This is a genomic window from Loigolactobacillus binensis, from assembly GCF_005405165.1.
In the GTDB taxonomy this organism is placed as follows: domain Bacteria; phylum Bacillota; class Bacilli; order Lactobacillales; family Lactobacillaceae; genus Loigolactobacillus; species Loigolactobacillus binensis.
The window spans coordinates 57672-115342 of the sequence record NZ_BJDN01000004.1 but is presented as its reverse complement, the minus strand read 5'-3'; the positions used below and the strand labels follow the sequence as shown (position 1 = coordinate 115342).

The window sequence follows — 57671 nt, the reverse complement described above, 5'->3', positions numbered from 1 at the left end:
TGCGGTAATTTCGTGGGCCGTAAAATCAAGGTCAATCCCTTTCAAAGCTTCATGTTCCCCATAATAAAGGTGAACATCCTGACTGGTAATAATTTTTTCTGCCATCGCTGCTACTCCTTTTCTCAACCAAGCCAAACGTTATCAACCAAAATGTCCTGATACATAGTCGTCAGTAGCCTGAATGGCCGGCTGGGTAAAAATCTGGTTTGTTTCCGCATATTCCAACGCAACCCCTTGGTGAAAAAAGGCTGTATAATCACTAACGCGCGCAGCTTGCTGCATATTATGCGTCACAATAATAATCGTGTACTGTGCTTTTAATTGCGCTAAAGTATCCTCGACTACACTGGTGGAGATCGGATCCAACGCACTAGCCGGTTCATCCAATAACAGAATATCCGGCTTCAACGCGATCGCACGGGCAATACACAAGCGTTGTTGTTGGCCACCAGACAAAGCTAGCGCGCTTTTATGCAAAGTATCCTTAACTTCATTCCATAAACCGGCTTGTTGCAAGGTAGTTTCAACCAACTCATCCAAAACCTGTTTATTTTTTATTCCGTGACGTTGGGGAGCAAAAACGATATTATCATAAATCGATTTAGCAAAAGGATTGGGCCGCTGAAAAACCATGCCAATGTGTTTTCGCATTTCAAAAACATCAATATTATTTTGGTTGATATCCAGACCACGATACATAATTTTGCCGGTGACCCGCGCTGTTTGGATCTCATCATTCATTCGATTTAATGAGCGTAAATAAGTTGATTTACCTGAACCGGAAGAGCCGATAACCGCAGAAATTTTATACCGGGGAAACTGTAATGAGACGCCTTTGATCTGCTCATGAAGGCCATAAAAAACGTGAAGATCTTCAGTACTCAGTGCAATTTCTTGCTCAGCTGGAATAAAAGTTTTAATTGCCGTTTTGGTTAAATCATAGGTTTTCATGTTAAGCCCCCTTCTTACCGGAACCGGTCATTTTTTGATATAAATGCTGGCCAAACCAGCGTGCACTTAAATTAAAAACTAAGACCGCAATGATCAACACAGCGGACGCGCCGGCCGACACTGCCACCGCATCCGGCATGATCCCTTCAGAATTGATCTTCCAAATATGCACCGCCAAAGTTTCTGCAGGACGCAGCGGGTTCAACGGACTGGCAATATAGAACGGATTCCAATTGGTGAAATCTAACGCCGGCGCGCTTTGGCCAGCAGTATAGATTAACGCGGCTGCTTCGCCGAAAACACGACCGGCACCTAGAATCATGCCCGTAGTAATTCCCGGTAATGCTTCAGGAACAATGATCCGGGTAACTGTTTCCCAGCGCGACAACCCTAAGGCTAGACCCGCTTCGCGTTGCATACTAGAAATACTAGCCAAGGATTCTTCGACGTTTCTCGTTAACAACGGTAAATTAAACACCGTCAGCACCAACGCTCCAGATAAAATCGAGAAACCAAATTTGAATTGAATCACGAAAATCAAGAAACCGAATAAACCAACCACCACTGAAGGCAAGGAACTGAGAATTTCGATTGCGGTTCGAATCAATGACGTCAACCAATTCTTCTTGGCATATTCCGATAAATAAATGCCGGCACCTAAGGACAACGGCACTGAGATCACCATCGCTAACACCAATAAATAAAAGGAATTAAATAACTGAATACCGATCCCGCCGCCGGCCTCAAAAGAACGCGCTGGCGTCGTTAGGAAATGCCACGTAACGTGAGGCAAACCTTGAATCAAAATAAAGGCTAATAATGAGGCTAATACTAAAATAATGGTACCTGCGATCAAATATAAAATGACCGTTGCTACTTTATCTTGTCGCTTTACCTTCATGGCTTCAGCGCTCCTTTCCGACCGATCAAGCGGATCAGTAGATTAAAGACCAGCGACATCAACAGTAAGATCAAGGCCAACGACCACAACGCATTATTTTCAAGTGAACCCATGATCGTATTACCGATCCCCATTGTTAAAATACTTGTCAATGTGGATGCTGGCGAAACCAGATTGTGTGGCAATAAGGCAGCATTACCGATCACCATCTGAACCGCTAAAGCTTCGCCAAAGGCCCGGGCCATCCCGAAAACAATTGCCGTCAGTAACCCTGGCAAAGAACTGCGCAGCACTACTTTATAAATAGTTTGCCAGCGCGTTGCACCTAAAGCCAGTGACGCTTCCCGATAGTGCCGTGGTACAGCCCGCAAAGCATCAACACTCATAGAGGTCACGGTTGGTAGGATCATGACGAACAAGACAAAAGTTCCGGCCAGGATTCCGAAACCTGTCCCGCCAAATAAATAACGGATAACAGGCACCACCACCGTCAAACCAATGAACCCATAAACCACGGAAGGAATTCCGACTAATAGTTCCGTTACCGGCTTTAGAATCTGCATTCCCCGTCGTGGTGAAATTTCAGTCATAAAAATGGCCGCCCCAATTGCAAATGGCGTTGCCACCAATGCAGCGAAGATCGTGACCAAAAAAGAACCCACGATCATTGGAAGTGCCCCAACTTCAGGAATCCCATGGCTATCTTTAGTGCCCGGATTCCAGGCTTGTTTAGTCAAAAAATCCCATAAATTAATTTTGTCATGATAAAAAGTTGCTAACCCCCGTGACGCCACAAAGTAAAAAATAGCAGCAACAACAACGACGATCAAACTGATACAAAATAAACCAAGTAGCCGCCCGCGACGTTCTAACTTAGCTTGATGGGACTTTTTCAATAGACTTTCCCGAATTGGATCCATGTGCGCAACCTCCTTTATCTCCCATAATTAATACTAGTTTCTTGATGCGGCCTACAGACAATACGTCTGCCAAACACCTTTTTGGCCGCAAGAAGGCTGGCTTCAACTAATTAACTGGCGTCACTTTACCGTTCAGATCACGTTGGATCTGCATCCGGCTCACCGGAATATAACCTAGCTTAGGCAACATTTTTTCCTGAATTTTATTGCTAAAAATATAAGCAATAAAATCTTTAGTCAATCCTTTAGGTTGTCCTTTAGTATACATGTGCTCATAGGACCAAATTTGCCAACGATTGGTCGTCACATTTTTAACGGTAGGCGCTACGCCCGCAACGTTAACCGTGGCGATCGTTTTATCCACGTAAGAGAAGGCCATATAGCTGATCGCACCTGGTGTTGTTGCCACGATCTGGCGTACCATCCCCGTAGATTCCTGCTCTTGTGCTTGTTTTGCTGGGGCCCCGCGAAGGACCCATTTTTCAAAAGTAACCCGTGTGCCACTACCTTGTGAGCGATTAACAATGACGATTGGTAAATTGGGGCCCCCAACTTCTCGCCAATTAGTTACTTGACCGGTGAAAATTGCCTTTAATTGGGCAAAGCTTAAGTTCTTGACTTTGACTTGTTTATTGATGACCGGCGTAATGCCGACCACTGCTACCCGGTGATCAACTAATTTTTTTTCATTAATCCCGCTTTTTTCCTCAGCGTAAACATCTGAATTACCGATCGCAACGGCCCCTTCTTGAATTTGACTCAAGCCCGTTCCCGAGCCACCACCCTGCACGTTAATAAATTTACCAAAATGTTCACTACCATATTGTTCACCTGCTGCTTCCACCAAAGGTTGTAATGCAGTTGAACCAACAATAGTGATCGATTCACCATGATTGCCTGAACTTTGACACGCCGTTAACGGCAATAAACCTAGCAGTAATACGGCGATTAGTAGGATACGCTTCTTCACAGCAAAACCCCCATTATTTCAATTCCCTTTAAGCATAAAAGACTAACGTAAAATCTAATGCCTTCTTTTGTAAAAATAGTGTAAATTATCCGTCATAAAAAGCAGTGATCTTCTATATGAAACGCTTACAGTCGAATTCAAAATAAATACGCTCACTATTGTCAGGAGCTCAATCCAATAATAGCATGCGGACCTCCAAAAATTCCTCATTGATGCTTGGATTTAGGCGGAGCAAAAATAGAAAATATGCCAAAAATCAGTTTTGAATTTACATTCTAGCGTAACGGTCAGTAAAAATAATCAGCGGCCAGAACAAAAGTCCTGGCCGCTGATTATTTTTTAAGGCATTGCCTACTAAATAGATTCAATACCACTATGCTTTAATTTTTCCGGTAGGGTTACTGTAAACGTGCTGCCAACGCCTAATTGACTTTTCAAACTTATTTGTCCACCTAAAGTTGTCACTAATTCTTTAACAATGGCTAGACCTAATCCAGTTCCCCCCTGGTGATGACTGCGTGCTTTGTCCACCCGATAAAAGCGCTCAAAAATTCGCTCCTGATCATCGGCAGCGATCCCTAAACCATTATCAATAAAACTAAGCCGCCATTGCTGAGCAACTTGTTGGGCCCCAATCGTCAACTGACCACCTTGCCGATTATATGCTAGGCCGTTGATCAGTAAATTTTTAATGATCTGTTCTAATTTGCGCCGATCAGTTTGTATTAGAGCCTCCGCCGTAATTTCTACGCGAACGGTCACTTGCTTGGCAGTGATTTGCTGCTGCAACGGTGCTAATAAATTTTGGACCATTTGGGCAATATTAACCGTAGTCACCTGTATTTGCTGCTGTCGTCCCCGTGACAAGGCGATAATATCTTGAATCAATGCTGTCAAACGTTTGCTTTCCGCCGCAATGATCTCCAAAAATTCTTGCCGCGTTTCCGGTTCATCTTGGGCGCCAGCCAGTAAAGTTTCCGTAAAACCACTGATCGAAGTGACCGGCGTTTTCAACTCATGGCTAACATTGCTGACGAAATCCAGTTGCATCTGCTGAATCTGTTTAACCGGCGTAATATCGTATAACAACACGGCCACTTGATAAGTTGCGTGCGCATTCGCCGATTTCATCCAAACGGAGTTAACATCCAAATAACGCACCTGCGTCTGAACTAATTTAATCGTCGCGTGCTGATTTTTTTTATCCTGTAAGGTGTGCTTGATCAACCGACTTAAAGCAAATTGATGTACGTCGTTAAGGTAAGAATGTGGGTGCTTACTCAATTTTTGCATCAACATCGTGGCTGCAGCCGGATTGTGGGCCACCACATTCCCCGTTTCATCCAATAACAAAACGCCGATCGTCAGATGATCAATAAAACGTTCAAAATTATTCTGTTCATTTGCTGCCAACGCCATTTGTGCTTGTAATTGCTGATCAACTTGGGTCACCGCGCGCTCCAAAATAAAATAATGATCCGTCGGTTTCAACAAAACCGGCGGCGTTGCTTGTGTTGACCCAACCAACGCTAATTGTTGCTGCAAGCGTTGTAATGATCGCCGCTCCCAAAGTGTGTAACCAACAAAAATCAGCACACTTAAGCAACTCAACCCTAAAATACCTAACAATAAAAATAAGCCTTGGGGCCAAAACGGTTGCCACAAATTGCGTTGTGGCGTGTATAACACAAAAGTCCACAGCTTATGCCGGAACAAAAAAGTGGTTTGTGTCTGTCCGTTGATGCGAATCTGCTCACTTTTATTGGTAACAAGTTTACTCTGAAAATCATTCACACTATCGATCAAATCAGCATGCGGACCTGCCGCTGGAAAAATCAATTGATTACGAGCATCAAAAACCGCAAGCCGCACCTTTTGTTGCTGCGACCACTTCTGAAAGGCCGCTTGGGGCAGTTTAGTTGTTACTTGGGGCAAAACTTGGGTTTGAAATAATTGTCCTTGCTGAGCCAAACTAGTTTGCTGCACCGTAATATACCGCTGATTCAAAAAAAGAATGATCGCCACCAAGCCAGCAGTGATCACCCCAAAAAGTAATAAACTGATCCGCCTAATTCTTTTCATGCGGTTCCTCCAGCTTATAACCAAAACCACGCACCGTTACCAAGTATTGGGGCCGTTTTGGATCAAGTTCAATTTTATCGCGTAAATGACTGACCTGAATATCGACCATTCGCGTTTCACCAACATAATCATAACCCCAAACGCCGTTTAATAATTGTTCACGACTGAGTACACGTTTTTGCCGTTGCGCAAAATAAAGTAGCAGCGCATATTCTCGTGGCGTTAATTGTAGTAGCTGTCCCGACTGATAAGCCGTATACTCGGCAGGAAAAATTTGTAGCGTACCAATTTTGATCACCGTTGCTGGTGGTGTACCCGCAAGCGGCTGTAAACGTCGACTAATCGCCTTCATTCGAGCGATTACCTCCCGGGGACTGAACGGCTTCGTCATGTAATCATCGGCCCCAATTTCCAGGCCCACGATTTTATCGAATTCGGCATCCTTTGCTGTCAACATGATGATCGGGGTCGTTACCTTTTCCTGCCGCAAACGACGCGTCACTTCCACACCATCCATTTGCGGTAACATCAAATCCAACAAAATAAAATCAAACGCCGTCGTCAAAGCTAAATTCAGGGCCTTAACGCCATCGTTTGCTGTAGTGACCTGATAATGTTCTTTTTTCAAATTATAGGCCAGTAAGGTTACAATTGACGGTTCATCATCGACTACCAGTACACGCTTCATCCAACCTAACTCCTTTATTATTGCTCAGTGGCCACTTGTTGCGGGAAAGTCATAACGCCTAAATTATGGGGGGCATCGGCAAAAATCGCGGATTCAGTAATTTTAATATCGCCAGTCATCGTTTTAACGCGTAAATGACAATACGTTGGATCAGTCATCCGCGCAGCGTAAAATGAATCTTCATCGCGAACCGCCAAATTATTGCATTCCAAAATAATATCGCCGGCCACTAGGTCCATTTTAGCGGCGGGAGTAGCTGGTTGAATGCCTAACACCATAACCCCGTTAAAAGGCTCCGTGTAATGAACTGAGCCACGATTTTGGCGAGCGCCTAACCAACCACCAACGGCAACAACTGCAGCAACCACTAACACTGGCAAAAACAACGTGGGCCGCAGGTAAACAATTACTGCACTAAGCAAATAAATTAGGCCGGTCACCAGTTGCCAGCGGTTTTGCCGCTTGATCTGCATTGCTGGTAATTGTTGCCGAACCGTTAATAAAAAACCGATCAATAACGGTAATACGACTAGATGATATTGATTACCGGCCACTTGAACCGTTGACCAAGCAAATAAACCACTAGTCAACTTAGAACCTGGTACAAAAAAGGCCAACGGTACTAACGCTAGTTGTTGCGCCTGAAAATAGCCAGTTCGGCGACCGCGATTGCTTTCAGTAATCCGCGGTGACAGATTTTTAAGTGCCAGTCGTTGCCGTAACCCCACACTTGCCAGCGCACTAACGGCCAGCAGTAGAAATAAAACCGCCGCAATCACACGATTAGTTGCCGCCTGAGTTGTAAACAGTGGCACTGCTAAACGCCAACTATTTGGCAATAAAGTAATTGCCAGTAAGGTGGTCACCAGAACGATTGCCGTTGGCCAAACAAAACTAACGGTCAGTACCGCTGACACAATACCGATTATTTGGTAAAGTGTCCACCAAGCACTAGCTAACTTTAAACTTAATAAAAGCGTCACCACCGATAAAATGATCCCCAGTGGTAGGCCATAAATAAAAAACGCCTTAAATTCATTTAAATGACTATCAATGGCAATATGAAATGTCTGCCGTTCACGCTGAATACGCCGGCGGCTAACTAAATAACCGGCTAAAACTAGACACCATAACAGCGGTTGGGCCACTAAACTAATTAATAACTCGATTAACATACAGTAAAAACCTCTCAGTATAACGTTCGTAAATTAATTGCCTTACGCACGTTTATTATTTAGTTTCAGTATAGCATTCCTAATCACAAAAAAATATTCATAATCTGTTGCTAAAGAGCCAGCGCGTAATTTGGCCTTTTGAGTGCCCACTTAGATCGCCGGAGAAAGCTAGCTTAACTTGTTTCAACGCTATTATTCGGAAACATAAACAAGGGTTGCAACATAAATGACTTATGTCACAACCCTTGGTGCATAAACTTAGCGCGAATTGTCCGCCTTTAATTGTAATTGAAGATAAGCATCAATAAATGGATCTAAATCGCCATCTAAAACAGCCTGACCATTACCAGTTTCATAATTAGTTCGGTGATCTTTGATCATCGTATAGGGCTGAAAAACATAGGAACGAATTTGTGAACCCCAACCGATATCGGCCTGTTCACCCTGAATTTCGGCGCGCTGGCGTTCTTTTTCTTCTAATTCGCGTTGGTATAATTTAGCCCGCAACATATTCATCGCCGTTTGCCGGTTTTGTAACTGTGAACGCTCTGCCTGACTAGCAGCAACGATCCCCGTCGGCAAATGAGTGATCCGCACAGCCGATGAAGTTTTATTAACGTGCTGGCCACCAGCACCGCTGGCCCGATAAACATCGACCCGCAGATCATCGTTATTGATCTCTACATTGACAGTATCATCAAGCTCAGGCATCACATCAACCGAGGCAAATGAAGTATGCCGCCGGCCAGCAGCATCAAATGGTGAGATCCGGACTAACCGATGTACGCCCCGCTCGGAACGTAAATACCCATAGGCATTATGACCCTTGATCAACAAAGTGACGCTTTTGATACCGGCCTCCTCACCAGCTTGATAATCCACCGTTTCCACGGTAAATTGATGCTGTTCAGCCCAGCGCATGTACATCCGTAATAACATTTCACCCCAATCTTGGGATTCAGTGCCACCAGCACCGGGATGGATTTCTAGGATCGCATTATGACTATCATAGGGTCCATTGAGTAATAAACCTAACTCATACTGCTGCATTTGTTTTTGTAACGTTTCGATCCCGATGGCAAATTCAGCGGCAATTTGCGGATCATTTTCTTCGGCCAATAACTCAGCGGAAACAGTCAAATCATCATATTGTTGTTGCAATTGTTGAAATGAATCATATTTGGCCTTTAAGGCGTTGGTAGCATCGATCACTTTTTGTGCTTTAGCCTGATCATTCCAAAAACCCGGTTCCGCCATTTCGGCTTCGTTTTCGGCAATATTATCCTTCAACGAAGCTAGGTCAAAGTGACCCCCTAAATTGATCTAATTTAGCGGCTACCTCGGCCAAAATATGTTTACCTTCACTTAATTCCATAATGTTGCCTCCTGATTGTTGTTTAGGCGTGTTTTAAAGCGACTTTTTATTAGTATTCCTTAATAAATTTAGCCGACCATATCTAAGGGCTCTCGGCATTTAGGCTTAACCATACTGCTTTGTGCCGTAGCATTTAATCTAGTCCTTAGTTTAAAAAAGCGACGCGCTTTTAAACGACGTCGCTTCTTTAATGATTTTTACCGGCGAATATTCTGGCGAATTTCAGCCTTCATGAATAAGCGCGTCACATCAAAATCAATGTCCGCGATCATTTCTTCAAACAAACGATAACCTTCGGATTGATATTCAACTAGTGGGTTTAACTGCCCGTAGCCACGTAAACCAATTGATTGCCGAATTTGATCCATCGTATCAATATGATCGGTCCAATGAGAGTCGACCACCCGTAAAATAACCACTTTTTCAAATTCAAGCATTTGGGCTTCATCATACAGTTGTTTTTGCTTTTCCGCATAAACTTTATTGGCCCGATTTAACAGATAATCAACGATCTGTTGGCTAGATTTACCGGCTAAGTCTTTTTCAATTGAAATTGTTGTTTCCGGTACCATCGAATTAATGGCAAAATCATAGATTGCTTTAAGATCCCAATCTTTTTGATCCCCTTGCGTATGTGAATCCACGATTCGTTTAATCGTCCGTTCAAACATTGGCAATAAAACATATTTCAACGATTCCGTACTGTCGATAACCTGCATCCGCTGAGAATAAATAACTTCCCGCTGCTCACGCATAACATCATCATACTGCAATGTGTTTTTACGCGTATCGTAGTTATTCCCTTCGACCCGCTTCTGAGCTGATTCTACTTGCCGTGTAATCATACGACTTTGGATCACGGCATCATCATCAGCCACTTTCATCCGATCTAATAATGCTTTGATCCGATCGGAACCAAAGCGCCGCATCAAAGTATCTTCCAATGACAAGTAAAATTGGGTTTCACCAGGATCCCCCTGCCGGCCAGCACGACCACGTAACTGGTTATCGATCCGTCGTGATTCATGACGTTCAGTCCCAATTACGCATAAACCGCCAACTTCTTTGACCCCAGGGCCTAATTTAATATCTGTCCCCCGACCAGCCATGTTGGTCGCAATCGTCACACCACCACGTTGACCGGCGTTCATAATAATCTCTGCTTCTTTAAAATGGTTTTTAGCATTCAAAACCATGTGGGGAATATGCTCCCGATCTAATAACTTCGATAATAATTCAGAAGTTTCAACGGCGACAGTCCCGACTAACATTGGCTGCCCCTTTTCGTGGCGTGCCTTGATATCAGCCACAACCGCCTTAAATTTACTTTGTAACGTTGGGTATAGTAAATCAGGATGATCAATTCGGGCAATAGGCCGATTGGTGGGAATCGTAATAACCTGCATATTGTAAATTTCGCGGAACTCTTCTTGTTCCGTCTTGGCAGTCCCGGTCATCCCGGCCAATTTGTTATACATCCGGAAAAAGTTCTGATACGTAATGTTGGCCATCGTCTTCGATTCGTCTTCGATCTCAACGCCTTCTTTGGCCTCAATTGCCTGGTGCAAACCATCGGAATAACGGCGCCCTTCCATAACCCGACCAGTAAAGGAATCAACGATCATGACTTTATCGTCTTGAACCACATAATCAATATCCAATAACATGATGTAATTAGCCCGTAACGCCTGATCCAAATGATGGGTCAACGCCATATTATCAGCGTCATACAAGTTATCCAAACCGAAATTAGCTTCAGCTTTGCGAATACCTTGTTCCGTCAAACTGATGGTTTTCGTTTGCAGATCAATTTTATAGTCTTCATCCTCCTTCAAGGTTTTGACAAAACGATCCGTCCGAATATACAACGCAGTTGACTTCTCTGCTTGTCCAGAAATGATCAGCGGTGTCCGTGATTCATCGATCAAAATTGAATCAACTTCATCGACGATTGCATAATTTAATGGCCGCTGTGACATTTGCTCCTTGTAAACCACCATGTTATCCCGCAAATAATCAAAGCCCAGTTCACTATTAGTTGAATAGGTAATATCCGCTTGATAGGCCGCCCGCTTTTCTTCAGCACTTAATGAATTTAGATTTAACCCAACCGATAACCCTAACCAGTTATAAAGCTCGCCCATTTCGGTAGCGTCACGACTAGATAAGTACTCATTGACAGTGACAACGTGAACCCCTTTGCCTTCTAAAGCATTCAAATAAACTGGCATCGTTGCCGTCAAGGTTTTCCCTTCACCAGTACGCATTTCAGCAATATTACCTTCGTGCAACGTGATCCCACCAATAATTTGCACCCGGAAAGGATAAAGGCCTAAAACGCGTTTAGCCCCTTCCCGCGCAACGGCAAAAGCCTCAGGTAAAATATCATCTAAGGTCTCACCCTTAGCTAAACGTTCCTTGAATACTGGCGTTTTTGCCTGCAGTTCTTCATCAGAAAGGGCCGCCATCTCATCAGCAAGCGCTTCAACTTGATCGGCAATCTTGCCCATCCGTTTAACTTCACGCTTATCGCTTTCGACCCAGTTTCTTAAAATATTTGCCATGACTAATTCCCTTCTCGTCAAACATCGACAATAGAGGTTGAAACCAAGTGATTTCAACTTCATTAATAATTTCTAAAATAGTTAACGTACACTGAAAAGTGATCTGTTCAAGGTATTTAATGTAAAAAACTCACTTTTCGTCCCATATTAATAAAAAACGATACTTCAAGTTTAGCATTAATTTAAATCTCTGCAAACTACTTTAACACATTGAAGTTAAGCGTGCCGAAAAAGGTAATTATTTAACCGCTTTTAACGTTATTTTCAACTAGATCAACACTAAATTAGCTGTAAACAGCAGTCACTTTAATTTTAATCACAAACCCAGTCTTATTTTTGTTTGCATTAAAAAAGCTGGACTATCTCGTTAAAGATAATCCAGCCTAGATCTGACTTTGATTATTGTTCGTCAGTTTCAATCAATCCATAACGACCATCCCGCCGTTTATACACAATGCTTGTGCCGTTTGTTTCAGCATCTTCAAAAATAAAGAAGTTATGGCCTAACATGTCCATTTGCAATACAGCCTCTTCGCTGTCCATTGGTTTCAAATTGACGCGCTTAGTCCGAACAATATCCAACTTCTCTTCCTTGGCATCATCAGCGGTATCAGTTGCCGGTACGGTGAGATCAAAATCACGGAATCCTTTTTCGCGTGACTTACGATTGATTTTAGTTTTGAACTTACGGATCTGGCGTTCTAGCTTATCCGTTACGAGGTCAACGCTCGCATATAAATCTGGTGAAGTTTCTTCTGCACGTAAGGTTAAGTATGGTAATGGAATAGTAACTTCGACCTTCGCTGTCTTGTCGGGATAAACCTTGAGGTTGACGTGAGCAGTGGATTCAGCGGTATTCGTAAAGTATTTCTCTAATTTACCTAACCGTTTTTCGACATAGCTCCGAATCGCTGCAGTTACCTCGATATTTTCTCCACGGACGTTATAATTAAGCATAGAACTTCTCCCCTTTCACTTGCAAGTTTGCCACTGGCAAATATAGGTGAAGCTAAATCAGTTACAGTGTAGCACCACAACTAGATCCACGCACTCAGGAACTTGATAGCGGATCAATTAGATTTGCTTCGCTCCCTTGCTTATGTCTTAATTATAATAGAAAGCGGTCTAATTGACAATCAAAACAGTGATTCGATTCCGTTTATCGCGCCAAAGTAAACGTCTGCAATTGACAATCTGGAACGGCTGTTTTCAAGCAAGCCTGTGCGTGTCGCATGGTTCGGCCAGTTGTGTAGATATCATCCAACAGTAAAACTTTTTTATTGTGTAACGTGGTCTTAGTCCCAACAAAAGTAAATAGTTGTGGCGTACGCAACCGTGCTTGACGACTTTTATGTGCTTGTTTAACTGGCTGTGGCTGCTTTTTTAAGCACGGCGTTAATGAAACGCAATCCGCGTATAGGCCCACCACTGGATTAAATCCTCGCCGAGCATAACTGGCCGCATCCGTTGGAATCGGAATGTAAATATCGGCCGGATGGTGCTTGAACCACCGCTGACAGTCCGCCGTGAACGCCGCATGCAACCGATAATCACCTAAACTTTTATAACGTTTAAAAAAATCCTGCAACACCGCATTGTAAACAAACAAAGCTTGATTGTGCAACTGCTGCGGTTGCTTTTTTAACCAACGTTGACAGTCACGACACAGTTGCGGGCTAGTTTGAGTGCGCCCACACTCTGGACAAGCCGTTGTAATCACTTGTAGCCGCCGTTGGCAATGTGCACAGATTCGTTCGACAAGTAGCGGCCGCCAATACAATAAGTCGGCTAACGTCAAATTTTGACTAAATGGTTGTTGACATAATAGACAATTCATTTGAAACCTGCCTTCCGATTGACCTGTTTGATCTGCCGACAGGCCTGCTGTACAGAACGACTTAAACCAGCACAAATAAAAACGACTTCGCCAGTAGGACAAGCGGCCGAACGGCCAACACGACCAGCCATTTGTACTAAGGCTGCAGTGGAGAAAACTTGATCATCCGCACCTAAAACCAACACGTCAATACCAGGAAAAGTAACTCCCCGTTCTAAAATCGTGGTGGTCACTAAACAATCCAGTTGCTGTTGCCGCATTTGTTGAACTTTTTCCAAACGCTGTGCATCGGCAGCATGGACAGTTGCAAAATGCAAACTTGGAAATTGGTGCCGCAACAGTGGTGCTAAAACTTTGAGCAACTCGATCCGCGGTACAAATAGTAAAAAGCGTTGCCGTTGCTCCACCTTTATGGCAATGCGGTGGGCTAATTGCTGCGGTATTCGTTGCTTATTTAACTGCTGGCGCCATTTAAAGCACAATTGAACTTGAGGTTGTGGTAAAGCGTGCCCGTGATAGCGCCGCGGTAAATAACTTAACTGTAGCTGACCGGTTCTAGTCTGGCGTAATAATTGGCGACTAGGCGTAGCGGTTAAAAATAGCCGGGTACCACTGACCTTAACGGCTTGTTGGGTGGCAAAGGCTAACTGTGGATTTTGCGCATAAGGAAAAGCATCGACTTCATCGATGATCAGCACATCAAACGCACGATAAAAGCGTAATAATTGGTGGGTCGTGCACAAAACTAATTGCGTATAACGGTAAGCTTCGGTTTGGCGTCCATGGAGTAGCATGATCGGCGTGGTAGCAAAGGCGACCTGTAGACGCGGCATTAGTTCTAAACAAACATCTACACGTGGAGAGGCCACACCTACCCGCAATCCCTGTACCAGAGCAGTTGCGATACCAGGAAAAAGCATTTCCGTTTTGCCAGCACCAGTAACCGCCCACAAAAGCTGATCTTGTCGTTGAGCAAAGCCACGGCGAATCGCTGCAGCGGCAGCCTGCTGATCAGTTGTTAATTTTCCTGACCAAGTCAAAGGCGCCGAGTTAGGTTTAAAAAGATTAGGTTCGGCTAGGCTGACCAAATAATCGTCTGCACACACCCGCCCCAACAATAAGCAATCCGGGCAATAATAACGGCCATCCGCCAATTGAACCTCCTGCTTGCGTTGCCGACTTCCACAACGATTACACACCAGCCACTTAGTATTTAATTGCCGCATTGCTAGGCGTTGCTGGCAGTGTGGTATATTATTATTAATATTGGTTAACGCCGCTGCAGAAACGACTTGTTGACACCCATATAAAGCGGCTATTTCGATGTTCTTCACCCCCATTACTTATAAACTACGCCAAAAATATCATCATTTTTTGCTTATCAATTTAAATAAAAGAAGTGATCAGAATTGTTAACTCATTACATCACCATCAAAGCCGCTGGTGAGCATGAACTTGTGATCAAAAAATCGCGGTTTATTTGCCAGTTAGCTCGTGTTACGGACGAAACTGCCGCTCAAGAATTTATTACCACCTGCAAAAAAAAGCACTATAAGGCTAATCACAATTGTAGTGCCTATATTATCGGTGAACGGGATGAACATCAACAGGCCCATGATGACGGTGAACCCAGCGGAACTGCTGGTTCCCCGATGTTAGAGGTACTTCGCCGCCAGCATTTAAAAAACGTGGTTGCAGTGACCACCCGTTATTTTGGCGGTACCAAATTAGGTGCTGGCGGGCTGATTCGGGCCTATAGCAACTCAGTTACCCAGGCTCTGACAACCGTTGGCTTAGTTGAAGGCCACCTACAGCAAGCTTTGTTAGTCACTATTAATTATGCTCAAATTGATCGCTTAGAACACTTTTTGACGCAACAAGCGCTTGTCATTACAAACACACAATACTTGGAACACGTCACCTTAACAATCATGGTCACCACCGGTCAATTAGAAAATGTTCAAGCCGCGATCACCGAACAATTAAGTGGCCGGGCCACCTTTAAACTTGGCGCACAGCAGTATTTTGAAACCGATTTAAGTTAGCGCCAAAAAATGATTACGGCATACGTCGTGATCATTTTTAGCTTGTCCAGACACCAAAAAACACCTCTGATCACTACTCAGGGGTGTTTAACAAGCCGGCGAATAAGTTTTAATAATGGTTGCCAGTGACTACCGACTAAACCGATCTCTTCAACAAAAATCTCTAAACCGAATAACAATGCGATGATCAACAAAATTGATCCCCAACGTGTGGATAACGGAAACAAGAGCGCAATCATCGAGAAAACCAGCGCAATACCGTAAATCGTAAAAACTGCTTGGCGTTGGTTTAGACCCATTGCTAACAGGCGATGATGTAAATGATGCCGATCTGCTTGGGAAATTGGCTTATGATTAAGTAAGCGCCGAAAAATCGCAAAAACCGTATCGGTGATTGGAACGCCTAAAATAATTACGGGGATGACAATTGATATAAAAGTCACATTTTTCAAACCTTCTAAAGAAAAAACCGCGATCATAAAGCCGATGAATAGCGATCCGGTATCCCCAAGAAAAATACTAGCGGGATGGAAATTATGGGGTAAAAAGCCGATCAAGGTAGCCACTAAAGCGAAAATCATGATTGGCACATCGACCTCTGGTACCGCCAAAAAAAACCAGGCAATGATCCCCATAGTAAACAGAGCAATGATTGAGACTCCAGTTGCCAAACCATCTAAGCCATCTATCAAATTAACCGCGTTGGTGATGGCCAAAATCCAAATGATCGTAATTGGCAAACTCCACCAGCCTAATTCAAAATGACCAATAAATGGGATTGAAATACTAGTCATTCGAATGTGCGCCACATAATAAATAACTAGCGCTGCTAAAAAGATGCCTAACATTTTTTGCTTGGGGCTTAATTCCAGAATGTCATCCAGGATCCCGGTGATCACAATAATACATTCACCAAGAAAAATACTGTACAACATCATCGTCGGAAATTGTGCCCGTAACAGCACAAATGTGGAGAAAGTAAAGGTAATAAAAATACCTAAACCACCCATCGAAGGAATTGGTGCCTTGTTGATCCGCCGCGCATTTGGTTTATCGATCGCACCCATTTTAATGGCTAATCGGCGAATAAACGGTGTTACGACCGCCGAGATGACCATCGTCAAGCAGAACATGACAATTATTCTAAACATAGTTTTTTAACTCTCTTTCAGCTGTTTCCCCTATGTTATTGTATTATACAAAGCCGTGTCCGGAAATACAAATTTCACCCAATCTACAAATTAGTTCAAAAATAAAAACAGGACGGCGAAGACCACCACAAAACACCTACTCGGTATTATTGAAGTGGGATCCCCGCGTCCCGTTTTAATCAATTATTTAGCATATTCAACTGTTCGTGTTTCTCGAATGACGGTCACTTTAATGTGCCCTGGGTACTCTAACTCATCTTCAATCCGTTTCCGAATATCATGCGCCAAAGTCACCGCCTGTAAATCATTGATTTCTTCAGGTTTAACCATGACCCGAACTTCACGGCCTGCTTGAATAGCGTAACTGGTTTTAACCCCTTTGAAATCATTTGTAATAGCTTCAAGTTTCTCTAAACGATGAATATAATTTTCTAAAGACTCCGAACGCGCTCCCGGTCGTGCAGCAGAGATCGCATCCCCTGCTGCTACCAATACAGCAATTACGGAAGTTGGTTCAACGTCACCATGATGTGATGCAATTGCATTTACAACGACTTCGTTTTCATGATATTTACGTGCAATTTCCACACCAATTTCAACATGTGATCCCTGCACTTCATGATCCAAAGCTTTACCAATATCGTGTAATAATCCTGCGCGTTTTGCTAGTGTAACATCCTCACCTAACTCCGCAGCCAAGGCGCCAACAAGTTTGGCGACCTCGATCGAATGATTTAACACATTCTGACCATAGCTGGTTCTGAAATGAAGCCGACCTAAGATTTTGATCAAATCAGGATGCATGTTGTGAATACCGACATCAAAAATTGCTTGTTCACCAATTTGCCGGATCCGTTCATCCATTTCTTTGCGTGACTTCTCCACCATCTCTTCGATCCGTGCTGGATGAATTCGACCGTCCTGAATCAGTTTTTCCAACGCCATGCGCGCAATTTCGCGGCGCACAGGGTCAAAGCCACTTAGAATAACGGCCTCTGGTGTATCGTCGATAATTAAATCGATCCCCGTCAAGGTTTCTAAAGTCCGGATATTCCGACCTTCGCGACCAATAATGCGACCTTTCATATCATCATTTGGTAAGTTAACGACAGAAACTGTCGTTTCCGATACTGAATCCGCAGCACTACGCTGAATTGCGTAGGCAATCAAACTTTTAGCGGTACGATCTGCTGTTTCCTTAGCATCTGCTTCGCTTTCTTTGATCATCACTGCCCGTTCCTCGGCTAAATCAGTCTTGGTTTGAGCAATGATCATATTACGGGCGTCTTCCTGGGATAACGCAGCAACGCGCTCTAATTCGGTTTGTTGCTGCTCAATCAGTGAGGATACTTCCTTCTGCTTTTCATCAATGAGTTGTTGTCTGCTACCCAACGTTGTTTCGCGTTTTTCTAAGAGTCGTTCCTTTTTGTCCAACGTATCATCCTTGCGGTCAAGTGTTTCTTCACGTTGTAAGACGCGATTCTCTTGTTTCTGAACTTCGCCACGTCGCTCTTTTAACTCATTTTCAATCTCAGTCCGATAACGATGATTTTCATCTTTTGCTTCTAAAAGCGCCTCTTTTTTCTGAGTTTCAGCTTCTTTTTTTGCACCAGCGATGATGCTATCAGCGGTATTGTGTGCCATAGCCAACTGTTTTTCATGAATTGACTTACGCACAGCATAGCCTAAGATTAAACCGACAACTAACATGATGACTGCGAGGATTATCGTGATAAATAGACTCATATCTTCACCTCCGCATCATCAAAAACGATTATAGTATTAATCGTATAAATTTTAAGATGTTTATTATTTGATTATTTACACACTATTCATTTTATAGTTGCAGACAGAGACTGTCAACATTAATTGGTTAACAATCCCAGGCAAACAAAAAAAGCATAAGTGAAAAAATGTTTTTCGCTTATGCTTTCCGTCTGATGACAACAAAAATTAAACGTCCAATGTACTAGGATCTTTGACCTTAGTTTTATCTTTATCGGCATCTTTAGCTTTGGTCTTATCTTTTGTCTTAGTTTTATCAGCCTTTGAATCAGCTTTTTTTTCATCAGTCGTCGGTTCAGCAATACCATAAGCTTCACGGACTTTTTGCTTGATCTCAGCCATGACCTCAGGATGATCAGCCACATAACTTTTAGCATTTTCACGGCCTTGACCAATCCGCTCATTACCATAAGAATACCAAGAACCACTTTTATCCACAATATCTTTTTCAACGGCCATATCCACTAATTCACCAGTTTGGGAGATGCCCTTACCATACATAATGTCGACTAAAGCAACTTTAAATGGTGGCGCAACCTTATTCTTAACTACCTTGATCTTGGTCCGATTACCAATGATATTCGTACCTTCCTTGATCTGTTCCGAACGGCGAACTTCTAAACGTACAGTTGCATAGAATTTCAAAGCACGACCACCAGGAGTAGTTTCCGGATTACCAAACATGATCCCAACTTTTTCTCGGATCTGATTAATAAAAATAGCAATCGTTTTTGTTTTATTGATCGAACCCGAAAGCTTACGTAAGGCCTGGGACATCAAACGTGCTTGTAAGCCCACATGTGAGTCACCGATTTCGCCTTCGATTTCGGCCCGGGGAACTAAGGCCGCCACAGAATCAACAACAACAATATCAATGGCCCCACTAGAAACTAAGGCATCCGCAATTTCCAGTCCTTGTTCGCCGGTATCAGGTTGGGATAGAAGTAAATCGTCAATATTAACGCCTAAGTTGGAAGCATATTGTGGATCCATGGCATTTTCGGCATCAATATAGGCTGCCGTTCCACCTTGTTTCTGTACTTCAGCAACGGCGTGTAACGCGACCGTTGTTTTACCGGAACTTTCTGGTCCGTAGATTTCAATGATCCGGCCACGTGGGTAACCGCCAACACCTAACGCTTCATCTAATGCCAACGAGCCGGTCGAAACTGTCGAAATTTGTGTATCGACTTTCTCACCAAGACGCATAATTGAACCTTTACCAAAGTTCTTTTCAATCTTTTTCAGCGCGTTATCCAGCGCTGCTTTACGTTCATCAGCCAAGTGAGATCCTCCTTAAATTGTCGTTCATTATCTTCATTTTTGATGTTTTCAATCAAGCGAACACTCAATCGCTTCACAACTAATCATACAGAAACAATTGGCAAAAAGCAAGCAAAAAGTGAACAAATGTTCCCACTTATTTATCTACTACCAACAGATGATACAATAGGTCAAAACCCATTAACGCACTTTGCTGACGAACCGAATTACGTGACTTAGAGAAGCTAAACTTCCGTGCAATTGGGGCCTGATCACGATAAGCAATTCCAATATAAACGGTTCCCGCAGGTTGGCCTTCTAGTGTATCAGGCCCTGCGACCCCAGTAAAGGAAATTGCAATATCAGTCTGCATTATTTGCTTAGCTTGTCGCGCCATGGCAAGTGCTGTTTCTTGACTAACGACGCCATACTTATGCAGTTGGGCAGCATCAATCTGTAATAAATGTGCTTTTTCTGCCAAAGAATAAGTAACAAAACCACCATTAAATACAGTCGATGCCCCACTCACATTCGCTATCATACTTTGAAAAAGCCCGGAGGTTAAACTTTCAGCAGCCGTGATCGTTAAATTACGCTGTTTCAATAATTGGACAACCACCTGCTCCAACGAATTATGCTCACCATATCCGTAGAAATATGCGCCAACCCGAGCCTGTACCTCGGCCTCAAGTTCAATCAAAAGTTGCTGTGCATTGGCCTGATCAGTAGCCTCAGCAGTTAAGCGCAAGGTAACTTCGTTAGTCTTCGCATAAGGCGCGATCGTTGGGTTAGTTTGTGAATCAATCAAATCAGCTAACTGCGTCACCAATGCCGACTCCCCAATACCATGGAACCGTAGAACGCGTGATTCCAAAACACTGGCTTGCTTAAACTTAGCCACTAGAATTGGCCGGGCTGAATCAATAAACATAGCTTCCAGCTCACTAGGCGGTCCCGGAAGTAGCATATACGTATGGGCCGGTGCTTGATAAAGCGCCCCAACAGCCATTCCCACTGGATTCTTCAACGGTGTACTATTGGCTGGCAACATTGCCTGTAGGCGGTTATTCTCTGTCATTGGCCGTTTAGACCGGGCAAAGAATTCTTCAATGTACGCCATCGCTGGTGCATCTACCACTAATTTTTCATTCAAATGGGCCGCCAAAGTTTGCTTGGTTAAATCATCCTTAGTTGGTCCTAAACCACCCGTTAAAATGATCAATTCGCTCCGGCTATCCGCCAACTTGATCGCTGCTTCTAAACGTTCAGCATTGTCACCAATAACGGATTGATAATAAACATCAATGCCCAAATCCGCTAATTCTCGGGCAACAAACGGCGTCGTAGTATTCGTAATTTCACCTAAAAGAATCTCCGTGCCGACCGCAATAATCTCTGCTCGCATTATTCTTGCCTCCAACTTTAATATACGCAATTTTTTCAATTCTAGTTTAGCTTACTCTTTTTTTAGCCAAAAAAACACGCACAGAGTCTGTACGCGTTTAAAATCTATTTTTTAAATGAATCCGCAAAAACATGTCGACTGTGAACGAAGTAATCGACCCCTGAATAAATGGTAAAGAAAAGACAAATATAAAGTAAGATCAACGCCAATGGAAAATGTAAATTATTGAAAAATACATTGTTCAAGAACAAGAAAATAATCGCAAACATTTGGGTTGTTGTCTTGATTTTGCCTGGCATAGCCGCAGCTAAAACAACATGTTCGTTACTTTCAGCAAGTAACAAGCGTAATCCCGTTACTGCTAGTTCCCGACAAACGATGATGGCGATCACCCAAGCTGGCGCCTTACCCATTTCTACTAAAATAATAAATGCGGTCATGACCAACATTTTATCCGCCAAAGGATCAGCAAACTTACCAAAATTGGTCACTAAATGTTGCCCACGAGCAATTTTGCCATCAATAAAGTCGGTGATCGAAGCCAGCGCAAAAATCAAGGCACCAATAATTTGGGTCCACGGAATCACGGTTCCAGCCACATTTGCACTTCCCCAACTCCATGGTACAAGAACAACGATCATGAATAAGGGAATCATAAAAATGCGAATGGTGGTTAATCGATTAGGTACGTTCATGAATTAAATCTCCTCTACTCCACTCTTTAGGTCAGTTTATTAGCCCAAACCGCTAATAAACTCCTGATGTTCCGGACGATGACCATTCAACTACCGCGTAGTGCGCGAGTTGAAACATGGCTCTACTCCACTCTTTAGGTCAGTTTATTAGCCCAAACCGCTAATAAACTCCTGATGTTCCGGACGATGACCATTCAACTACCGCGTAGTGCGCGAGTTGAAACATGGCTCTACTCCACTCTTTAGGTCAGTTTATTAGCCCAAACCGCTAATAAACTCCTGATGTTCCGGACGATGACCATTCAACTACCGCGTAGTGCGCGAGTTGAAACATGGCTCTACTCCACTCTTTAGGTCAGTTTATTAGCCCAAATGTCGGTCTAGTTAGTCGTTGTTGTTTGGGCAACTGCTTGACTGCTGCTAGTTGCGGTGGTTTGACTGCTAGCCGTAGTTGCCGCTTGACTGCTAGTACTAGTCGCACTACTACTTGAAGCAGCCGCAGCAGTAGTCATTGTGACGGTGATCGTCTTCACATAGCCACCAACATTGTTGGGATCAAGGTTAAAGGTTTTCCCGTTCATTTTAGCCTTCGTATTCTCAGCATTCCCGGTTTGAATCGTAAATGAAGTGGTTCCAGTTGGAATTTTGATCGACTGTTCTGCACTAGTCAGAGTTCCCTGCCAAACCTGTGTACCACCAGCTGTGACGGAAACCCAGGCAGTTTTAGTATCACCAGCATGCAACACTAAAGTATTAGCGGTTGGCGCGTTACTATAAGTAAAGGCAGCGCTGGTTGTCGTTTCCGCAGTAACGGTCATTTTTGGTTTTGTTGAAGTTTTCTTAGTCGAACTAGCTTTTTTAGCTGTGCTAGACGATGATGCTTGCGAACTGCTGCTAGCGCTGCTTGCCTTCTTCTTACTGGAAGACACAGAAGAAACTGTAACGGATGAACTGTCCTGAATAACACTCTTGTTACGCTCACGATTACCGATGGCAAAAGCGTAGATCACGCCCACGATGATCACGACTACTGCAACGATAATAATCGTTGGCAAATAGCGACTGAAGCGTGCAAAGCTTGTATCATGATCTTTAGTCCGTGTCCGGGTAGCCGTCTTTTTGTCTTCTTCATCAGGCTCAATATACTCTTGGGGCTGAGGTTGCGGAATCGTGTCGTTGAACTCATTCAGCAGTTGCTCACTATCTAAACCAACTGTATCCGCGTACTGTTTGACAAAGGCGCGCACATAAAAATCACCGGGCAGCGCCTCAAAGTTGCCTTCTTCAATTGCAATTAAATACCGCTTCTGAATTTTAGTGATCTGCTGCAGATCATCCAAGGTGTAACCTTTGTCGATCCGCGCGTCACGTAATTTTTGTCCTATTTCACTCATTGATTCTTTTCCACCTATAGCCCTTTATCAATAATTTCAATTTTAGTATAGCATAGAAAAATAAATCTTTTCACTAAGATTTTCCTTACAGTAATTTAATTTAAAGAATTCTTTAGACTAACCCTAAAATTGAGCCAACTTACATGTGCCTTAAACAAGTTTTAGCTTCTACACCATAAAAGTGAACGTCGATCAGAAAAAATAAATTTGCTAAAAAATTAATGAACCTAGCACCAGACTTACGCCACGCTAAAACTTATTTACGCCAACCACCGGTAACATAAAGTGTTTGTCCCGTAAGATACCCAGCGTCTTTTTTTAACAAAGATTGGATCCAAAAGGCCACTTCATCTGGTTTAGCTAAGCGACTGATCGGAATTTCACTGCGCAATTGTGTTTTAGCATCGGCGTCAAATAATTGATTCATTTTAGTATCCACTGCCCCTGGCGCAACGACATTCACCGTGATCCCCAAGGAAGCTACTTCCCGTGCATAGGCATTGGCAAACGCCGATTGAGCACCTTTAACCGTACTATAAGCAACTTCCAAAGGACTACCACTGCCACCATACACAGAGCCGACAAAGACAATGCGGCCGTACGCACTCTGCGCTAATTTTGCGCTTAAACGCTGGCACAATAACATCGGTGTTTTAATATGCATCTGCCACAAGTGTTCCAATTGCTCAGCAGTGGTCGCCTGAAACAATCCGTAAGTCGTGGTTCCAGCCGCAAAAATAACTGCATCGACTTGAAACAATTGCCTGCTGATTTGATCCAACTGGGTTTCATCAGTTAGATCATAAGCTAACGTAAAAAAATCTTGCCGCGGGTACTGCTGACTAAATGTTACTTGTAGCTGTTCTACTGGTGCAGCATGTTGAAAATAATGTAAGTACAACGACCATCCTGCAGCGGCTAACCGCCGAGCAACTGCCTGACCAATATCACCTGAAGCGCCAATGATCAATGCCGAACGAGTCATGATTGTGCTGCCGCTGTCGGTTCAATATGGAAAACACTCAGGGCTTCGCTGCGCACAAATTGCCGTAAGGCCGCTTGAATATCACTTAACGTGATCTCGTCCACAATATTGACTAAATCAAACAAACTAGCATCACCAAAGTCATTGCCAGAATAAGTATTCGCAATGTACTCCAGTGCGTTCATGGATTGTAGTAGTCGCCCTAAAGCTTCTTTTTTAACCAAAGCTAACCGCTGCTCATTTAAATCAGGATTACTATCAGCCTTTTCCAATAAACTGATCATTGCATCAGAAAATTCCTGGGGTTTAGCTGTATCCCCACTTAAAGTTGCAAAATGGTAGGTCCGCGCCAGATCCAACTCGTAACCAAAACTATCATCCACAATTCCTTGATCATATAACTTCAAATAATTTTGTGAAGAATCACCAAATAACAGGTCAAATAATAGATTCAATTCCGTTCGATATTTTAAACCAGCGCGATCCTGTGTGGCTGGAATCAAGCCTTTGATCCCGACAATACTTTTGCCACGTTTAACCGGTAATTCGGTGACTCGATACGGAATAATATCATGACCGTCACTGGCCTCTTCCGGAAATTGTCGCTGAATTGGTGTTGCTGGTGGAAAAGTTTTTGCGTTTTGATTGGCTTCGATCCAAGCTAACGTTGTGATTGGTTCAATATTTCCGACAACAAAAAGGTTCATATTGCTGGGTTGATAGAACGTACGGTAGGCCGCATATAATTGTTCTGGCGTGATCTTAGCGATCGAATCAATGGTTCCCGCAATATCATCATGTAAGGGATGCTTAGGGTAAAGATTTTCAATAATACCGAAGAATAAGCGCCAATTAGGATCATCTTCGTACATTTCAATTTCTTGACCAATGATTCCTTTTTCCTTATTGACTGAAGCCTCAGTAAAGTACGGCTCTTGGACAAAGTCCAGTAAAGTCATTAAATTAGTTTTAATATTATCCGTTGCTGAAAACAAATAACTGGTTCGCGTAAAGCTAGTAAAGGCATTAGCATTAGCACCGTTATGACTGAAAACCTCAAAGATATCGCCAGCTTTTTTGGCAAACATTTTATGTTCTAAAAAATGAGCGATCCCTGCAGGTACTGCAGTAAACTCACTTTCTCCATTAGGAATAAAATAATTATCGATCGAGCCGTAATTGGTAGTCAACACCGCGTAAGTTTTATGGTAACCCGCTTTAGGCAACATAGTAACCTGCAGCCCATTAGCTAGCGTTTGGCGATACAGTGTTTCATCCAGGGTGGCATAATGTGTTGTTTCCATTATTTGTCCCCTCCTTCACTACTTAAGAAATAAACCGCCTGTAATTGAATTGTCGCTGCAGCGGCAATAATTTGTTCCTTGGTCACAGCATCTAGTGCGGCAACAAAGTCGGCTGTGGACACCGCAGCCGCTGGCACCAATTGTTGCACTAATTCATGGGTCGTTAAATAGCCAGCGCTATCTAACCCAGTAATGTATTGATTCTTCAAAGTTGCTTTAGTTTGTTCCAACAATTCATCACTAAAAGTGCCGGTCTGCAAAGTCGTTAACTGCGCCGCAATAATTTCCTTAACTTGCGCCACGTTAGCCGCATCAATTCCAGTTTGAACCGTGATCAGACCACGAAAAGCATCATAAGCGCTGGCAGCATAATAAGCTAGGCTGGCGCGTTCACGCACATTAGTAAATAACAATGACATCGCCGAACCCCCGAAAATACCGTTAGCCAGCAGTAGCGCATAATAATCAGGTTGATAATAATAAATTGGTACTTGATAAGCTAAATTTAGCTTAGCTTGATTGGTGGGTTGAACCTCCGTTTGTTCCACCACAGTTGGCACCAAAGGCTGTTGATAAAAGATCTCTGTTGGTGTCACCGTCCGAGAAGTTAACGGTAGGTCAGCTAATAAAGTGGCTATTTGCTCAGGATCAACTTCACCTAGGACCGTGATTGCCACTTGATCTTGAGCCAACATTTGTTGGTAATAAGTGTAGAGACTGCTAGCAGTGATCGGTTGTAAATCTGCCGTATTGCCGAAACTTGGTAGCCGCTGCGCGGAGCCTTCCTGAAAATACAGTTGCTGTAATTTCAGGCTAGCATAAGCCTGCTTATTATCATAAACAGATGCTAGGTAAGCCTGCATATTAGTTTTTTCCCGTGTAAATGTGGCGTTATCAAAGCCGGCTGCAGTCGCATTAGGCCGCCACAAAACCTGCTTTAAAAACGCAATTGCTTCTGCCAAAACCTGAGTAGTCCCTGGCAAGAATTTATCATTGACTAAGGTCAATACCACCGAGAAAACATGCATATTACCACGTTTACTGACAGAAATACCAAAGTTGGCACCATACATCGCCGATAATTTAGCTGCCAGCTCAGCCTGCGTCGGATAATCTTGACTATTCGTTTCTAACAAACTCGCTAATAACGAGCGCTGTGTGATGGTCGTTGCTGTTAATGGTGCAATAAAATTTAGTACGATCCGGATCGTTTTAAATTGAGTTGAAGGCAAAACGGTTAAACTGACACCGTCCGCGATTGTTTTTTTAATTACCATAAAATTCCCTCGCTATTATGATTATGCAGTCATGACTTCATTATACATCATGATCCCTTGTTTACTTTTCCTAACGGTATAGCCGCAATTGGCATACACTTAATGGTCAACCTTGATTGGAACCTGCTTCATCCTCAGGATTTTGAACGTAAACTTTACGCGGTTTACTACCCTCAGCTGGCCCGACGATCCCCCGCTGTTCCATTTCATCAACGATCCGTGCGGCCCGATTATAACCAATACGAAAGCGCCGCTGTAGCATAGAAATACTAGCCGTTTGTAATTGAGCAACTAACTTGACCGCATCAGGAAAAAGTTCGTCATCGGCCTGAGCAGCCGCATCTTCAGTTGGCTGATCATCTGGCAACAGGCGATCATCATACTCGGCTGTCTGCTGTGCAGTAATAAAGCTGACCACCGCCTCAACATCTTTGGCAGCAATAAATGCACCTTGTACCCGAGTCGGTTTACTTTGTCCCATCGGCAGATACAACATATCCCCGCGGCCTAATAATTTTTCGGCACCGGTACTGTCAATGATCGTTCGCGAATCAATACCTGAAGAAACGGCAAAAGCCATTCGACTTGGCACGTTGGCCTTGATCAAGCCAGTAATAACATCAACTGACGGCCGTTGCGTTGCTAAGATCATATGGATCCCAGCCGCCCGCCCCATCTGTGCAAGTCGCACGATCGCATCTTCAACTTCATTTGACGAAACCATCATCAAATCAGCTAATTCATCAACGATGGCAACAATATAAGGCATGGCTGGCAAGGGCTGTTCAGTGTCTTTATCCTGCTGTTGCACTGCCTGATTATACTCAGTGATATTCCGCTTGCCACTCTGAGCAAATAATTCATAACGGCGTTCCATTTCTGCCACAACTTTATGCAAAGCTTGAGCCGCCTTTTTTGCATCGGTGACCACTGGCGTTAACAAATGGGGCACCCCATTATATACTGATAATTCAACCTTTTTGGGATCGATCATCATCAGTTTAACTTCATGCGGCTTGGTAGTCATTAAAAGACCAATGATAATATCGTTGATCATGACTGATTTACCACTACCAGTAGAGCCTGCGATCAATAAATGCGGCATTTTACTAATATCCACCATGATCACATTTCCAGAAATATCACGACCCACCGGTACCGCCAAAATTTTGCCAGGATGTGGCGGCTGTGCCTCAAAAACATCCCGGAAAGATACGGTCGCCACCGCTTTGTTTGGCACTTCGATCCCGATCAATGATTTACCTGGGATCGGTGCTTCGATCCGTACATCTTTAGCCGCTAAGGCTAAGGCTAGATCATCAGTTAAGCTCACGATCTTGCTCACTTTGACCCCGATCGCCGGCTTGATCTCGTATTTAGTCACCGCTGGTCCTAAATTAACGTTTTTAACTTCAACATCAATGCCAAAACTATCAAAAGTTTGTTTTAACTTTTTAGTATTTTCCTTAATTGCCGTGTATTCAGCACTTTGATCAGTTGGCGGAATTGCTTGTAAAAGTTCCGCATTCGGTAATTTATAATCCTGATCGGCAGCAGCCTCAGCAAACAAGGCCGGCGCTTCACTGGCAGCGGCGGCGCTACTAGTAGGCGCTGCTGCCAACTGATCCAAGTTAACTTTGGCTTGCGCCGATTGCATTTGCTCAGCTGCCACATTGATCGTTGGCGTGTCAGCCGCCGCTCGTTGTGCAACTGGTTGTGGTAGATCTTTGCCGCTTGGTGCGCTCGCCGGAGTAGCCGGTGTTTTAACCTTAGCCGGTCGCTTTTTCAACTTCTGTACCCGCGGTCCCAATTGTTTGCTGGCCCGGCCTAAACCCTGAATGCCTGCCCATAAATGCTGTCCACACCACTGAAGCACCCGGACCAGGTGTAAGGCCGCATCCCGAACAACCGTAAATGGAATATCAAAAAGCAGTAACAGGCCACCTAATACCCCAACAATAGTCAATAAATACGTACCAAACTGACCGACCAAAAAATAACTAAGACTATAGCCAACAGCGCCTAACATGCCGCCTCCTAAAACGGTGGTAACACTGGCACGTTGAAAATCGGCAACTAAAAAGCGCCAAGTCACGGCCATAAATTGACTGTGCAGATCTAACTGCGCAAACATGACGGCATCTAAAAAACATAATAAACTAAAATAAGTTAACAAAACCCCAGCCACACGTTTACTAGAAACAGTTGGGCCATGGCCTGCTACTAATAGAAATAAACCGTATAATCCCAATAAACCAGCAACAACGGGGAAGGTATCCCCCGCCACGATCCGTAAAATATTGGCCAGTTGATTGCCAATAAAACCCCATTTAAAAATGGCTAATAAACTGAGTAAAATAAAAATAAAACCGATCACGTTGACGGTTACTGGCGAACTTTTTCTAGCGGTGGTTTTCCGCCGTTTACTCGCTGTGGACGTGCGCTTACGCCGTGGCTTTTTTCTTGCTGCCACTTCACACACCTACTTTCTTGAAAGGACTTCTCTGTCCATTATACACAAACTTTTGTTTGCTTGGGTGGCAAGTTGGTAAAAATACAAAAAGCCTTAGCTGATTTGCTTAGCGCGCTCAACTAAAGCTTCTTCCTTATTGATCGTTATTGGTTGTCGTTTCATCCGCAGTTGTTTCCGGATGAAAATCCAATTGAACGCCTTGATCTAAGGCAACTGCCGTCACCTGATAGGTCAAGGTTTCAATATATTCTACTAACGGCCGTGACAAGCGTTGCATCTCCTGATCTTCCAGATCATCAGGCGTTCCTTTAAAATCCAACAACTGAATGATCTGTGTCATTTGCCCACTAACCGCAAAACCTTCAACCACCACATTAAACGGTACCGCAAACTGAAAGATTTTTCCACGGGCCATCATTTCTGCGGCGCCTTCGCCAGTTGCCGTTACTTCATTGATATTGACTTGCACATCAGTTTTAGGTGCTGTATCCGGTGCAACTCGATCATAATGAAACTGTTCGACCACGACTGGTTCTCGATTTGTTTTCATAGTTACCTACTTTCTGAACGTGTCAAGGCACGGTACCATTGGCTAAACTGCATCCCCACAGTCTAACAAATAGCACTCAATCCTGTTTACCTAGCGCGGCCTTCAATGCTTGTGCTAAGGCGCTTTCACCAGGTTCATCTTCTTGATTGACCTTCTGTAATAAACGTCGTTCTTCATGCTTGTTCATCCGTTTTTTGCCTTTAACAGTACCAACTTTTTCAGTAATGTTACAGTGAGTACACTTAAAATAATCCCCTTTTTCACCGGATAACAACACCATTTTTTTATGGCATTGTGGGCAACGATGATTAGTGACCTTAGGATCACGCCGTCGATAGTAGTCACAATTTTGGTTGCTGCAAACTAACAGTACACCATTACGTGTTGTTTTTTCCCGCAGTTTAGCCCCACATTTAGGACAAACCTTCATGGTCAAATTAAAATCTTTATAATCAGCCGAACTTCGTTTAACTTCCTTGACTAAATCACTGGTTGCGTGGCGGATCTGCTGGATAAAGGTTTGCTTTTTCAGTTCACCATGGGCAATTTGTTCCAATTGCTGCTCCCACTTAGCGGTTAGATCAGGCGTCGTCAAACGCGGATTAACTAACTTAAGCAATTGCTGGCCTTTAGGTGTCACCACTAAATGCGTTCCAACCCGTTCCATTAAGCCTGAGTTAACCAATTTTTCAATGATCTCAGCGCGGGTCGCTGGTGTACCTAAACCTTTTTTCTCCATTTGAACTAATAAATTGGCTTCACTTAAAGGCTTAGGCGCTTGAGTCAACTGCTTATTCAATTCAACCTGGCCTACCAGTTGAACACCTGCCTTAAGCGGTGTCACTGTTGTTGCAGTCAAGTCTAATTTAAAACCGGCCTGCGTCACCTGCGTTTGTTTTAATACAAAACCGCCGCTTAGCTGATAAGTAAACTGCGTTTCAATATAATCCGGTAAGAACAAACCAACGAACCGACCAACGATCAGATCATAAATTTTCTTCTCATCGTTAGCAAACAATTCCGGTTGTGGCATTTGTTCCGTTGGGATCAAACCATAATGGTCCGTCACTTTTGCATCGTTGAACACACTTGGCTGACGCACCGGTGCTCTTTTACCAGCCAATGGTTTCGCCAACGGTTCATAGCGACTGATAGCCGCCAAACGTTCCGTCATCGTTGCCTTCAGATCAGTTGTTAAATATTTTGAATCTGTCCGCGGATAGGTAACGACCTTATAACGCTCGTACAAGGTTTGTAACAAAGTCAGGGTCTTTTTCGCGGAAAATTGGTAACGTTGATTGGCGTCTTTTTGTAATTCCGTTAAGTCATAAGGCAACGGTGCTTTTTGATGCTTACTTTTTTCTTTAACGGTCAGCACCTTATAATTAGCCTGCTGCAGCTTCTTTTGTTGTGCTTGCGCTGCCGTCAAGGCCAAATGCGGATGACCGCTTAATTGCGCAACGCCATGTTTGGTCTGCAAACTTAAGGTATAGTAAGTTTCCGGCTGAAAATGATTGATCTTATCCGCTTGCGCCGCCACCAAACCTAAAGTTGGTGTTTGAACACGACCAGCCGCCAAACTATCATTATATTTAACCGTCAAGGCCCGCGTCACATTTAAACCCACTAACCAATCGGCAGCTGCACGGGCCTGAGCCGCTGCATACAGATCATCGTAATCTTTACTGGGCCGCAAATGAGCAAAGCCATCCCGTACGGCCTTATCCGTTTGCGAAGAGATCCAAAGCCGTTTAACCGGCTTAGCAAACTTCAAATAATCTAAGATCCACCGGGCCACTAGTTCGCCTTCCCGGCCGGCATCAGTGGCAATCACCGCTGAGCCAATATCCTTGCGCTTAGCCAATTCGCCAATAGCTTTTAATTGTGCTCGGGTTTTAGGTAGTGGCTTGATCTGCATTTTTTCAGGCATTAATGGTAGCGTGTCCAGTGACCATTCCTGCCATTCATGTTTATAGTCTTCCGGCATTTTTAAGGTCAATAAATGTCCTAACGCCCAAGTAACCACATAATCGCCGCCACTATAGTAATGCCGATTTTTCTGGGTTGCCTTTAAAACACGAGCCAGCGATTCAGCGACACTAGGTTTTTCAGCAATAACTAAAGTTTTCATTTAAACTGCTATGCAAAATATAGAGAAATATAGTCAATCATTACCGATTGCTACATTTAGAAAGATTGCATTTTTCCTTTCCTTATTTTACTTACTGCCGTTAAAGTGCTGGTATTCCGATAGTCTACAAGAGCGTAATCACATTGACCAACTATGACAGCATCAGAGCAAAGCCTGCCCCTTTGGTTTAGTTATTTTAGATTAGTGCTAATAGATTAACCACGGCATTCTTATCACGTTCAAGCGTTACACCACAATTGTAACAAACATATTCGTGGTGCTTGGTTTTATGCGTGGCATTGCCCTGTAAAGTGATTTTGTCGTTACCAGACTTGATGTGACCGCATTTTGAGCAACGTTGAGTTGACGGATAATGTTTATCAGCCAGAATCAACACTTTATCATACCAATCACATTTGTAGCTCAATAGTTGCCGGAAGTAGCCAAACATTGCCCGTTGCAGGCCTTTTGAAGCCACATGCGCCATTTGCATTTTTTTAACTGAAAGGTCTTCGATAACGATTTTGTCGTAATCAGTCACTAACTGAGTCGTGAACTTCTGCATGATGTCGTGCTGGATGTTGGTCACCTTGCGATAATCACGTTGCAATTTGGCTCTCATTGCCTGGTAATTATTGCTTTTAGTCGCCTGTTTGCCGTTCACGACCCGCTTACGTGCTAACCGTTTCTGATAGAACTTGATGCGTTGATACAGTTTCTTTAAGCGATTAGGTAGCGTATTAATTGCACCGCCTGTGTAGTTCAGATGACCAACATTAATATCAACCGCTGAGTTTTCACCAGTTTTAGGCTTAGCTGCAACAGTAACCGCAAACGGTAAACTAGCCCAATATTGGCCATTTTCACGATAAACACTAACCACTTTGAGGATACCGGCTAAATCAACCTGTTTGCTAATCCGGATGTCATACCAAGCTTTAACGCCACGCGGTCTATCCAACCGCAGCTTACCATTTATAATTTTAGCGCGGTCAGTCTTGAAGCCTTGTCGTGGCGCACGTTTTGACTTAAATCTCGGCTTCCCCCAATCAGGTAAGCTCTTATCAAAAAAGTTCTGCCACGCCTTGCCTAAATCGGCTAGCGCCAACTGCAAGGTTCGTGCGGACAACCCATATTGCCAATCAGCTTTATCAGCTACGAGTTCATTGCGCACCGAATAAGCGCCAGGTCGAGGGCTGTTGCGCTCAATCGTGTGTAAGTCGTACATGTCGTTCCAAGTTGCTAGGCCTTTATTCCAGCAATAACGGCGATAATCACACAGATCATCGAGTACCTGTTTCATGTGCCTGTTTGGATAAAGTCTGACCTTTTGTGTGCGCATCATCACTGTCACCACCTAATAAATCGGTATCGTTTTTCAACTTCGTCTTATACTTGCGCAATCCATATAATCGACCAGAAGAAACGTGGAATATGCTAATCATATCTTCAACTAATTCTTGATCTGGCGAGGTCGTCTTATTGTTCAGCACCACAATTTCAGCACCATGAGTAGCACACAGCCGCTCAAACCAAGCATAACCAAAGCGAATGAAGCGGTCTTTATAGGTAAGATGGTTCCTACTTGGTTGCTTAACACTTCATCAAGCAACTTATTCCATTGCTTGAGATTATAATTTACGCCACTACCAATCTCACTTATGGCCTCATCAAGGATAATCCCTTTTGCGTTAGCGTAGGTTTGTATGAATTCAATTTGATTTTTCAAATCATCCTTTTGGTTACTCGTTGATACGCGGGCATAGGCCACAACTTTTTTAGCGGTGGAGCTATTACCTAGGTAATCTTGGTATTGATCTTCAGTATAGTAGCGTCTGTTGGTTGGTGTACGATGAGAAATCAATATCCCTTTACGATCCCATTCCTGCAATGTTCTAACAGTTATGCCTAATCTTTCAGCCATTTCTTTTGGTTTAATCATGGTCATTATATCCATCCCCATATTAGCTTCCTATAGATATATTGACATGTTTCTCTATTTATTTCTGCTACTTTCTACATTTTAGTTAATGATTATTTCCTCCTTCATCATTTGTTTCATTTCAATTTATCATGTTCGTAACGATGAGCCCGTTCTAAACCAGTGAACGCCTGTTGCCGCAAAGCTTCATAAATAATGATTGCTGCCGAATTTGATAAGTTCAACGCACGCACATTTTCAGTCATCGGGATGCGTAAGGCTTTTTCTGGATTTTTTCGCATAAATGGTTCTGGTAGACCGGTAGTTTCCTTTCCAAACAAGAAATAGTGATCCAAACTGGTATCCGTATAATCGACATCAGTGTAAGTTTTCGACGAGAATTTACTGATCAAATACAGCCGCGCATCCGCTGGTAACGACGCTAAAAATGCATCTAAGCTTTCATGATACGTGATATCAACTTTTGCCCAATAATCCAGGCCGGCACGCTTCATATGTTTATCATCAGTGGAGAAGCCTAAAGGTTCGATCAAATGTAGATGGGTATCAGTTGCTGCACAAGTCCGGGCAATATTACCAGTGTTAGCTGGCATCAAAGGTTCATAAAGGGCAATATGGTTAGTCAAATTAGTAACTTCCTTTTTCTATTAACTTGGTTCTAGAACGGGGCTCACAAGAGAGTAAATGCCCCCGCATTTTTGGCGCTGCTTACGTTTAAACAGCCAAAAATTTTAATCAACAGCGGTGCAAAGCACATGCTAGATTCTGTAGCCTCTATTATAACGATAGCAACTAGTATTTTTCAAACTAATCGGTTTAATTTTAAGTATGCGTCCGCTCAGGTGCAGACAAACTGCCTTTAACGCACACTTTTAGATCAGCAAATAAATAAGAGCGCGCGACAATACTGACTGCCACGCTCTCTTACATCAATCAAGCTATTTAACTTTCCGAACCTTATACTTAGTTAACAAATAATCCAATAAGGCTAGATTAAAATTAATTAAACTTAACCATAAAATAAGCTGTTTATGCCGTAATTCATGTTTAGCAGCCATTTTATTACCTCCTTTAAACTAAAGAAAAACCACCGTCAACGGTTAAAACTTGGCCGGTAACGTAATTATTCTGCATTAAGTATAGGTAGGCACTTGCCACTTCAGTCACAGTCGCAACGCGGCGTAAAGGAATTTGTTTTTCCGTAGCCACCTGATTTCGTTGCAGTTGTTCAGCAGGTACCCCGCGCCACAAACCCGTTGGCGTCCAGGTTGGCGCTACCGCATTGGCACGCTGCTGCGGGGCCATTTCTATAGCTAAACCCTGGACCAAGGTCTGAATGGCCTGATTGCCGACAATGGCTCCAGAAGCATTATCGGGACGGCCGCCAGCTCCTGCGGTAAAGATCAAGCTGCCGTTCGGATTCAAATGTTGCGCCACCTGTTGAGCAATCATCACATTGGTGAAAAACTTAGCCTCCACTGCGTTGCGGATCTCGGCTAAGGGAGTCGTTAAAAAGCCCCCACTAAGTGCCCCGCCAACCATAGAAACCACATGATCTACAGGACCAACCTGCGTTAAATAAGTTGCTAGCGCTGCTTCATCCCGTACATCAAATGGTTGACCTGCAACTCGACCCACCGCCATCAAGCGGCCTAAAGCATCTTGAAATCGTTGGGGATCCTTACCGACGATCATGACCTGCGCATCTTGTTGCAAGGCCTGTCGCGCCACTTCCTCACCAAAACCAGAAGTTCCGCCCAGCACTAAAATTCGTTTATTTTGTAAAGTCTGCATCGACATCATCCTTCATTATTAACTACTAAGTAAACTAAAACGCCTACCATTTTAGTATACTATTTAGTGACTAATAATGTTGGTCTACTGGTACAAAAAGATTGGTACTACGCTACCGGTAACTTGCCAATAATTTCTGTAACTGAGCTTGCGCGGCCTGATCGGCAGAAACACTAAAACTATCCCTAATTGTTTCTGGTGTCGTTCCATCATTAGAATATTCACCAAAACCTGTAGTCGTCGAAACTGGCTCACCATTACCCGTTTTCAACTCATAGACTACGCCATTATCACCCAGTAAATATTTACTGACTGGTGCACTAAAGTCCATATTAGTACTGTAATTAGTAGCAAATGAACTTGTGTATAGCTTATCATAGCCAGTAGTACCATCTTTAGCTGTGTAAAAAACACACCCGCCAATTGCATGGATCGGAAACGCGGCTTCACCCGGCACCCCAAAATCTTGTACCTGAACCTTACCATCTGGTGTTTGCGCAAACCAATCACCGTGACCGGCACTACCATGGTCAAAGTACCAATCACTAACTGCCATTTTACCGATTTTAGCCTGCTGAATTGCCCAGGCCAAAAAGGCCGCATTAATTTTTTCTTTTTGGGTGTTGGTCAATTTAACTACCGCCGGCGCGGAATTTGTATTGGCTGAATTTGATGCCTCCCGACTGGTTGTCGTGCTGGTTGCCGTAGAAGAACTTGCTTCCTTAGTTGCTTGCTGTGCTTTTTTCAACGAAGAATTCTCTGCTTCCAGACGACTGACCTTTTGACTTTTTAAAGCCGCATTTTTTGCCGCTATACTTGCCGATATAGCACTTGATTGCCGATCTTTACGCGCCTGCTGTTGGCCGCACCCACCTAAAGAGCCTAACGTTACTAAAAGGAGTCCACTGAGTATCCATCTATTCAATTCAACCACCCCATTTTCCTTCATTTTAACATCTTTAGACTTGCCTTGTATATTATTAGCCAGCACGCACATAACTTGCTATGCTAAACTTAAGTCTGGTATTTTCAAAATTCATGTCATTAACTTAGTAGCAATAATTCCACAACTTTATAATGAAGGAAGTGACCTCCATGCTGCGTGATCATTTAATGTCCGCCGCTATTTTCGGTCTATTTAGTTTTGTCTGGTTTGGTTGGGCCCAAGAAACGCTACCGGATCAATGGCGTTGGCCAGTGGCAATAGCCAGTGTGATCGGGGCCTTGTTGGCTGCATTCAGTGGCTATCTTAGCTACCAACACTGGCATAGCGCAACTGCACTCACTGCACAAACCAATTATCGTTGGTACCTTATTTTCGTTTTAGGCGAATTTATACTGGCCGGTGGCGGTGCCGCTATTCTGTTGAAGACCCAGCAGTCGATTTACGTTGCCCCGTGGATCAGTTTAGTAGTAGGCAGCCACTTTATTGCTTTACAATTTATTTTTCATGATCCCAGTCTTTATTGGTTAGCAGCGTTGATGATTATTGTCAGCTTACTGGGACTATTTTGGCCCACACCGGCAAAAAGTGCCTTAGTCGGCGTTAACAACGGGATTATTTTACTCGCTTTCAGCCTATTTAATTTGGGCCGCTTTCTTTGGTACTAAAAGTAAGCCCTGATCAAGGCTGGTCAGGGCTTACTTTTTTAATATGCCAATTAAATAGTGTGCTTGATCTGTTCACTAAAAAAGGCCCGCCTTGATGGCCGACCTTGAATCGTTTATTTACCAGCACGTTTAACGTAGGCTGCTTTTTGTGTATTGATCTCTAATTTTTCACCAGCACTGATAAAATCAGGAACGGTAACTACCAAACCAGTTTCCATTGTTGCCGGTTTACCACCACTAGCTGCAGTGGCACCTTTGATCGTTGGCTGCGTTTCAGCCACAGTCAAAACAACGGTCGTCGGTAAAGTTAAACCGATCACTTCTGTTTGGAAGAATTCGATCTTAACTTGCATGTTTTCCAACAAGAATTTCATTTCTGGTGCAATGGATTCTGTTGGTAATTCATACTGTTCATAAGTCGCTAAATCCATAAAAAATGCTGTATCATCTTGCGTGTACAGATACTGGGCATCCTTAGTCTCTAAAACGGCCTGTTCAACTTTTTCTTCAGGCCGCATCGTGGTTTCAACGGTTGAGCCTGAACGAATATCATATAACTTCATGCGCATAACGGTATTACCTTTACCGGGCTTATGGTGGTCAGCTGATAAAACCTTGATCAGCTTACCATTTTGCTCAAAAGTCATGCCGGCTTTTAAATTGATTGCTTCAATCATTGTGTGTTCGCTCCTCGTATAAAATGTATGGTTACGCATAGTGTCAACTGATATTCTTCAACAAATCGTTTGATCGTTAAACTTAAATTTTGCTGACTTAAACGAATATAGTTTTGCACTACAGGTATTCGTTACTCATTTTACCACGTCCACGATTATTACAAAATTAATTTTTGCTGTGTGCGGCGAAATAAGTATTGTTCTAAAGACCGGCGATCAACGTCTAAATGCAAAAAAGCATCACTATAAAAAACTATAGCCTAAAATAATGGTCACAGCCGAATCGTACTTCAATAAAATTGTTGGGGGCACGCATAATAATAGCCCTGTCGTAAAGTAATCGCCAACTGATCGGCTAACGCCACATCCCTCGCCGTTTCAATACCTTCCAAAACAAAAGCCTTGTTGCCTGACTGAGCAAGTTGGCGCCAGAAAAGTAATTGCTCATAATAAATTGGATCGTTTATATCGCCATTTTGTAAAGCAAATTTAACTTCTATAGCAAGTGGCAGTAATGCCTTTAGACGCGTAAATTGATTAATCCCACTGCCTACATCGTCCAAACTCAATTGTAAGCCTTGCGCAATGAGATAGCGGGCGGCGGTGACCAACTCCGATTCTAAAATTAACTGGCCATTGTCACGTTCAGTCAACTCAATAATCAATTGTTGCTGAGCAAATTGTTGCTGGACGTGAGCCAATGCTTGTAGCATTGCCGGTTGAATAAATTGATCATGATCTAAATTGATCATGACCTTAGTAGTCGGGGACAAATGAACCAGTGCCTCACTAACAACATTAGCAAACGCCTCTGGAGTTAGCCTGTTAAAATCCACTGGTACCTGCCACTGATTCGTAATTCGCTTTCGCAATAAGAGTTCGTACCCGTCAACAATCTGTCTTATCTGATCGTAGCGCGCTTGGCGAAACAAGCAATATTGAACTAAAGAGTTCTTTCCCTCATTAAGTGTTTTCTTGCCCTTGCATCGCAATCCGCTCACTCCTACTCCAGTTTCCCCAAATTACGCACTTTATAATAGTTCTAGGATGACATTCATGTTTTAACCGGCGGAAAAATAAGCACTTCATAGACTATGGTTATCATTATAGCAGAAAAAGTCTAAAATATTGATACTATTTTACTTTTTTGTTAACCGGTTACTAAACTCTGTTTCAGTATTACTTGTTAATTATTGCCAAATACCAATCGAATCTAGCGCCGACCCTAAACATTTTAACTTTGTACCAAACAAAAAACTCATCCAAAATTGGATGAGTTTTTTGAACTACCAGTCAGCTTTAACGGCTTTCGGCGTATTTAGTTTTAATAAAATCAGCAGATGTTTGCAACTTAGCCAACTCTTCCTCAGTCAAATCAAGTTGTAACTGCTCAACAATACCATCACGCCCAACGATCGCCGGATAAGATAGGTAAGTGCCGTACTCTTCCCGGTAATTGGAAACGGGTAATTCGGTTAATGCGTTAGTCATGATCGTGTTAGCCAAGTAAACGGCAGCGGTGGAAACACCATAATTAGTGTACTTTTTACCGTGGAAAACTTTAAAGCCGCCGGCACGCGCCTCCTTATCGAGTTCGTCCAGGTCTAAATGTTTTTCCTGAGCAATTTCGGTGATCGGTTTGCCTAAAACGCGAACCGTTGACCAAGCAGTGAATTGCGAATTCCCGTGTTCGCCTAAGTTATAGCCAACAACGGAACGTGGATCAATGTTCAACCGCTGGGCAACGGAACGCTTCATGCGCGCAGAGTCTAAAAGCGTGCCGGTTCCAATAACGTGTTTTTTAGGTAAACCAGTAACTTCTTGGTAGATCGACGTGATCACGTCAACTGGATTGGTGATCGCAACGATCAAACCATGAAAACCGCTGGCCTTAATTTTAGCAGCAACTTCACGGACCGCCACCCGGGTAAAAGGTAACTCGGCGAAACGATCATCATTCGCATTATCTTGCAATTTGATACTACCGATTGCAGAAATGATCACATCGGCGTCTTGCAAGGCAGCATAATCGTTGACCACAATATTAGTATGGTGTGGCAAATTAGGTAGAGCATCCTGTAGATCTAAGGCATCAGCGGCTACCTTTTCTTCACGTTTATCAATTAAAACTAAATCATCGGCAAAACCGCCAGCGACAATATAATGAGCGGCAGCAGCCCCAACGTTGCCCATGCCAATAACGGCTAATTTTCGTGTCATAAAATAAAGTCCCCTTTTAGCAAATTCTTATTTTGTCGCTGATAATATCAGATTTTAATTAAATTATGCTTGTAAAAAATGTAATCAAGTTCTATACTAAAAACGATCGTACACGATTGAAAGGAACTGATAACTCGAATGGCTGAAGAAGAGATGCAATTAACTAATCAACTTTGCTTTTCAGTTTACAACGCTAGCCGGCTTTTTAGTAAATTTTACCAACAGGTTCTGGCGCCATTTAAATTGACTTACCCACAGTACTTAGTTTTACTTTCGTTGTGGGCCAAAGACAACCAATCACTCCATGAACTGGGTGCCGAATTAAAGCTCAATAGCAATACATTGACGCCCTTATTAAAGCGGTTGGAGGTCGCCGGTTGGATCAACCGGCAGCGTCCAGAAAATGACCGCCGACAACTGAAGATACAATTAACACCATTAGCGAAACAGCAACAACACGCAGTTTACACGGCTGTCAGTACTTGTATCAGTCGCGATCAATTGGTACTTGAAAAATACCAGACTGCGTTAACAATCAACAATGAATTAGTGACCGAACTGGAGAGTATTTTAAGCTAAAAAATACGGCTGTGTACTGGGACATATTCTAAAAGTACAGCTTAGGCTATGCACTAAAGCCCCAGATTATAACTGTATTTTTTTAGTACTTGCTGCCCGATCCACAAATTGCTAAGCAATCCAAAATATTTATTGAAGCAGCCTATAAAACCCCGCGCTATTGAACCAAAATTCACTAGCGCGGGGTTTTAGACTCCAGAATTCTTGCAATAATTACTGATAAAGACCAAAATATCTAATCAAATCAATCACCATAATCTTAGTGAACCAGCTGCGGCTCATATTTAGCCTTGTCCTAAATAGTTGTCGGGCTTGCTAGTTATGACGTAAATAAAGTTTTACCAGCGATCACTCAGTCTTCTGCCGGCGGCTGCTTTTTTATTTTGATGACTGTTAACCGTTTATTGGTCGCATTGCGCAGTAACTGATACACAGTCGCCGCTAACGGCACACCGAGTAACATCCCTAAAACGCCAGCTAAGCCACTACCAACAGTGATTGCGGCCAAAACCCAGATACCAGGCAAGCCGATCGAAGTTCCTACTACGCGTGGATAGATCAGATTACTTTCTAATTGTTGCAGAACTAAAATGAAAACAATGAATAGAACTGCTTTTAACGGTGAATCAACGACGATCAATAAAAAGCCGACTCCCGCTCCGATCCAAGCACCAAAAATAGGGATCAACGCGGTGACCCCAATAAAGGCTCCGATCGGTAAAGCATAGGGAAACCGAAATAACCACATGCCCAACACACAAAGTGTTCCTAGAACAAAAGCCTCAGTGACCTGCCCCACAATGAAGCTACTAAACATTTTATGCGCCACCTGTAACACATAACGTAATCGCTGCAAAAGTGGTTGGGGAATAAAGGCACGACAGACTCGGTGCACATTGTGGCCTAAGCGTTCCTTACTACTTAGAATATAGATCGCAAAGGTCAACGCTAAAAAGAAATTCACAATGCCTTTGGTAATATTGCCAAAGATCGTAAAGGCTGAGCCGAAGACCCCACTTAATCCGGAAGTGAAATATTTCATCACCTTCGTTTGAAGTGAAGTCCAGTCGATATTCATGGCAGCAACTTGTTTCCTGATCAAAGGCAGCTGGTCAGTATCTTTTAGCCAGTTGCCCAGGTGCGCAATTTCCACTGGTAAGGAACTAAAAAAATCGCCTAATGCAGTGGTGAATTTAGGGATCACCAATTGTAAGACACCGGTAATCACCACACTAATGATCACTAATGTCAAAACAATCGCCACCGGACGGCGACTTTTTTGTAACCAGCGCTTCTGTGTATGAGGGAAATACCACTTTTCTAAACGAGCACACAGCAAGTTCAGAATATAAGCTAGTACACCACCTAAAATTAACGGCAAGACCACCCCGACAAGATTGGTAAAAGCGGCATAGATCTGTTTAGGATAAATCAATATAACTAGAAATAAGCCTAAACTGACCAGTACCTGAATTAGCCGTTTTCTATTGATCTGCATCGAATTCCCCTCACTCTGAAAATTATTTCAAAACTTTCACCAAGCGCAAATGTTTACTTTAATACTTATACCATAGCAACTTGCTTGCTGCCATCAGTCGTTAGAACTAAACTAACAGTAGTGACGAAGGTTCACAGCATACTGATAACGCTTAATTAAGCTATAATAGTAGTAGTTTAACATTATTTATAGAAGGAAGTCTTTTTAATGGCTGATTTAGAAGAAATGATTCGTGCTCGGCATTCAGTTCGTGAATTTGAACCTGATCAACCGCTCCCCACTGCGGAACTTAATGAGCTGATCAAAACAGCGGCTTTAGCGCCTAGCGCAATGAATAAACAACCCTTACGTTATTTAGTTTTAGATTCAGCTGATGCCCGCACTAAATTATTAGAACAGGCCAGCTTCAACCAAAGCCAAATCAAAACGGCTAGCAGTTTGGTTTTAATTGCAACTGATCTTGTTAATGATGAATCCACCGCCTTCACTGCTGGCAATGAAACGCCTGCTCCAAATGCTGCTGCTTTAACATTGGCCGGCCTAAATGCAGGTTTAGCGGGTATGCAATTAATGTTGCTTGCCCAAAACCGCGGTTATGTCACTAACCCGATGACCGGCTTCAATCACGATAAGATCCTCTCCGCCTTTGGCTTAGATAAGGAGCGTTATATTCCCTTACTACTGATCGCCATTGGTAAAAATAAAGAGCACGGCACCGCTAGTGAACGCAAACCATTAGACCAAATTTTACTGCGGCGTTAAATAAAAATAAATTAACGGCTAGTTTTTTAAAAATCTTGCCAAACTTTATTGAAAGTGACTCGGCTTCCGGCTGCGTTAGTGCACAAAACTTAGTTGCGCGGCTGGTGCTTGCAGCGCCTAAATTACACGCAAGAATGCCAGTAAAAACGAATTTAGCTGTTTTTACTGGCATTTTGTTTAGCCTTGCTTGGTCTGATTGGAAAATTATGCTTGCCCCCGTATTCATAAAAATAGCCAAGGATCAGAATTCTAACGGTGAAGATCTGCTAAAGTAAACCTATAATCAGCTTCCTTTGCTCACAAAAATAGCCGAGAATTTCAGTAAAAATACGAAATTCTCGGCTATTAAATTGATGACTGTACTCCCGGCTAACTTATTAGTTGTATCAATTTTTATTGTTCTTAAATTTGGCCTTCCACACTTAACATTTCCAGTAAACCACTGGCACAGTCAGCACCTTTATTACCAGATTTACCACCAGCACGATTGATGGCTTGATCCATATTATCGGTGGTTAAAACACCGAACATCACTGGTACCGGGCCATTTACCGAAATATCCGCTAAACCAATGGCGGTTTCCCGGCAAACTAATTCATAGTGTGACGTTTCCCCTCGAACAACGGCACCTAAAGCGATCACGCCATCCACTTTACCACTATTAGCCAATTTTTTGACTACCCGTGACAATTCTAAGGCCCCTGGCACCCAAACCGTCGTAATATTGTCAGCAGCAACTTCATACTTTTCTAATTCGATCAGCGCACCATTAACTAGTTTGGTGGTGACCAAAGAATTAAATTTTGCTGCTACGATCCCGATTTTTGCTGTCCGTCCATTAACTGTCCCGCGAATTTCTGTCATATTAGTTGACCTCCCGTAATAAATGATGGAACTTAGTTTTTTTAGTCGCTAAATACTTGCGATCATAAGCAGTTGCTGGGATTTCCAACGGTACCCGCTCCGTCACAGTAATGCCTAGATCAGTTAACTGGCTGATCTTATCTGGATTGTTAGTCATTAATTTAATTTGATCAATGCCCTTTTTCTGTAAGATCCGCGCCGCTAAAACGTAGTCCCGTTGATCCGCCGCAAAACCTAGTTTAGTATTAGCTTCTACAGTATCGTAACCATGTTCTTGTAATTGATAAGCCTTTAACTTGTTAAGCAGACCGATGCCCCGCCCTTCTTGCCGTAAATACAAAACCGCACCGCGGCCGGCGGCCTCAATCTTCTGTAACGCTTGTTCCAGCTGCGCACCACAATCGCAGCGTTGGGATTTGAATACGTCGCCGGTCAAGCATTCCGAATGTAGCCGTAACAATACTGGTTCAGTGCCAGTCAAATCTCCTTTAGAGATCAGCAAGGCTGGTTCCTTACTTTCATCTTCAGTAAAAGCTTCCAATTTAAAATCACCGTATTGGGTCGGCAACTTGACTGCTGGTAGTACAGTCAATTCGTCCTTTAACTGTCGATAAGCAATGATTTCATCAACGGTGATCATCATCATTTGGCTACCTTCAGCGAAGGCCTTTAAATCTTTACGACGCGCCATTGTGCCATCTTTTTTCAGAATTTCACAAATATAGGCCACCGGCGTTGTCTGCGCAATTTTAGCCAGATCAACGGCTGCTTCAGTATGGCCCGTTCGCTCCAAAACCCCGTTATCGCGGGAGATCAACGGGAAAATATGACCTGGATGATAAAATTGATCAGAATGACTGTCACTTTTGGCTAATTGCTTGATCGTATCCGCACGGTCGAAGGCAGAAATACCGGTAGTCGTTGTTTTAGCATCGGTACTGATGGTAAAGGCCGTGCCAAATGCATCAGTATCATCAGTCACCATCTTGTGTAGCCCTAACCGCGTGGCGTAAGAACGATCCATCGGTACGCATAATAATCCGCGCGCTTTGTTGACCATTTGGTTGACGTTCGCTGGTGAAACATATTCGGCCAAGCCCATCATATCGCCTTCAGCTTCTCGATCCGTTGAATCAGCGATGATGATCAAATGGCCTTGCTTTAATTCTGTAATTGCGGCTTCAATTTTATTAATTAATTCTTCCTTCATGCGACGGCGCTCCCTTTCGCTAACTGAACAATGTATTTACCTAAAATATCCGTTTCCACGTTGACAATATCACCAACATGCTTGTTTTCGATGATCGTGTTGGCCTGAGTGTAAGGAATCAAACTGACAGTGAAGCTATGGGCATCCGCCTTAGCTAAGGTTAAACTAACGCCGTCCAAAGCCACTGAACCTTTTTCCACTAAATATTTGGCGTAAGCCGGTGGCGTCGCAAAAGTCAACACAATTGCGTTTTGATTAAGTTGCCGCTTGATCATTTTAGTGGTGGTGTCCACGTGCCCCAATACAAAATGACCATCTAATTTTTCGGACACACCTAATGCCGGCTCCAGATCAACTTGACTGCCTACCTTTAAAGTTCCTAGATTCGTCCGTTTGTATGTTTCTGGCATCACATCAACCGAAAATGTATCGGCCGTCACTGCCGTTGCCGTTAGACAAGTCCCATTGATAGCAATGCTGTCACCTAAATGATAGCCACCTTGGCGTAACAAAATAGTTTTGATCGTCAGAACTTCAGTTTCTTGTTTTTTCACGATGTTGGCCACCGTGCCAATGTCTTTAATAATTCCTGTGAACATCATTAACCCTCCCGTTGGCTGCTGATACGCAGATCAGCACCGACTGCTTGGTACGTGAATCGTTTAAAATCGATCAATTCTGGCAGCGCCGGACCACTTACTGCCGGTAACCCCTGCCCCCCTAGAATTTTCGGTGCGACATAAACAACTAATTTATCGACTAAATTTTGACTGATAAAATCGGCCTGTAAACGACTGCCACCTTCAACCAGCAGCGACTGGATCCCTTTTTTTGTCAACAAGGCAATGATCGCCTGTGGCGTCCATTCACGACGGACAAAAACCGTCACTTGCTGCGGCAAAGTCTGTTGTAATTGCGTTTGACTGAGTAGCCAAATTGGGGCGCTAGTCTGAAAAAGTGCTAGATCTGGGCTAAGCTGATTAACATCCCGTACCACGACCACGCGTACCGGTGGAAAAATTAAAATCTGTTGTCGCACGGTCAATTGCGGATCATCAACCTGCAAGGTATGCTCACCGATCAAAATAGCCTGTTGCGTTGCCCGCAATTTTTGGCTATCCTGCCAAGCCGCCTCCCCAGTCAATAAAGTTCGTTCACCAGTCCGGTAATTGATCTTACCGTCTAACGACATCGCGTATTTCACGGTGACCAGTGGCCGTTGTTGCCGGTAGAAGAAGTTATAGGCCTGATTGATCGTCATTGGATAATCGGCAATGACAACTTCAACTCCACCTGCCTGCAACAACGCGACCCCTTTGCCGCTAACAATCGGATTGGGATCTAATTGGCCGATCACAACGCGTTTGATTCCCACGGCCACCAAGCGTTTGGCACAAGGCGGTGTTTTACCAGTATGACAACAAGGTTCCAAAGTCACATACATCGTGGCTCCCTGTGCTTGTTTCAGATCAGCCAAATGACTTAACGCATTGATCTCAGCGTGTTGCCGACCAAATTGATGATGATAACCGGTAGCCAAGATTTGGCCGTCACGCACGATCACTGCGCCAACCAACGGGTTTTGCCACGTCCGCTTAGCGCCTTTTTTGGCTTCAGTTACGGCCAAAGCTAAATACTCTTTATCACTGAAAATCTTATCCACCTCACGATAATAAAAAGGGACCCCGCAAATAAATGCGGGGCCCCATTAATTAATAAGCTAAATAAGGTTTCATACGAGAATGGTTAGCCAGATAAATAGACTAAACCTAAGGTACGAAATAGTTATTGTATTTCTTCTCCCATCCAGACTATAACTGTCGGTCCCAGACTCGCACTGGGTCAACCACTAAAAAACGTGGGTCACGGACTTCAACTTAACGTTGTTACCGTCGGTCGGGAGTTTCACCCTGCCCCGAAGAAATCTATTCAGTTTTCAATTTTTATCTTACTACCGCCTTTTAGAAAACGCAACCATCTTTTTCAAAAAAAATTTAGTTGTTTTTAGTAAGAAATTATAGCTAATATTGCACTAAATAATACTAGAACGATAATTTTCTTCGCACAATAAACAACCGAAATTTTAGTCGATCAACAGCAAAAGTAGCTCTGTTCGCCAAAACTGCTTTACTTGTTTACACTTTAGTCAGTGGCTCATAATTTATGATGCAGTTTCAACCCGATCAGCAACCATACGATCAAAACCACTGAAACCGCAATTGTAAGCAACCAAGCACCGCCTAATTTAGCTAGTGGTAAATGAACGTTCATTCCAAAAAAACCAGTGATGATCGTCGGCACCGCCATGGTCAACGACCAAATCGTGAGCAACTTCATAGTATCATTCAAGTTATTGTTCACAATACTATCAAAAGTATCACCAATACGGTCCACTACCTGCGTCTCAATATCGATCATCCACTGGACCTGTTCTGCTTCAATAGTAACGTCTTCCAACACTTCTTGCTTTGCTGGACCAATTGCCAGGCCGAAATGTGTTCGGGGCAGATGATGCAATAAATTCAAATTAAACTTAACTGCACTTAAGAAGAAAGTCAGTGTTTGTCGCAAATACGATAGTGCGATCAAGTCAGCATTCTTGGCCTCCTTATTCAAGGACTTATCCAATTGATTCCGCTTTTTCGTGATCGCTTTAACGATTGCGATATAGCTATCCATCAAGGCAAAAAGAGTTTGTAAAATAAATTGATCCGCGGCTTGCACCGCCGAATTCTTCTGGACCTGATTGAAGATCTGCTCCACCCAATCCAGCCCACTTTCATTGAATGTAAACAAGGTATGGTCATGAATAATAAAGCTGATCGGTCGAGTAATATAGCGTAATTGCTCCTGCTTGATAATGTACGGCACATGAACGATAAATAATTCATCCGCAGTATCAGAATCATAGACATAATTGGGGCTTTCATCTTTATCAGTTACATAAGTGATCATTTCTGCAGTCAAACCATAATCCTGTTGTAATTGCGTACATTCCGTCGGGGTCAGCCTTTCCGTGCGGATCCAACTGTAATCCGCCGTCGTTATCTTTGAATGAATCATCGAGATGCCTTCCTTTACGCTTACTTGCTTTAGCCCTACTATCTTAACATATTGCACCTGTGGTAAACGATTTGCTAGTCAAATTAACTGCAGTTAACGGCAATCTGTGCTACCGTTGTTGCTAGAACTAATTGGACTTAATTTAATGGGAAACGAGTGACCTGTATGTGTACCAGTATTTTTCAAATTGCCAAAAACGGCGTCCATGTTTTGGCACGCACAATGGATTGGCCAACACTAGAAAATTCACCATTATTTGTGCCCCGCCATTTTACTTGGCAATCGGCCTTTGATCATCGCACCCACATCAATTCCTACGCTATTATCGGTGGCGGCAGCATTAAGCAAGGTCGGGTAGATGTCTCCGATGGCGTCAATGAAGCAGGGTTATCGGCACAAAAACTTACCTTTACCAATGGCGCTCAGGCTGTGCATCAACGTAATCCGGCTAAAATTCAACTAGCTCCCTTTGAGTTTGTTTTCTGGTTGTTAGGCCACTTTAAATCAGTCTTAGATGTAGAAGATCATCTAGCAGAAATTGAATTGATGGCGGATACCTTTAGTGATACTAAATACGGCAAACCTGAATTACATTTTGCTTTAACGGATCCTACTGGTCGAATTGTGCTCATTGAACCAACGCAAATGCCGATGCGGGTCATTGAAAATCCACTGGGAATCGTCACTAACAGTCCTCATTTTGAACGGCAGCTCACGCAACTGGAAAAATATGTGACGTTCACCCCAGCCTTTAAAGCCGGCACAGTACCGTTAAATACAGTCAAAGTCACCACTGGTAATTTGGCCGGTAAGGCAATTCCACCAGGCGCCTATTCCCCCAGTGCTCGTTTTATTCGCGCTGCTTACTTGAAGGAACGTGCTGACCAACCTGCTGACGAGGCTGCTGCCATCATCGCTAGCTGGCATTTGCTAGACAGTGTCAGTGTCCCGCGCAGCTCGGCGCACCAACAAACCTTTTCTGTTTACCGTGCCGCTACTGTAGCCGAAAGTCGGTGTTATTATTTTCAATCCTACCATCGCGGCAACATCGTTAAATTACAGTTAACGCCAGAAATGCTGACCTGGCACGAACCACGCCTGTATTCGGTTCCGGATGAATTCACGGTGGAGTCATTAAACTAAACGATCTAGACCCAGTTCGGTTTAATTGGCTAAATACCGCGTGAATAAAACCGAGTTGGTCACTTAAATAGTTCGCTTCCAATTCTTTAGGCTTTCAAATCAGCAAATAAATGGCGCCAATAAAAGTAACTAAACTACTTTTACTGGCGCCATTACTTTATTTAATTTACCGTTGCCACTTTCATTTTTAATTCTACTTAAGGCACCGTTATTTTAATTCCAATAATACTGATCAATAAAAGACCAACAAATACCCAAGTTAATGGGGCTAACCGATCACCAAAAAAGACAACGCCTAAAATAATCGTACCTACTGCGCCGATCCCGGTCCAAACTGGATATGCGATCCCTAACGGCAAAGTTTTGATTGCTTTGGCCAATAGCCAAAAGCTTAGGCCCATACCGACAATGGTATACAATGTGTAGTCTAATTTTTGAAATCCCTGACTTAATTTTAACGTCGTTGCCCACAGCGTTTCAAACAAACCGGCAATAATCAAATCTATCCAGGCCAAAATATTTCCTCCTTACTCAACCGCCACGCTGTTAAAAGCACAAGCAGTCATAGGTGAATAACTAGCAAAAAAAACAAAAACAGCCCTAACATTCCGACTTGACCTAACGGAATGTTAACGCTGTTGATACCTACCCGGTGGCAGGAGATTGCTTTGATTTACTGTTAGCTGATTATAACACAGTTTGTTGGCTACTCAAAATTCGATTGAACGGGCGTCTAATCATCAGCCCACACTTTTTGGGCAGTATCACGCACCAGTTCTAATTTAGCCCATTGTTCGGTTTCAGTGAGATGATTACCTTCTTCAGTGGACGCAAACCCGCATTGGGAAGACAAGCAAAGATCCGCCAACGGTACATACTGGCTAGCTTCTTGAATTCGCTGCACCAAAACCGCTTGCGCCTCCAGTGCAGGCCTTTTTGAGGTCACTAAACCTAATACGACCCGTTGTTGCCGCCCGTTTGCGGCAATCTTAGCTAACGGTTCGAACCCACCAGAACGTTCGTCATCGTACTCCAAAAAGAAACCGTCGATGTGTAGTTGGGCCAAATAATCGGCCACAGGATCATAAGCACCGGCACCTGCCCAAGTTGACGCGTAATTGCCGCGGCAAACATGCATCGTCAACGTTAAATCAGCCGGCTTATTGTCCGCAATGGCGTTGATCGCTTTAACGGCGGCTTCACATAATGGCTTCAGATCAGGGTTGATCGTTTCTTTAGAAAAACTGGCCCACATCCCCCAAGAAGTATCGTCGATCTGTAAATAGCGACACCCGAGATCATAAAGATGCTGAACACTTTGTTGATAAGCCGCGATCAGGTCGGCTAAAAAAGCAGCAAAATCATGATAATGTTGATCAAAAATTTCTGCGGCTTCGTTAGGAAAGAAAACTGAGGGACTAGGAATCGTTTGTTTAGCTGTGATCCCTGCCGGAACTGCCGCTTTGAATTTAGTGAAATCAGCAAAAAAAGGATGGTCCGGGTTATAAGTTAGCTTGTCGGTAATTTTGATCCCGCCTTTACGCGTTTCTAAACCATGAAAAGTGAAACCTTTTTCTGGTTCAAAGAAATGCGCACCATTAAAACCAGCAAAGAAATCTAAATGCCACCAGCTACGCCGAAATTCACCATCGGTAACCGCCTTAAACCCTAATTCAACTTGTTTATTGATGATCCGCTGGACCTGTTCATCTTCAACTTCGTGAAAAGCAGTAGCCGTAATTTTTTTAGCCTTAAAATCGGTTCGTGCCTGTTTTAAAGCCTCTGGCCGTAACAGGCTACCGACTTCATCATACCGATATGGAAATTTATTTTTTACTGCAGTTGTCATTTGGTTCGCTCCCTATGCTTATATTTGAAATCAGAAACAAAAAAATCCTTGGAAATAAATTCCAAGGACGACTATCAGCGCGTTACCACCTTAATTTTTGCTCAGTTCACACTAAACAACTTAACAAGTACATAATGTACTTAACGCGTTAATGGGCGCTACCAAATCAGTCTCATTTAACCACTCAACTGAAAATCACTCCAAGACCATCTTCATCATCAGCACTGATCACTTGCACCCTTCCGTGGTCTCTCTGTAAGTAAACTAATAACTACTCATCTTTTCATTGCTCTGTTTTCATTTAATTCTAATTATATTCTAATGTTAATTCTAAAAATTGTCAAGATTTCCCGCCAACAGCTGGCTGCTCTTAATACTGATCATTAGCTTAACTAGTATTAACCTAACTTGCGTCAGTTTAGCGAAGCCACTATAATAATTTGATTGCTAGTTAAATTTAACGGAGGTTCTTATTATGCAACAACCAATCGTACACGATCCCACTTTTCTCGCCCAAAAAGCCGTCTTGGCAACAAAAGCCGACACACCTGTGATCACTAATCTATTAGACACACTCACCGCCAATGCCGCTAATTGTGTCGGTATGGCGGCCAACATGATCGGCGTTAATAAGCGCATTATTGTTTGCCAAATGGGTCCGCTAGCAGTGCCCCTAGTCAACCCAGTGATCACTAAAAAAAGCGGCGCCTTTACCACTGAAGAAGGTTGCTTATCCTTAACTGGTCAGCGCAGTACCACCCGCTATCAACAGATCACTGTTAAATACACCGACCAAAATTTTAACGCTCAGCAACAAGTATTTTCCGGTTGGATCGCCCAGATCATACAGCATGAGATTGATCACTGTGAAGGTATCTTAATTTAAAGTAAGGTGAACTGATTTTTATGGTAATCGATCAAGGCAGCCTGTTTCATTTCACCTAGGGCCGCCGATAGTGCTGAACGTTCCACACCTAAATAATCAGCCATTTCTTGGCGATTATAAGGTAACAAAATCGGGTTAGTCTGCTGCCGCTGCTGTTCTAAACGTAGATAGGCCAACACTTTATCAGCAATTCGCCGCTGAGCTAAAATTTCAACTTTTTGATTTAATAATAGGCTCTTCTGCGCCAAGATCTGCAATAAGTTGCGCATCACTTGTGGACCTGCTGGTAACGCCATTAATGCCAACATTGATTGCGGCTGAAAAAATAAAACGGTGGCGGCACTGACAACTTCAACGGAAACAGGTAAAGCTTTCGGTGCAGCATAGGCATAGGCTTCACCAAAAATATCAGCGGCCGTCACTGTGGCGACGATCAAGCGATTACCTTTAGCGTTTTCCTTAATGATCTGTGCTTGCCCAGCACAAACTAAACCGATACTGGCTGTATTTTCACCGGCACGCCAAATACAACTACCAGCAGCAAATTTTTTTAAACGCGGCCGCGCAACGGCCAATAAAGCCGGTAACTGTTGTGCGGTAACCTGATCAAATAATGGTGACTGTAAAATAACTGGATAGAATCGTTGCATACTTTCTCCTATTCCGTTGGAAATCCAACCGCTTTATCTATTTAAAAGCGCTATCATTTTGATGTAAACCCAAGACAGTAATGAAAGGTGATCGATATGGTAGTTAAACAATCAATGTTCTGCTTTCAATGTGAACAAACAATGCAAGGTATCGCTTGTGAACACGGCGGCGTCTGCGGTAAAACCGTCGAGACGGCCAACTTACAAGATGACCTGATCGGTGCTTTGATCGGCCTGGCCAAAGTTGTTCCTGCTGGTTCCACCAGTGACCCCTTAGCAAGATTAGTTTTAGATGGCTTATTTACCACTTTAACCAACGTCAACTTCGATGACCCGGCGATCCAGGCCATTTTAGATAAGGTGGAAGCCGCCGCCACCGATGTTGAAATTTATGACATGAATAAGATCTGGCATGCCGAAAACGAGGATATTCGTTCTTTGAAGACTTTGACGCTGCTAGGCCTGAAAGGAATGGCGGCTTATGCACATCAAGCAGCCGTTTTAGGCTATATTGATGCCACCGTTGATAACTTCTTCCTTAACGCATTGCGCACTCTTGGCAACGATAATGCTAGTCAAGAAGAATTACTGGCACTTACGATGAAAACTGGTAAGGTCAATTTCACTGCAATGAAGGTTCTAGATCAAGCTAATACCGAAGTCTACGGTAACCCGCAGCCAACCGAAGTTCCATTAACCATTGAACCGGGTCCTTTTATCGTTATTTCAGGTCATGATCTGTACGATTTGAAACAATTATTAGAACAAACTGCCGGCAAAGGCATCAACGTTTATACTCATGGTGAAATGTTACCAGCACATGGTTATCCTGAATTAAAAGCCTACCCACAACTCAAAGGTAACTTTGGGACTGCTTGGCAAAACCAGCAAAAAGAATTCAAGCGTATTCCAGCACCGATCCTCTTCACCACTAACTGCATCATGCCCGTTGGTAAAACCTACCACGACCGTGTCTACACGACCTCCGTTGTCGGCTATCCAGACATGGTTCACATTGGCGCTGATAAGGACTTCAGCCCCTTGATCGATCAGGCCCTAGAACTTGGTGGCTACACTGAACCACAAGAAATGACGGGGATCAACGGTGGTCATACTGTCACCACTGGTTTTGGTCACAAATTTGTTCTTGACCACGCTGATACTGTTGTTAAGGCCGTTAAAGATGGCGACCTGAAACACATTATCTTAGTGGGTGGCTGTGACGGTGCCCGAGTTGGTCGTAACTACTACACGCAATTTGTTGAAGATTCACCAGAAAACACCTTGATCTTAACTTGTGCCTGCGGTAAATATCGCTTCAACGATATGAATTTAGGTACTGTTGCCGGCTTACCACGAATGATGGACATGGGCCAATGTAACGATGCTTATTCCGCCATCAAGGTAGCATTAGCACTAGCCGATGCATTTGACTGTGAAGTCAACGACCTACCATTGGATATTGTTTTATCTTGGTACGAGCAAAAGGCAGTCAGTGTACTATTAACGCTATTAGCCTTAGGTATCAAAAACATTTACTTAGGCCCAACGTTACCCGCCTTCGTTTCACCACACATTTTAGACTATCTAAAGGAAAACTTTGCTTTAACGCCAATTTCCACCGCTAAAGCTGATCTAGCTCGGATCTTAACGCCACAAATGTAAGTTAAGCATAAACCAAATACCCTACCGTTGACAAGTCAGTAATGGTAGGGTATTTTTTTGCGCAAAATAAAAAGTACGTCGCGGCATCAAGGTCGGACATACTTCAAACAGAGGCTAACTATTCAGCAACGCTATATGGTGTATCCGCTAAAGTAGCGTTTAACTGGTCGATACTAGCTTCACCATCGAAGGTTGCGGTTTTCTTATCTAAGTCAACGGTGACATTATTAACAACGCTACTTAATTTTTCAGTAACTGTATCGGCGCAACCTTGGCACATCATGCCTTTTACTGCAATTTTTTTCATTATGATAACTTCCCTTCTGGTTGTTTGAAACTTTTAACTTTGAAACGATTCAATCGTAGTGCATTTAGCACAACGGTAACCGAACTGAAGCCCATGGCGCCAGCTGCGATCATCGGGTTGAGCAACGGCCCACCAAATAAGTATAACAGACCTAAAGCTACTGGAATACCTAACACATTGTAGAAGAATGCCCAGAACAAGTTTTCTTTGATATTAGTCATGGTTTTATGACTTAATTCTCGCGCAGTGACCAATGAACTTAAATCTGAATTCATTAAGATCACTTCTGCAGAATCAACCGCGACATCCGTCCCATTACCGATGGCCACACCAATTTCAGCTTGAACCAACGCTGGCGCATCGTTGATCCCATCACCAACCATAGCAACTTTATGCCCCTGCTCTTGTAACGTTTTGATTGCCGCTGCCTTACCTTCTGGCAACACATCGCTGATCACTTGCTTAATACCCGCTTGCTGGGCAATGGCTTCTGCAGTTGGCCGATTATCGCCAGTCAGCATGACAACCGTAACGCCTAGGGCTTGCAGCCGTCGAATTGCCGCCGGACTATCTGCTTTAATTGGGTCAGTGACCCCGATCACACCGATCACCTGATCAGCTTTAGCTACATAAATCAATGTTTTACCGGCAGTACTCAATGTAGCAGCCTGTGTGAACAGCTCACTGGTAGCCGTTTCTTGCTGTTGCATTAATTTTTGATTACCTAAAGCGATCGTTTGCCCAGCGATCACACCACTAACGCCTAAACCAGGTAAGGTGGCAAAATCAGTGACGCTTTGTCGTTGTGTGTCTGCAGCGTCGATCACCGCACTGGCCAAAGGATGATCAGAATAATATTCCAAACTTGCGGCTAATTGTAGCACTTCAGCCCGATCACTGGTTGCCGCCGTCAATACATCAGTCACTTGTGGCTGGCCTTGTGTGATCGTTCCCGTTTTATCTAAAACAACGGTATCTAATTGCGCTAATTGCTCCAGAGCCGCACCATTTTTAAACAACACGCCGTGTTTAGCACCTAGACCAGTGCCTACCATGATCGCTGTTGGTGTTGCTAATCCTAAAGCGCATGGACAAGCGATCACCAAGACGGAAACAAAGATCGTCAATGAAAACGCTAGCGTTTGCCCACTGATCAGCCATGCCAAACCGCCAACCACCGCAATTCCCATAATTACCGGTACGAAAACGCCAGAAATTTTATCAGCTAGCCGAGCGATCGGTGCCTTTGAACCTTGGGCATCAGAAACTAATTTGACAATATGTGCCAATGCAGTATCACTACCAACGTGGGTCGCTTGGTAAGTAATTTGGCCATTTTTGTTCGTGCTACCGCCGATCACACGGTCACCACTTAATTTGGTAATCGGTAGACTTTCGCCAGTTAACATTGATTCATCCACTGTCGTTTGACCAGTTAACACTTTACCATCAACTGGAATGGTCTGGCCAGATTTAACTAGGATCGTGTCACCAACTGCCAGCCGTTTGACTGGTACTGACTGCACGCTACCATCAGAATTAACACGGTCGGCCATTTTAGGCACCAAAGTCAATAATGCAGTCATCGAAGTTGTAGTTTTCTGTTTAGATAAGGCTTCAAAATACTTGCCTAACATGATCAAAGCTAAGATCGTCCCGCTAGCTTCAAAGTACAAGGGTTGCCGAACTTGAGTCACGATCATGATCACTGTATTGACTAAGCTATAGAGAAAAGCGGTGCCCGTCCCAACGAAAACGAGTGAATCCATATTGGGATGCCCTTTAAACAAGGTCTTCGCACCTTTGAGTAAATAATCGCGGCCTAACCATAAAACCGGCAACGCCAAGATCATTTCCGCAATGGCCGCCGTTACCGGCGCCATCATCGGATTGATGACGTGGAAAGTCGGTAAATTAAAATCCCCTGCCATAGCAACATACATTAAAACTGCGGCACCGATCAATGCACCAATCATCGCATTCCGCTGATGTGTCAACTTATCGACCTTTTCATCCCGCTCGGCCTCAACGTTTTCTTGCGTCAATTCTTTAGCCAGCTCGGCACCATAGCCTGCATTGACCACCGCCTGAATAATTTCCGTTGGTGCTAGCGCCTGACCAGCAAACTTCACTTGCATCCGCTCAGCGGCCAAATTAACGTTGGCTTCAGCAACACCAGGCAATTTGCTGACAGCATGTTCAATCGTTTGCGCACAACTAGCGCAAACCATGCCCTCAATTTTGAACTGTTCAGCTGCCATAAATCTCACCTCCTTTCATTACTTTTAACCGTTGCTGCATTAATTTATTCATCATCACTCCTCCATTTCGTTAGCGTTACCATTACTCAGCCTAATCGCCTTTTAATAAATAGCAAAAATAGTTTTTATCATGTTTACATTTGTAATCGTTAAACCAATTTTAGCACTCCGATTACATTTGTCAACGGTTATTTTACTAAATTTAACCGCATCAAAAAAGTGTCGATGAGAGCACCATCAACACTAAGTATTATTTTACATTATTCTTATTGAGTTGCGCCTTCATCCAACGTTGCGAATACCCATAGCGTTGCGAAAGTTCACGCAAATTACTACCATCATATTCTTTGCAGATCAACTTGCTGACTGCTTCCCGGTCATAGAGCCGCATTGGATATTGAAATTGAGTACCCCGATACTCGTTGTAGACCTTTAACATTGCATCGACCCCAATTATCTCGCTTAGTCGTTTATACGATTGATGAAGTGCTGTCACTTTAATCTTATCTGCCAAAGTTCCACCTCCTATGAAAAATATTATCAAATTATGCTTGTTTTTAAAACTGTGCCGTACGTGCAAAAAAGAATGTTTTAAAGCATGCTATTATGCATTCATAACTTAACGTTAGTATACACGATGTGTTTTAAAAAAACTGCTAGTTAGCTTGACTTATCCAGTTTAAATTGCCCTAGCAAACCAATCAAGCATGAATAATATTACGGATCGCAGTGCGCTATGTCTTTTCATATACGGGTGCCGGCAAAGATG

At 43.3% G+C, this 57671-nt stretch carries 51 protein-coding genes, 1 pseudogene, 1 riboswitch and 1 other annotated feature (1 of these 54 only partly in view); of the genes and pseudogenes, 7 read left to right on the top strand and 45 right to left on the bottom strand.

What is annotated here, in order from left to right; all coding sequences use genetic code 11:
* From pstB (FFM78_RS03140) to FFM78_RS03080, 13 genes are all read right to left on the bottom strand, one after another.
* Positions 1-105, bottom strand: partial view of a phosphate ABC transporter ATP-binding protein PstB gene (pstB, locus tag FFM78_RS03140; protein WP_137636978.1) — the 5' portion only. 654 nt of this gene lie to the left of the window's left edge; 105 of the gene's 759 nt are visible here — the first part of the coding sequence; it begins with the start codon at positions 103-105; its stop codon lies beyond the left edge, outside the window.
* A 36-nt stretch (positions 106-141) separates the two neighbouring features.
* Positions 142-951 carry a phosphate ABC transporter ATP-binding protein PstB gene (gene pstB / locus FFM78_RS03135; protein WP_137636977.1) on the bottom strand — a complete coding sequence of 270 codons (810 nt, stop codon included), beginning with the start codon at positions 949-951 and terminating at the stop codon, positions 142-144.
* Position 952: 1 nt separating this feature from the next.
* A complete protein-coding gene (pstA, locus tag FFM78_RS03130) occupies positions 953-1852 on the bottom strand; it encodes a phosphate ABC transporter permease PstA (RefSeq protein ID WP_137636976.1) in 900 nt (299 codons plus the stop codon).
* Positions 1849-2772, bottom strand: coding sequence for a phosphate ABC transporter permease subunit PstC (gene pstC / locus FFM78_RS03125; protein ID WP_137636975.1), 924 nt, complete (start codon positions 2770-2772; stop codon positions 1849-1851). The genes pstA and pstC overlap by 4 nt, the downstream gene beginning before the upstream one ends.
* Positions 2773-2878: 106 nt before the next feature.
* Positions 2879-3742, bottom strand: a complete 864-nt coding sequence (locus tag FFM78_RS03120) for a phosphate ABC transporter substrate-binding protein PstS family protein (RefSeq protein ID WP_137636974.1) — start codon at positions 3740-3742, stop codon at positions 2879-2881.
* A gap of 354 nt (positions 3743-4096) precedes the next feature.
* Entirely contained in the window at positions 4097-5824 is a 1728-nt protein-coding gene (gene pnpS, locus FFM78_RS03115; protein ID WP_137636973.1) for a two-component system histidine kinase PnpS, read from the bottom strand.
* Positions 5811-6512 (bottom strand): response regulator transcription factor, encoded by a 702-nt coding sequence (locus FFM78_RS03110; protein ID WP_137636972.1) that lies wholly within the window; start codon positions 6510-6512, stop codon positions 5811-5813. The genes pnpS and FFM78_RS03110 overlap by 14 nt, the downstream gene beginning before the upstream one ends.
* Before the next feature lie 17 nt (positions 6513-6529).
* On the bottom strand, positions 6530-7687 hold the full coding sequence (locus FFM78_RS03105) for a PDZ domain-containing protein (protein WP_137636971.1): 1158 nt from the start codon (positions 7685-7687) through the stop codon (positions 6530-6532).
* Between the two features lie 258 nt (positions 7688-7945).
* Positions 7946-9062 (bottom strand): peptide chain release factor 2 gene (gene prfB, locus FFM78_RS03100; protein WP_179951198.1). Its coding sequence is split into 2 segments (ribosomal slippage): positions 7946-8989 and positions 8991-9062, totalling 1116 coding nucleotides; the frame shifts between segments, so codons are not numbered across the junction.
* A gap of 197 nt (positions 9063-9259) precedes the next feature.
* Positions 9260-11626, bottom strand: a complete 2367-nt coding sequence (gene secA, locus FFM78_RS03095; RefSeq protein ID WP_137636969.1) for a preprotein translocase subunit SecA — start codon at positions 11624-11626, stop codon at positions 9260-9262.
* A 399-nt stretch (positions 11627-12025) separates the two neighbouring features.
* Entirely contained in the window at positions 12026-12583 is a 558-nt protein-coding gene (gene hpf, locus FFM78_RS03090) for a ribosome hibernation-promoting factor, HPF/YfiA family (RefSeq protein ID WP_137636968.1), read from the bottom strand.
* A 202-nt stretch (positions 12584-12785) separates the two neighbouring features.
* Entirely contained in the window at positions 12786-13463 is a 678-nt protein-coding gene (locus FFM78_RS03085) for a ComF family protein (protein WP_137636967.1), read from the bottom strand.
* Positions 13460-14788, bottom strand: a complete 1329-nt coding sequence (locus tag FFM78_RS03080; protein ID WP_373280661.1) for an ATP-dependent helicase ComFA — start codon at positions 14786-14788, stop codon at positions 13460-13462. The genes FFM78_RS03085 and FFM78_RS03080 overlap by 4 nt, the downstream gene beginning before the upstream one ends.
* Before the next feature lie 84 nt (positions 14789-14872).
* Here FFM78_RS03080 and FFM78_RS03075 point away from each other — a divergent pair, with 84 nt between their 5' ends.
* The gene (locus FFM78_RS03075; protein ID WP_137636965.1) at positions 14873-15508 is read left to right on the top strand and encodes a YigZ family protein; all 636 of its coding nucleotides are present in this window, start codon (positions 14873-14875) and stop codon (positions 15506-15508) included.
* Between the two features lie 77 nt (positions 15509-15585).
* Here the strand turns inward: FFM78_RS03075 and FFM78_RS03070 are convergent, their stop codons facing one another.
* The 17 genes and pseudogenes from FFM78_RS03070 to FFM78_RS02990 form a co-directional block, all read right to left on the bottom strand.
* The gene (locus tag FFM78_RS03070; protein WP_137636964.1) at positions 15586-16659 is read right to left on the bottom strand and encodes a glycosyltransferase family 4 protein; all 1074 of its coding nucleotides are present in this window, start codon (positions 16657-16659) and stop codon (positions 15586-15588) included.
* Positions 16660-16842: 183 nt separating this feature from the next.
* Entirely contained in the window at positions 16843-18405 is a 1563-nt protein-coding gene (gene rny / locus FFM78_RS03065; protein WP_137636963.1) for a ribonuclease Y, read from the bottom strand.
* Between the two features lie 207 nt (positions 18406-18612).
* Positions 18613-19728, bottom strand: a complete 1116-nt coding sequence (gene recA, locus FFM78_RS03060; RefSeq protein ID WP_137636962.1) for a recombinase RecA — start codon at positions 19726-19728, stop codon at positions 18613-18615.
* Positions 19729-19864: 136 nt separating this feature from the next.
* Positions 19865-21112, bottom strand: a complete 1248-nt coding sequence (locus FFM78_RS03055; protein WP_137636961.1) for a competence/damage-inducible protein A — start codon at positions 21110-21112, stop codon at positions 19865-19867.
* A 104-nt stretch (positions 21113-21216) separates the two neighbouring features.
* Positions 21217-21807 (bottom strand): CDP-diacylglycerol--glycerol-3-phosphate 3-phosphatidyltransferase, encoded by a 591-nt coding sequence (gene pgsA, locus FFM78_RS03050; protein WP_137636960.1) that lies wholly within the window; start codon positions 21805-21807, stop codon positions 21217-21219.
* A 380-nt stretch (positions 21808-22187) separates the two neighbouring features.
* Positions 22188-23201, bottom strand: coding sequence for a helix-turn-helix domain-containing protein (locus FFM78_RS03045; RefSeq protein ID WP_137636959.1), 1014 nt, complete (start codon positions 23199-23201; stop codon positions 22188-22190).
* 256 nt (positions 23202-23457) lie between these two features.
* Complete coding sequence (ymfI, locus tag FFM78_RS03040) at positions 23458-24186, bottom strand: elongation factor P 5-aminopentanone reductase (protein WP_137636958.1); 729 nt, start codon at positions 24184-24186, stop codon at positions 23458-23460.
* Positions 24183-25490, bottom strand: coding sequence for an EF-P 5-aminopentanol modification-associated protein YfmH (gene yfmH, locus FFM78_RS03035; RefSeq protein ID WP_137636957.1), 1308 nt, complete (start codon positions 25488-25490; stop codon positions 24183-24185). The genes ymfI and yfmH overlap by 4 nt, the downstream gene beginning before the upstream one ends.
* Complete coding sequence (gene yfmF / locus FFM78_RS03030) at positions 25490-26767, bottom strand: EF-P 5-aminopentanol modification-associated protein YfmF (protein WP_137636956.1); 1278 nt, start codon at positions 26765-26767, stop codon at positions 25490-25492. Before yfmF ends, yfmH begins: the two co-directional genes overlap by 1 nt.
* Positions 26768-26873: 106 nt before the next feature.
* Positions 26874-29240, bottom strand: coding sequence for a DNA translocase FtsK (locus FFM78_RS03025; protein WP_137636955.1), 2367 nt, complete (start codon positions 29238-29240; stop codon positions 26874-26876).
* Positions 29241-29373: 133 nt separating this feature from the next.
* Positions 29374-29790 carry a DUF1149 family protein gene (locus FFM78_RS03020; RefSeq protein ID WP_137636954.1) on the bottom strand — a complete coding sequence of 139 codons (417 nt, stop codon included), beginning with the start codon at positions 29788-29790 and terminating at the stop codon, positions 29374-29376.
* A 76-nt stretch (positions 29791-29866) separates the two neighbouring features.
* Positions 29867-31921: a DNA topoisomerase 3 gene (locus FFM78_RS03015; protein ID WP_137636953.1), complete on the bottom strand. Its 2055-nt coding sequence runs from the start codon at positions 31919-31921 to the stop codon at positions 29867-29869.
* A gap of 196 nt (positions 31922-32117) precedes the next feature.
* Positions 32118-33266, bottom strand: coding sequence for an RNA-guided endonuclease InsQ/TnpB family protein (locus tag FFM78_RS03010; protein ID WP_137636952.1), 1149 nt, complete (start codon positions 33264-33266; stop codon positions 32118-32120).
* Positions 33205-33869: pseudogene (locus FFM78_RS03005) on the bottom strand (IS607 family transposase). Before FFM78_RS03005 ends, FFM78_RS03010 begins: the two are co-directional and overlap by 62 nt.
* Positions 33870-33979: 110 nt before the next feature.
* The gene (trmL, locus tag FFM78_RS03000) at positions 33980-34489 is read right to left on the bottom strand and encodes a tRNA (uridine(34)/cytosine(34)/5-carboxymethylaminomethyluridine(34)-2'-O)-methyltransferase TrmL (protein ID WP_137636951.1); all 510 of its coding nucleotides are present in this window, start codon (positions 34487-34489) and stop codon (positions 33980-33982) included.
* Positions 34490-34934: 445 nt separating this feature from the next.
* Entirely contained in the window at positions 34935-35657 is a 723-nt protein-coding gene (locus FFM78_RS02995) for an SDR family oxidoreductase (RefSeq protein WP_137636950.1), read from the bottom strand.
* Between the two features lie 112 nt (positions 35658-35769).
* Positions 35770-36591, bottom strand: coding sequence for a hypothetical protein (locus FFM78_RS02990; protein WP_373280660.1), 822 nt, complete (start codon positions 36589-36591; stop codon positions 35770-35772).
* Positions 36592-36752: 161 nt separating this feature from the next.
* On the opposite strand from FFM78_RS02990, the gene FFM78_RS02985 reads away from it, so the two are divergent.
* Complete coding sequence (locus FFM78_RS02985) at positions 36753-37268, top strand: DUF4175 domain-containing protein (protein WP_137636948.1); 516 nt, start codon at positions 36753-36755, stop codon at positions 37266-37268.
* A 113-nt stretch (positions 37269-37381) separates the two neighbouring features.
* Here FFM78_RS02985 and efp read toward each other — a convergent pair whose 3' ends face one another.
* The 3 genes from efp to FFM78_RS02970 form a co-directional block, all read right to left on the bottom strand.
* Positions 37382-37945, bottom strand: a complete 564-nt coding sequence (efp, locus tag FFM78_RS02980; RefSeq protein WP_137636947.1) for an elongation factor P — start codon at positions 37943-37945, stop codon at positions 37382-37384.
* A gap of 290 nt (positions 37946-38235) precedes the next feature.
* Positions 38236-38817, bottom strand: a complete 582-nt coding sequence (locus FFM78_RS02975) for an EAL domain-containing protein (protein ID WP_223876996.1) — start codon at positions 38815-38817, stop codon at positions 38236-38238.
* 427 nt (positions 38818-39244) lie between these two features.
* Positions 39245-40165, bottom strand: coding sequence for an L-lactate dehydrogenase (locus FFM78_RS02970; RefSeq protein ID WP_137636946.1), 921 nt, complete (start codon positions 40163-40165; stop codon positions 39245-39247).
* Between the two features lie 138 nt (positions 40166-40303).
* Here FFM78_RS02970 and FFM78_RS02965 point away from each other — a divergent pair, with 138 nt between their 5' ends.
* Positions 40304-40744 carry a MarR family winged helix-turn-helix transcriptional regulator gene (locus FFM78_RS02965; protein WP_137636945.1) on the top strand — a complete coding sequence of 147 codons (441 nt, stop codon included), beginning with the start codon at positions 40304-40306 and terminating at the stop codon, positions 40742-40744.
* Between the two features lie 352 nt (positions 40745-41096).
* Here the strand turns inward: FFM78_RS02965 and FFM78_RS02960 are convergent, their stop codons facing one another.
* Positions 41097-42242 carry an AI-2E family transporter gene (locus tag FFM78_RS02960; protein WP_137636944.1) on the bottom strand — a complete coding sequence of 382 codons (1146 nt, stop codon included), beginning with the start codon at positions 42240-42242 and terminating at the stop codon, positions 41097-41099.
* A 207-nt stretch (positions 42243-42449) separates the two neighbouring features.
* Here FFM78_RS02960 and FFM78_RS02955 point away from each other — a divergent pair, with 207 nt between their 5' ends.
* The gene (locus tag FFM78_RS02955; protein WP_137636943.1) at positions 42450-43004 is read left to right on the top strand and encodes a nitroreductase family protein; all 555 of its coding nucleotides are present in this window, start codon (positions 42450-42452) and stop codon (positions 43002-43004) included.
* Between the two features lie 402 nt (positions 43005-43406).
* Here the strand turns inward: FFM78_RS02955 and ribH are convergent, their stop codons facing one another.
* From ribH to FFM78_RS02930, 5 genes are all read right to left on the bottom strand, one after another.
* A complete protein-coding gene (gene ribH, locus FFM78_RS02950) occupies positions 43407-43868 on the bottom strand; it encodes a 6,7-dimethyl-8-ribityllumazine synthase (RefSeq protein WP_137636942.1) in 462 nt (153 codons plus the stop codon).
* Position 43869: 1 nt separating this feature from the next.
* On the bottom strand, positions 43870-45078 hold the full coding sequence (ribA, locus tag FFM78_RS02945) for a GTP cyclohydrolase II (RefSeq protein WP_137636941.1): 1209 nt from the start codon (positions 45076-45078) through the stop codon (positions 43870-43872).
* Complete coding sequence (ribE, locus tag FFM78_RS02940; protein ID WP_137636940.1) at positions 45075-45677, bottom strand: riboflavin synthase; 603 nt, start codon at positions 45675-45677, stop codon at positions 45075-45077. The genes ribA and ribE overlap by 4 nt, the downstream gene beginning before the upstream one ends.
* A 2-nt stretch (positions 45678-45679) precedes the next feature.
* Positions 45680-46741, bottom strand: coding sequence for a bifunctional diaminohydroxyphosphoribosylaminopyrimidine deaminase/5-amino-6-(5-phosphoribosylamino)uracil reductase RibD (gene ribD, locus FFM78_RS02935; protein WP_306438914.1), 1062 nt, complete (start codon positions 46739-46741; stop codon positions 45680-45682).
* A 127-nt stretch (positions 46742-46868) separates the two neighbouring features.
* Positions 46869-47005, bottom strand: a riboswitch (FMN riboswitch).
* Positions 47006-47232: 227 nt separating this feature from the next.
* Positions 47233-48141 (bottom strand): magnesium transporter CorA family protein, encoded by a 909-nt coding sequence (locus FFM78_RS02930; protein ID WP_137636939.1) that lies wholly within the window; start codon positions 48139-48141, stop codon positions 47233-47235.
* Between the two features lie 165 nt (positions 48142-48306).
* Between FFM78_RS02930 and FFM78_RS02925 the strand changes: the two genes are divergently transcribed.
* A complete protein-coding gene (locus FFM78_RS02925; protein ID WP_137636938.1) occupies positions 48307-49284 on the top strand; it encodes a choloylglycine hydrolase family protein in 978 nt (325 codons plus the stop codon).
* Between the two features lie 197 nt (positions 49285-49481).
* On the opposite strand, the gene FFM78_RS02920 is transcribed toward FFM78_RS02925, so the two are convergent.
* The gene (locus FFM78_RS02920) at positions 49482-49799 is read right to left on the bottom strand and encodes a DMT family transporter (RefSeq protein WP_137636937.1); all 318 of its coding nucleotides are present in this window, start codon (positions 49797-49799) and stop codon (positions 49482-49484) included.
* A gap of 218 nt (positions 49800-50017) precedes the next feature.
* A complete protein-coding gene (locus tag FFM78_RS02915) occupies positions 50018-51133 on the bottom strand; it encodes a 5-methyltetrahydropteroyltriglutamate--homocysteine S-methyltransferase (protein ID WP_137636936.1) in 1116 nt (371 codons plus the stop codon).
* Between the two features lie 60 nt (positions 51134-51193).
* Positions 51194-51429, bottom strand: a binding site (T-box leader).
* Between the two features lie 179 nt (positions 51430-51608).
* On the opposite strand from FFM78_RS02915, the gene FFM78_RS02910 reads away from it, so the two are divergent.
* The gene (locus tag FFM78_RS02910; protein ID WP_137636935.1) at positions 51609-52019 is read left to right on the top strand and encodes a peptide deformylase; all 411 of its coding nucleotides are present in this window, start codon (positions 51609-51611) and stop codon (positions 52017-52019) included.
* Here FFM78_RS02910 and FFM78_RS02905 read toward each other — a convergent pair.
* On the bottom strand, positions 52016-52669 hold the full coding sequence (locus tag FFM78_RS02905; RefSeq protein ID WP_137636934.1) for a Crp/Fnr family transcriptional regulator: 654 nt from the start codon (positions 52667-52669) through the stop codon (positions 52016-52018). The genes FFM78_RS02910 and FFM78_RS02905 overlap by 4 nt on opposite strands.
* Positions 52670-52765: 96 nt before the next feature.
* Between FFM78_RS02905 and hcp the strand changes: the two genes are divergently transcribed.
* The gene (hcp, locus tag FFM78_RS02900) at positions 52766-54334 is read left to right on the top strand and encodes a hydroxylamine reductase (RefSeq protein WP_223876995.1); all 1569 of its coding nucleotides are present in this window, start codon (positions 52766-52768) and stop codon (positions 54332-54334) included.
* A 118-nt stretch (positions 54335-54452) separates the two neighbouring features.
* Here hcp and FFM78_RS02895 read toward each other — a convergent pair whose 3' ends face one another.
* From FFM78_RS02895 to FFM78_RS02885, 3 genes are all read right to left on the bottom strand, one after another.
* Positions 54453-54641, bottom strand: coding sequence for a heavy-metal-associated domain-containing protein (locus FFM78_RS02895; protein WP_137636933.1), 189 nt, complete (start codon positions 54639-54641; stop codon positions 54453-54455).
* Positions 54641-56902: a heavy metal translocating P-type ATPase gene (locus FFM78_RS02890; protein WP_137636932.1), complete on the bottom strand. Its 2262-nt coding sequence runs from the start codon at positions 56900-56902 to the stop codon at positions 54641-54643. Before FFM78_RS02890 ends, FFM78_RS02895 begins: the two co-directional genes overlap by 1 nt.
* A gap of 250 nt (positions 56903-57152) precedes the next feature.
* The gene (locus tag FFM78_RS02885) at positions 57153-57416 is read right to left on the bottom strand and encodes a Mor transcription activator family protein (protein WP_171001822.1); all 264 of its coding nucleotides are present in this window, start codon (positions 57414-57416) and stop codon (positions 57153-57155) included.
* Between the last annotated feature and the right edge of the window lie 255 nt (positions 57417-57671).

Bases quoted from the DNA above. Each gene is read 5' to 3' on its own strand.
- FFM78_RS03020 (WP_137636954.1), bottom strand. From the start codon at position 29,790: ATGAAAACAAATCGAGAACCAGTCGTGGTCGAACAGTTTCATTATGAT.
- yfmH (WP_137636957.1), bottom strand. From the start codon at position 25,490: ATGGAAACAACACATTATGCCACCCTGGATGAAACACTGTATCGCCAA.
- FFM78_RS02925 (WP_137636938.1), top strand. From the start codon at position 48,307: ATGTGTACCAGTATTTTTCAAATTGCCAAAAACGGCGTCCATGTTTTG.
- FFM78_RS02895 (WP_137636933.1), bottom strand. From the start codon at position 54,641: ATGAAAAAAATTGCAGTAAAAGGCATGATGTGCCAAGGTTGCGCCGAT.
- FFM78_RS03085 (WP_137636967.1), bottom strand. From the start codon at position 13,463: ATGAATTGTCTATTATGTCAACAACCATTTAGTCAAAATTTGACGTTA.
- FFM78_RS02960 (WP_137636944.1), bottom strand. From the start codon at position 42,242: ATGCAGATCAATAGAAAACGGCTAATTCAGGTACTGGTCAGTTTAGGC.
- pstC (WP_137636975.1), bottom strand. From the start codon at position 2,772: ATGGATCCAATTCGGGAAAGTCTATTGAAAAAGTCCCATCAAGCTAAG.
- FFM78_RS02890 (WP_137636932.1), bottom strand. From the start codon at position 56,902: ATGGCAGCTGAACAGTTCAAAATTGAGGGCATGGTTTGCGCTAGTTGT.
- pgsA (WP_137636960.1), bottom strand. From the start codon at position 21,807: ATGAACGTACCTAATCGATTAACCACCATTCGCATTTTTATGATTCCC.
- FFM78_RS02955 (WP_137636943.1), top strand. From the start codon at position 42,450: ATGGCTGATTTAGAAGAAATGATTCGTGCTCGGCATTCAGTTCGTGAA.
- secA (WP_137636969.1), bottom strand. From the start codon at position 11,626: ATGGCAAATATTTTAAGAAACTGGGTCGAAAGCGATAAGCGTGAAGTT.
- FFM78_RS03070 (WP_137636964.1), bottom strand. From the start codon at position 16,659: ATGTTTAGAATAATTGTCATGTTCTGCTTGACGATGGTCATCTCGGCG.
- FFM78_RS02930 (WP_137636939.1), bottom strand. From the start codon at position 48,141: ATGATTCATTCAAAGATAACGACGGCGGATTACAGTTGGATCCGCACG.
- FFM78_RS03015 (WP_137636953.1), bottom strand. From the start codon at position 31,921: ATGAAAACTTTAGTTATTGCTGAAAAACCTAGTGTCGCTGAATCGCTG.
- FFM78_RS02910 (WP_137636935.1), top strand. From the start codon at position 51,609: ATGCAACAACCAATCGTACACGATCCCACTTTTCTCGCCCAAAAAGCC.
- FFM78_RS03055 (WP_137636961.1), bottom strand. From the start codon at position 21,112: ATGCGAGCAGAGATTATTGCGGTCGGCACGGAGATTCTTTTAGGTGAA.
- pnpS (WP_137636973.1), bottom strand. From the start codon at position 5,824: ATGAAAAGAATTAGGCGGATCAGTTTATTACTTTTTGGGGTGATCACT.
- rny (WP_137636963.1), bottom strand. From the start codon at position 18,405: ATGAGTCTATTTATCACGATAATCCTCGCAGTCATCATGTTAGTTGTC.
- FFM78_RS02965 (WP_137636945.1), top strand. From the start codon at position 40,304: ATGGCTGAAGAAGAGATGCAATTAACTAATCAACTTTGCTTTTCAGTT.
- pstA (WP_137636976.1), bottom strand. From the start codon at position 1,852: ATGAAGGTAAAGCGACAAGATAAAGTAGCAACGGTCATTTTATATTTG.
- yfmF (WP_137636956.1), bottom strand. From the start codon at position 26,767: ATGGTAATTAAAAAAACAATCGCGGACGGTGTCAGTTTAACCGTTTTG.
- FFM78_RS03010 (WP_137636952.1), bottom strand. From the start codon at position 33,266: ATGATGCGCACACAAAAGGTCAGACTTTATCCAAACAGGCACATGAAA.
- FFM78_RS02970 (WP_137636946.1), bottom strand. From the start codon at position 40,165: ATGACACGAAAATTAGCCGTTATTGGCATGGGCAACGTTGGGGCTGCT.
- ribA (WP_137636941.1), bottom strand. From the start codon at position 45,078: ATGAAGGAAGAATTAATTAATAAAATTGAAGCCGCAATTACAGAATTA.
- FFM78_RS03105 (WP_137636971.1), bottom strand. From the start codon at position 7,687: ATGTTAATCGAGTTATTAATTAGTTTAGTGGCCCAACCGCTGTTATGG.
- hpf (WP_137636968.1), bottom strand. From the start codon at position 12,583: ATGCTTAATTATAACGTCCGTGGAGAAAATATCGAGGTAACTGCAGCG.
- efp (WP_137636947.1), bottom strand. From the start codon at position 37,945: ATGATTGAAGCAATCAATTTAAAAGCCGGCATGACTTTTGAGCAAAAT.
- ribE (WP_137636940.1), bottom strand. From the start codon at position 45,677: ATGTTCACAGGAATTATTAAAGACATTGGCACGGTGGCCAACATCGTG.
- FFM78_RS02905 (WP_137636934.1), bottom strand. From the start codon at position 52,669: ATGCAACGATTCTATCCAGTTATTTTACAGTCACCATTATTTGATCAG.
- hcp (WP_223876995.1), top strand. From the start codon at position 52,766: ATGGTAGTTAAACAATCAATGTTCTGCTTTCAATGTGAACAAACAATG.
- FFM78_RS02915 (WP_137636936.1), bottom strand. From the start codon at position 51,133: ATGACAACTGCAGTAAAAAATAAATTTCCATATCGGTATGATGAAGTC.
- FFM78_RS02995 (WP_137636950.1), bottom strand. From the start codon at position 35,657: ATGCAGACTTTACAAAATAAACGAATTTTAGTGCTGGGCGGAACTTCT.
- FFM78_RS02985 (WP_137636948.1), top strand. From the start codon at position 36,753: ATGCTGCGTGATCATTTAATGTCCGCCGCTATTTTCGGTCTATTTAGT.
- pstB (WP_137636977.1), bottom strand. From the start codon at position 951: ATGAAAACCTATGATTTAACCAAAACGGCAATTAAAACTTTTATTCCA.
- FFM78_RS03045 (WP_137636959.1), bottom strand. From the start codon at position 23,201: ATGAGTGAAATAGGACAAAAATTACGTGACGCGCGGATCGACAAAGGT.
- FFM78_RS03110 (WP_137636972.1), bottom strand. From the start codon at position 6,512: ATGAAGCGTGTACTGGTAGTCGATGATGAACCGTCAATTGTAACCTTA.
- ymfI (WP_137636958.1), bottom strand. From the start codon at position 24,186: ATGACTCGTTCGGCATTGATCATTGGCGCTTCAGGTGATATTGGTCAG.
- ribH (WP_137636942.1), bottom strand. From the start codon at position 43,868: ATGACAGAAATTCGCGGGACAGTTAATGGACGGACAGCAAAAATCGGG.